Source organism: Aeromonas sp. s2 (genome assembly GCF_040907935.1).
GTDB lineage: Bacteria > Pseudomonadota > Gammaproteobacteria > Enterobacterales > Aeromonadaceae > Aeromonas > Aeromonas dhakensis.
The window spans coordinates 1-56658 of the sequence record NZ_JBFOCR010000011.1 but is presented as its reverse complement, the minus strand read 5'-3'; the positions used below and the strand labels follow the sequence as shown (position 1 = coordinate 56658).

General features: G+C 61.9%; 54 protein-coding genes and 1 tRNA gene (1 of these 55 only partly in view). 24 read left to right on the top strand and 31 right to left on the bottom strand.

All coding sequences use genetic code 11. The annotated features are described in order from the left end of the window. Both glyQ and glyS read left to right on the top strand, forming a co-directional pair. Positions 1-436, top strand: the final stretch of a protein-coding gene (gene glyQ / locus AB5Y81_RS09590) for a glycine--tRNA ligase subunit alpha (RefSeq protein ID WP_010672400.1). Its footprint begins 494 nt before the window's first position; only the last 436 of its 930 coding nucleotides appear in the window; its start codon lies off the left edge, out of view; the stop codon is at positions 434-436. 9 nt (positions 437-445) lie between these two features. Next, positions 446-2515 carry a glycine--tRNA ligase subunit beta gene (glyS, locus tag AB5Y81_RS09585; RefSeq protein ID WP_279485057.1) on the top strand — a complete coding sequence of 690 codons (2070 nt, stop codon included), beginning with the start codon at positions 446-448 and terminating at the stop codon, positions 2513-2515. Positions 2516-2696: 181 nt separating this feature from the next. Here the strand turns inward: glyS and AB5Y81_RS09580 are convergent, their stop codons facing one another. Further along, positions 2697-3143, bottom strand: a complete 447-nt coding sequence (locus AB5Y81_RS09580) for a hypothetical protein (RefSeq protein WP_201882988.1) — start codon at positions 3141-3143, stop codon at positions 2697-2699. Between the two features lie 553 nt (positions 3144-3696). On the opposite strand from AB5Y81_RS09580, the gene AB5Y81_RS09575 reads away from it, so the two are divergent. Beyond that, entirely contained in the window at positions 3697-4128 is a 432-nt protein-coding gene (locus AB5Y81_RS09575) for a hypothetical protein (RefSeq protein ID WP_139392397.1), read from the top strand. A gap of 109 nt (positions 4129-4237) precedes the next feature. On the opposite strand, the gene AB5Y81_RS09570 is transcribed toward AB5Y81_RS09575, so the two are convergent. Beyond that, complete coding sequence (locus tag AB5Y81_RS09570; protein WP_042051277.1) at positions 4238-4744, bottom strand: AAA family ATPase; 507 nt, start codon at positions 4742-4744, stop codon at positions 4238-4240. A 567-nt stretch (positions 4745-5311) separates the two neighbouring features. Between AB5Y81_RS09570 and AB5Y81_RS09565 the strand changes: the two genes are divergently transcribed. The 3 genes from AB5Y81_RS09565 to AB5Y81_RS09555 all read left to right on the top strand — a co-directional run bounded on the left by AB5Y81_RS09565 (position 5312) and on the right by AB5Y81_RS09555 (position 6969). Beyond that, a complete protein-coding gene (locus tag AB5Y81_RS09565; protein WP_005307389.1) occupies positions 5312-5692 on the top strand; it encodes a hypothetical protein in 381 nt (126 codons plus the stop codon). Between the two features lie 280 nt (positions 5693-5972). Continuing rightward, positions 5973-6380 (top strand): hypothetical protein, encoded by a 408-nt coding sequence (locus AB5Y81_RS09560; RefSeq protein ID WP_005307387.1) that lies wholly within the window; start codon positions 5973-5975, stop codon positions 6378-6380. A 112-nt stretch (positions 6381-6492) separates the two neighbouring features. Further along, entirely contained in the window at positions 6493-6969 is a 477-nt protein-coding gene (locus tag AB5Y81_RS09555) for a DM13 domain-containing protein (protein ID WP_017788494.1), read from the top strand. Positions 6970-7040: 71 nt separating this feature from the next. On the opposite strand, the gene AB5Y81_RS09550 is transcribed toward AB5Y81_RS09555, so the two are convergent. The 6 genes from AB5Y81_RS09550 to norV form a co-directional block, all read right to left on the bottom strand. Further along, positions 7041-7340, bottom strand: coding sequence for a hypothetical protein (locus tag AB5Y81_RS09550; RefSeq protein ID WP_279485058.1), 300 nt, complete (start codon positions 7338-7340; stop codon positions 7041-7043). 178 nt (positions 7341-7518) lie between these two features. Then, positions 7519-8739 (bottom strand): aromatic amino acid transporter, encoded by a 1221-nt coding sequence (locus AB5Y81_RS09545; RefSeq protein WP_005307366.1) that lies wholly within the window; start codon positions 8737-8739, stop codon positions 7519-7521. Between the two features lie 288 nt (positions 8740-9027). After that, a complete protein-coding gene (locus AB5Y81_RS09540) occupies positions 9028-10245 on the bottom strand; it encodes a 4Fe-4S binding protein (protein WP_279485059.1) in 1218 nt (405 codons plus the stop codon). Between the two features lie 121 nt (positions 10246-10366). Then, positions 10367-10708 carry a DUF1971 domain-containing protein gene (locus AB5Y81_RS09535; protein ID WP_017780588.1) on the bottom strand — a complete coding sequence of 114 codons (342 nt, stop codon included), beginning with the start codon at positions 10706-10708 and terminating at the stop codon, positions 10367-10369. A gap of 52 nt (positions 10709-10760) precedes the next feature. Beyond that, positions 10761-11912 carry an NADH:flavorubredoxin reductase NorW gene (norW, locus tag AB5Y81_RS09530; protein WP_279485060.1) on the bottom strand — a complete coding sequence of 384 codons (1152 nt, stop codon included), beginning with the start codon at positions 11910-11912 and terminating at the stop codon, positions 10761-10763. Further along, entirely contained in the window at positions 11909-13393 is a 1485-nt protein-coding gene (gene norV / locus AB5Y81_RS09525; protein ID WP_017780586.1) for an anaerobic nitric oxide reductase flavorubredoxin, read from the bottom strand. The genes norW and norV overlap by 4 nt, the downstream gene beginning before the upstream one ends. Before the next feature lie 170 nt (positions 13394-13563). On the opposite strand from norV, the gene norR reads away from it, so the two are divergent. Beyond that, positions 13564-15090, top strand: a complete 1527-nt coding sequence (gene norR / locus AB5Y81_RS09520; RefSeq protein ID WP_279485061.1) for a nitric oxide reductase transcriptional regulator NorR — start codon at positions 13564-13566, stop codon at positions 15088-15090. A 77-nt stretch (positions 15091-15167) separates the two neighbouring features. Here the strand turns inward: norR and AB5Y81_RS09515 are convergent, their stop codons facing one another. Then, positions 15168-15875, bottom strand: coding sequence for a GntR family transcriptional regulator (locus tag AB5Y81_RS09515; RefSeq protein WP_139726389.1), 708 nt, complete (start codon positions 15873-15875; stop codon positions 15168-15170). A gap of 284 nt (positions 15876-16159) precedes the next feature. Between AB5Y81_RS09515 and AB5Y81_RS09510 the strand changes: the two genes are divergently transcribed. Together AB5Y81_RS09510 and AB5Y81_RS09505 are read left to right on the top strand one after the other, a co-directional pair. Further along, positions 16160-17746, top strand: coding sequence for an alpha-glucoside-specific PTS transporter subunit IIBC (locus AB5Y81_RS09510; RefSeq protein WP_279485062.1), 1587 nt, complete (start codon positions 16160-16162; stop codon positions 17744-17746). Positions 17747-17748: 2 nt separating this feature from the next. Beyond that, positions 17749-19068, top strand: coding sequence for a 6-phospho-alpha-glucosidase (locus AB5Y81_RS09505; protein WP_279485063.1), 1320 nt, complete (start codon positions 17749-17751; stop codon positions 19066-19068). Positions 19069-19137: 69 nt separating this feature from the next. On the opposite strand, the gene AB5Y81_RS09500 is transcribed toward AB5Y81_RS09505, so the two are convergent. Then, positions 19138-20142, bottom strand: coding sequence for a substrate-binding domain-containing protein (locus AB5Y81_RS09500; protein ID WP_024942236.1), 1005 nt, complete (start codon positions 20140-20142; stop codon positions 19138-19140). A 435-nt stretch (positions 20143-20577) separates the two neighbouring features. Between AB5Y81_RS09500 and AB5Y81_RS09495 the strand changes: the two genes are divergently transcribed. From AB5Y81_RS09495 to AB5Y81_RS09470, 6 genes are all read left to right on the top strand, one after another. Further along, positions 20578-21699 carry a branched-chain amino acid ABC transporter substrate-binding protein gene (locus AB5Y81_RS09495; protein WP_005307334.1) on the top strand — a complete coding sequence of 374 codons (1122 nt, stop codon included), beginning with the start codon at positions 20578-20580 and terminating at the stop codon, positions 21697-21699. Between the two features lie 64 nt (positions 21700-21763). Beyond that, a complete protein-coding gene (gene livH, locus AB5Y81_RS09490; protein ID WP_005307331.1) occupies positions 21764-22690 on the top strand; it encodes a high-affinity branched-chain amino acid ABC transporter permease LivH in 927 nt (308 codons plus the stop codon). Next, complete coding sequence (locus AB5Y81_RS09485) at positions 22690-23958, top strand: high-affinity branched-chain amino acid ABC transporter permease LivM (protein WP_019841062.1); 1269 nt, start codon at positions 22690-22692, stop codon at positions 23956-23958. The genes livH and AB5Y81_RS09485 overlap by 1 nt, the downstream gene beginning before the upstream one ends. Before the next feature lie 100 nt (positions 23959-24058). Continuing rightward, complete coding sequence (livG, locus tag AB5Y81_RS09480; protein WP_017780580.1) at positions 24059-24832, top strand: high-affinity branched-chain amino acid ABC transporter ATP-binding protein LivG; 774 nt, start codon at positions 24059-24061, stop codon at positions 24830-24832. Positions 24833-24842: 10 nt separating this feature from the next. Continuing rightward, the gene (locus tag AB5Y81_RS09475; protein ID WP_005307325.1) at positions 24843-25544 is read left to right on the top strand and encodes an ABC transporter ATP-binding protein; all 702 of its coding nucleotides are present in this window, start codon (positions 24843-24845) and stop codon (positions 25542-25544) included. Between the two features lie 3 nt (positions 25545-25547). After that, positions 25548-26381 (top strand): AraC family transcriptional regulator, encoded by an 834-nt coding sequence (locus tag AB5Y81_RS09470; RefSeq protein WP_279485065.1) that lies wholly within the window; start codon positions 25548-25550, stop codon positions 26379-26381. Here the strand turns inward: AB5Y81_RS09470 and AB5Y81_RS09465 are convergent. Further along, positions 26378-27064: a LysE family translocator gene (locus tag AB5Y81_RS09465; protein ID WP_017783272.1), complete on the bottom strand. Its 687-nt coding sequence runs from the start codon at positions 27062-27064 to the stop codon at positions 26378-26380. The genes AB5Y81_RS09470 and AB5Y81_RS09465 overlap by 4 nt on opposite strands. A gap of 70 nt (positions 27065-27134) precedes the next feature. On the opposite strand from AB5Y81_RS09465, the gene glpE reads away from it, so the two are divergent. Both glpE and glpG read left to right on the top strand, forming a co-directional pair. Next, positions 27135-27458: a thiosulfate sulfurtransferase GlpE gene (glpE, locus tag AB5Y81_RS09460; protein WP_005307320.1), complete on the top strand. Its 324-nt coding sequence runs from the start codon at positions 27135-27137 to the stop codon at positions 27456-27458. Then, positions 27455-28288 (top strand): rhomboid family intramembrane serine protease GlpG, encoded by an 834-nt coding sequence (glpG, locus tag AB5Y81_RS09455; RefSeq protein ID WP_054543808.1) that lies wholly within the window; start codon positions 27455-27457, stop codon positions 28286-28288. The genes glpE and glpG overlap by 4 nt, the downstream gene beginning before the upstream one ends. A gap of 117 nt (positions 28289-28405) precedes the next feature. Here the strand turns inward: glpG and AB5Y81_RS09450 are convergent, their stop codons facing one another. Next, positions 28406-30823, bottom strand: a complete 2418-nt coding sequence (locus AB5Y81_RS09450; RefSeq protein WP_279485067.1) for a VolA/Pla-1 family phospholipase — start codon at positions 30821-30823, stop codon at positions 28406-28408. 301 nt (positions 30824-31124) lie between these two features. Between AB5Y81_RS09450 and AB5Y81_RS09445 the strand changes: the two genes are divergently transcribed. Continuing rightward, positions 31125-31382 (top strand): accessory factor UbiK family protein, encoded by a 258-nt coding sequence (locus AB5Y81_RS09445; protein ID WP_139726397.1) that lies wholly within the window; start codon positions 31125-31127, stop codon positions 31380-31382. 124 nt (positions 31383-31506) lie between these two features. Here AB5Y81_RS09445 and fre read toward each other — a convergent pair whose 3' ends face one another. The 5 genes from fre to trxA all read right to left on the bottom strand — a co-directional run bounded on the left by fre (position 31507) and on the right by trxA (position 36800). Then, positions 31507-32205 (bottom strand): NAD(P)H-flavin reductase, encoded by a 699-nt coding sequence (gene fre, locus AB5Y81_RS09440; RefSeq protein WP_005307313.1) that lies wholly within the window; start codon positions 32203-32205, stop codon positions 31507-31509. A 168-nt stretch (positions 32206-32373) separates the two neighbouring features. Next, positions 32374-33843, bottom strand: coding sequence for a 4-hydroxy-3-polyprenylbenzoate decarboxylase (ubiD, locus tag AB5Y81_RS09435; protein WP_017788481.1), 1470 nt, complete (start codon positions 33841-33843; stop codon positions 32374-32376). Between the two features lie 30 nt (positions 33844-33873). Continuing rightward, the gene (locus tag AB5Y81_RS09430) at positions 33874-34893 is read right to left on the bottom strand and encodes a hypothetical protein (protein WP_279485068.1); all 1020 of its coding nucleotides are present in this window, start codon (positions 34891-34893) and stop codon (positions 33874-33876) included. Positions 34894-35000: 107 nt separating this feature from the next. Continuing rightward, complete coding sequence (gene rho, locus AB5Y81_RS09425; protein ID WP_005307308.1) at positions 35001-36266, bottom strand: transcription termination factor Rho; 1266 nt, start codon at positions 36264-36266, stop codon at positions 35001-35003. 207 nt (positions 36267-36473) lie between these two features. Beyond that, complete coding sequence (gene trxA / locus AB5Y81_RS09420; RefSeq protein WP_005307306.1) at positions 36474-36800, bottom strand: thioredoxin TrxA; 327 nt, start codon at positions 36798-36800, stop codon at positions 36474-36476. A gap of 113 nt (positions 36801-36913) precedes the next feature. Here trxA and rhlB point away from each other — a divergent pair, with 113 nt between their 5' ends. From rhlB to AB5Y81_RS09400, 4 genes are all read left to right on the top strand, one after another. Then, positions 36914-38203 carry an ATP-dependent RNA helicase RhlB gene (gene rhlB, locus AB5Y81_RS09415; RefSeq protein WP_005307299.1) on the top strand — a complete coding sequence of 430 codons (1290 nt, stop codon included), beginning with the start codon at positions 36914-36916 and terminating at the stop codon, positions 38201-38203. Positions 38204-38216: 13 nt separating this feature from the next. Further along, positions 38217-39707, top strand: a complete 1491-nt coding sequence (gppA, locus tag AB5Y81_RS09410) for a guanosine-5'-triphosphate,3'-diphosphate diphosphatase (RefSeq protein WP_010635565.1) — start codon at positions 38217-38219, stop codon at positions 39705-39707. A gap of 196 nt (positions 39708-39903) precedes the next feature. Then, on the top strand, positions 39904-40893 hold the full coding sequence (locus AB5Y81_RS09405; RefSeq protein WP_279485069.1) for a DUF4382 domain-containing protein: 990 nt from the start codon (positions 39904-39906) through the stop codon (positions 40891-40893). A 23-nt stretch (positions 40894-40916) separates the two neighbouring features. Beyond that, positions 40917-41186, top strand: coding sequence for a Rho-binding antiterminator (locus tag AB5Y81_RS09400; RefSeq protein WP_279485070.1), 270 nt, complete (start codon positions 40917-40919; stop codon positions 41184-41186). Between the two features lie 60 nt (positions 41187-41246). Here the strand turns inward: AB5Y81_RS09400 and AB5Y81_RS09395 are convergent, their stop codons facing one another. After that, complete coding sequence (locus tag AB5Y81_RS09395) at positions 41247-41993, bottom strand: class I SAM-dependent methyltransferase (RefSeq protein ID WP_026141452.1); 747 nt, start codon at positions 41991-41993, stop codon at positions 41247-41249. A 76-nt stretch (positions 41994-42069) separates the two neighbouring features. On the opposite strand from AB5Y81_RS09395, the gene AB5Y81_RS09390 reads away from it, so the two are divergent. Further along, positions 42070-42810, top strand: coding sequence for an ABC transporter substrate-binding protein (locus AB5Y81_RS09390; RefSeq protein WP_279485071.1), 741 nt, complete (start codon positions 42070-42072; stop codon positions 42808-42810). A 3-nt stretch (positions 42811-42813) separates the two neighbouring features. Here the strand turns inward: AB5Y81_RS09390 and AB5Y81_RS09385 are convergent, their stop codons facing one another. From AB5Y81_RS09385 to AB5Y81_RS09330, 12 genes are all read right to left on the bottom strand, one after another. Then, positions 42814-45357 carry a putative bifunctional diguanylate cyclase/phosphodiesterase gene (locus tag AB5Y81_RS09385; protein WP_368146630.1) on the bottom strand — a complete coding sequence of 848 codons (2544 nt, stop codon included), beginning with the start codon at positions 45355-45357 and terminating at the stop codon, positions 42814-42816. 204 nt (positions 45358-45561) lie between these two features. Further along, positions 45562-47604 (bottom strand): oligopeptidase A, encoded by a 2043-nt coding sequence (gene prlC, locus AB5Y81_RS09380; protein ID WP_242761639.1) that lies wholly within the window; start codon positions 47602-47604, stop codon positions 45562-45564. Positions 47605-47831: 227 nt separating this feature from the next. After that, positions 47832-48851 carry a porphobilinogen synthase gene (gene hemB, locus AB5Y81_RS09375; RefSeq protein WP_279485072.1) on the bottom strand — a complete coding sequence of 340 codons (1020 nt, stop codon included), beginning with the start codon at positions 48849-48851 and terminating at the stop codon, positions 47832-47834. A 3-nt stretch (positions 48852-48854) separates the two neighbouring features. After that, positions 48855-49640 carry a TatD family hydrolase gene (locus AB5Y81_RS09370; RefSeq protein WP_017780568.1) on the bottom strand — a complete coding sequence of 262 codons (786 nt, stop codon included), beginning with the start codon at positions 49638-49640 and terminating at the stop codon, positions 48855-48857. A gap of 111 nt (positions 49641-49751) precedes the next feature. Then, entirely contained in the window at positions 49752-50507 is a 756-nt protein-coding gene (gene tatC, locus AB5Y81_RS09365; protein ID WP_005307280.1) for a twin-arginine translocase subunit TatC, read from the bottom strand. Then, positions 50504-50953: a Sec-independent protein translocase protein TatB gene (gene tatB, locus AB5Y81_RS09360; RefSeq protein WP_017780567.1), complete on the bottom strand. Its 450-nt coding sequence runs from the start codon at positions 50951-50953 to the stop codon at positions 50504-50506. Before tatB ends, tatC begins: the two co-directional genes overlap by 4 nt. Before the next feature lie 3 nt (positions 50954-50956). Further along, positions 50957-51208 carry a Sec-independent protein translocase subunit TatA gene (tatA, locus tag AB5Y81_RS09355; protein WP_005307275.1) on the bottom strand — a complete coding sequence of 84 codons (252 nt, stop codon included), beginning with the start codon at positions 51206-51208 and terminating at the stop codon, positions 50957-50959. A gap of 41 nt (positions 51209-51249) precedes the next feature. After that, positions 51250-52890 carry a ubiquinone biosynthesis regulatory protein kinase UbiB gene (gene ubiB, locus AB5Y81_RS09350; protein ID WP_279485073.1) on the bottom strand — a complete coding sequence of 547 codons (1641 nt, stop codon included), beginning with the start codon at positions 52888-52890 and terminating at the stop codon, positions 51250-51252. Continuing rightward, a complete protein-coding gene (locus AB5Y81_RS09345) occupies positions 52890-53498 on the bottom strand; it encodes an SCP2 domain-containing protein (protein WP_279485074.1) in 609 nt (202 codons plus the stop codon). The genes ubiB and AB5Y81_RS09345 overlap by 1 nt, the downstream gene beginning before the upstream one ends. Positions 53499-53506: 8 nt before the next feature. Then, on the bottom strand, positions 53507-54259 hold the full coding sequence (gene ubiE, locus AB5Y81_RS09340; protein ID WP_010635575.1) for a bifunctional demethylmenaquinone methyltransferase/2-methoxy-6-polyprenyl-1,4-benzoquinol methylase UbiE: 753 nt from the start codon (positions 54257-54259) through the stop codon (positions 53507-53509). Between the two features lie 65 nt (positions 54260-54324). Beyond that, on the bottom strand, positions 54325-54702 hold the full coding sequence (crcB, locus tag AB5Y81_RS09335; protein ID WP_005307266.1) for a fluoride efflux transporter CrcB: 378 nt from the start codon (positions 54700-54702) through the stop codon (positions 54325-54327). 85 nt (positions 54703-54787) lie between these two features. Beyond that, positions 54788-56053 (bottom strand): cytosine deaminase, encoded by a 1266-nt coding sequence (locus tag AB5Y81_RS09330; protein WP_017780565.1) that lies wholly within the window; start codon positions 56051-56053, stop codon positions 54788-54790. 92 nt (positions 56054-56145) lie between these two features. On the opposite strand from AB5Y81_RS09330, the gene AB5Y81_RS09325 reads away from it, so the two are divergent. Next, positions 56146-56400: a hypothetical protein gene (locus tag AB5Y81_RS09325; RefSeq protein WP_010635577.1), complete on the top strand. Its 255-nt coding sequence runs from the start codon at positions 56146-56148 to the stop codon at positions 56398-56400. A 48-nt stretch (positions 56401-56448) separates the two neighbouring features. Here AB5Y81_RS09325 and AB5Y81_RS09320 read toward each other — a convergent pair. After that, positions 56449-56524: transfer RNA gene (locus tag AB5Y81_RS09320), tRNA-Thr, on the bottom strand. Positions 56525-56658: the final 134 nt, after the last annotated feature.

Genomic DNA, 56658 nt, shown 5'->3' with positions numbered 1-56658 from the left:
CGGTCTCGAGCGTCTGGCCATGTACATCCAGGGCGTGGACAGCGTCTACGATCTGGTCTGGTCTGACGGCCCGTTGGGCAAGACCACCTACGGCGACGTGTTCCACCAGAACGAAGTGGAGCAATCCACCTACAACTTCGAACACGCCGATGTGGAGTTCCTGTTCCACTGCTTCGAGCAGTACGAGAAGGAAGCCCAGAACCTGCTGGCACTGGAAAAACCGCTGCCGTTGCCTGCCTACGAGCGCATCCTCAAGGCAGCTCACTCCTTCAACCTGCTGGATGCCCGCAAGGCCATCTCGGTCACCGAGCGTCAGCGCTACATCCTGCGCATTCGCACCCTGACCAAGGCCGTGGCAGAGGCATACTACGCCTCCCGCGAAGCGCTGGGCTTCCCGATGTGCCAACGTGGCAGCAACGAGAACAAGCAAGGTTAAGGAACGGACATGGCACAACATACATTTCTGGTAGAGATCGGTACTGCTGAGCTGCCGCCCAAAGCCCTGCGCTCCCTGGCCGAAGCCTTTGCCGACAACTTCAAAGCCGAACTGACCAAGGCCGATCTGGCCTTTGGCGACGTCGAGTGGTTTGCCTCCCCGCGCCGTCTGGCGCTGAAGGTGAGCGAGCTGGCCGGCGAACAGCCGAGCAAGAGCGTCGAGAAGCGCGGCCCGGCCGTCGCCCAGGCGTTCGATGCCGAAGGCAAGCCGACCAAGGCCGCCGAAGGCTGGGCCCGTGGCAACGGCATCACAGTCGAGCAGGCCGAGCGTCTGGTCACCGACAAGGGCGAGTGGCTGGTTCACACCGCCAAGGTCGAAGGCCGTCCGGCCAAAGAGTTGTTGGGCGAACTGGTTGCCTCTGCTCTGGCCAAGCTGCCGATCCCGAAAATGATGCGCTGGGGCGACAAAACCATCCAGTTCGTGCGTCCGGTCTTCACCGTGACCCTGCTGCTGGATGGGGATCTGGTGCCCGCTCACATTCTGGGTATCGACTCTGCCCGCACCATCCGCGGTCACCGCTTCATGGGCGAGAGCGAATTCACCATCGACAACGCCAGCCAGTACCCGCAGATCCTGCAGGAGCGCGGCATGGTGATTGCCGACTTCATGGCGCGCAAGGCCAAGATCAAGGCTGACGCCGAAGCGGCCGCTGCCGCCTTCGGTGGCGTGGCCGATCTGGACGACGACCTGCTGGAAGAAGTCACCGCACTGGTCGAGTGGCCTGTGGTGCTGACCGCCAACTTCGAAGAGAAGTTCCTGGCCGTGCCGGCCGAAGCGCTGGTGCACACCATGAAGGGTGACCAGAAGTACTTCCCGGTCTACGACAAGAACGGCAAGCTGCTGCCGAAGTTCATCTTCGTCACCAACATCGAGTCCAAAGACCCGAGCCAGATCATCAGCGGCAACGAGAAGGTGGTTCGCCCCCGTCTCTCAGACGCCGAGTTCTTCTTCAAGACTGACCTCAAGCAGACTCTGGCCTCCCGCCTGCCGCGCCTTGAAACCGTGCTGTTCCAGCAACAGCTGGGCACCGTCAAGGCCAAGGTCGAGCGTATCGAGACCGTCGCCGGCTTTATCGCCGAGCGTATCGGCGCCGACGTGGCTCAGGCCAAGCGTGCCGGTCTGCTCTCCAAGTGTGATCTGATGACCAACATGGTCGGCGAGTTCACCGACACCCAGGGTGTCATGGGGATGCACTACGCCCGTCACGATGGCGAAGACGAAGCGGTCGCCGTGGCCCTCAACGAGCAGTACATGCCGCGCTTTGCCGGCGATGCCCTGCCGTCCGGTCTGGTTGCCTGCGCCGTCGCGCTGGCCGACAAGTTCGACACCCTGGCCGGTATCTTCGGCATCGGCATGCTGCCGAAGGGTGACAAGGACCCGTTCGCCCTGCGTCGCGCCGCCATCGGTGCCCTGCGCATCATGACCGAGAAGCAGCTGGATCTGGATCTGGTTGAACTGGTTGAAGAAGCGGTACGCGTCTACGGCGACAAGCTGACCAACAAGACCGTCGTCACCGACGTGGTCGACTTCATGCTGGGCCGCTTCCGCGCCGCCTATCAGGACGAAGGCATCGGTGCCGACGTGGTGCTGGCCGTACTGGCCCGCCGCCCGACCCGTCCGCTCGACTTCGATCGCCGCGTCAAGGCCGTCAGCCACTTCCGCTCTCTGGATGCCGCCCTGGCACTGGCTGCCGCCAACAAGCGCGTGAGCAACATTCTGGCCAAGGTCGAAGGCGAACTGCCGACTGCCGTCAAACCGGAACTGCTGGTCGATGCCGCCGAGAAGGCGCTGGCCACCCAGGTTGCCGAACTGCAAGCCGAACTGGCCCCGTTGTTCGCTGCCGGTGACTATCAGGCTGCCCTCACCCGTCTGGCCGCCCTGCGCGAGCCGGTCGACACCTTCTTCAACGAGGTGATGGTGATGGCCGACGACGAGGCTCTCAAGGCCAACCGTCTGGCACTGCTGAACAACCTGCGCAACCTGTTCCTGCAAGTGGCAGATATCTCCCTGCTGCAGTGATTCTGGTTGGGTAAGTAATATAAAAACGGCGCCGTTAAGGCGCCGTTTTTATTGTATTATTCTGTTTTTAGAGAAATTATTTTATTTATTTTTTAGGGGAGGCTACAAATTTTAAAAAATACCGTGCGCAATTTTAACGTGCAGGAGTAGATGAAAACAGAGCAATCCATCACCTCAAAAACTATTTACCGAGACCCACATCTAAAATAGATCTTAACTTGGCATTTCTATTTCCAGCCCCAACATAGTCTAACCAATATAAAAAGTTTTCAAGAAAAATATTATAATATTCCGCCCTAAAGTGTGGTGTTATTTTAGTTGTTGATGAGGTTTTCGCCGCCGAGATGGTAAGTTCTGTCTTTATTTCTACCATATTCATGTCTGCCGCTTTTATTTTATCTTCATTTATAACTATTTTTCCGTTCTGTTTTACTTGTCTAACGCTATGTTTATAGGCGTTTGCCAAGTCACCTAATTTAGACATTGAAGGATGTTCGTTTAGGATACGTCTTCTAAACTCATTTAACTGCACATATTCCACAAGCTCGTCATAGTTATCAAAATAAATATAATCAATAACATTGTTCATTGACTCAACTGCGTTAACAAAATACCTGAATACATCCATATCAAACTCACTCGCATCGGTTAGCCTGTCTCGAGTATAATACTGATTAAAGTCCCTTCCATTAGGGAGTACGATATAACCTATATATTCAACGTGATTACTAAAACATCCAAGCATATAAACTAACACCTAATTAATTACAAGCTGTTTAATTATATAGAAGATCTCACTTATAAATTGAGTGAGATCTCACGAAACCCGTATATTCAATTAGTCTGTAGGTTCGATTAGCCGTCAGGAGTAATCGGACTTTCGCGTAAATGGATTCCCCCCTCATAACGGCCAACCGAATTTTCCAATTTTCTGGCCACCAGCTGATTGGCAGGAATAGGTGGAAAAACAGCATATCAGTCATCCGACTGATAACTCGCTAATCTGACCCATGACGCCTTTGCCAGCAAAGTGGATAGATTCCGGGATCCACATCCTTTGCTACCAATATATTTCTCATATATCTCTTTACGAGATAATAAAACATCCCTCATATGGATACTTACTACAAACATTAATTAACGTACCATATCAAATGTTTTATTATGCATAGGAGATTAACATGAAATATTTAGCCAGCGCACTACTACTCGTACCTAGTTTGTCATTCGCAGGGACAGCAATAATTCCAGATTTTTACACCTTGGAGCAAGTAGGTCAGACATGTATCAAGATATCAAATGTTTCTGGAGAGCCCGCTCAAGTATCAGTCAAGATATATGGTAAAAATGGTGAGAATTTTAATGGTACTTTTGTTCCTTGGAATATTATCCCGAGCCTCAATACTCCATTTGTTCTAGAACCAAGAAAAACTGCTCATTTCTGCCTTCGCGATGCACAAAAAATAACACCGGGTTATGGTGTGATTGATAGTCAACCTCTCGATGGTTCTACAGGGCAAGTATTTGTGGTGGCTAGTGGATACTATGGTAGTGCGTCAAAAGACTACAGCATGGGGTTCTTGATTCCCATCAATGGAGGCCTTCCATTCTAATCGCCATAACGGCCAGCCGAATTTCCCCCTCCGGCTGGCCAACCCCGACTCACGGCAACAACCGCAATCAAAGCCTCTCGTTCGTTCGATGACGTTGCGCTAATCGAACCTACGATTCCTGTGCCAACGCGGCGACAATCTTTTCCACGCTCTGGGCGACCGACAGGGTGGCGCTATCCAGCACCAGACGCTCACTCTCCCAGAGTTGATAGTCGCGATCGATCACCGCCTGCCAATCCGGCAATGCCAGCCCCTCGATATCCACCGTCCGGTTTTCGACCCGCTCGCGGTACAGCTTCGGATTGGAGCAGACGACCTCTACATCGAGACAGGGCACCCCGACCGAGCGGGCGATGTCGTGGTAAGCATCCCGAGTGAGCTGGATGGGGTTAACGGAATCCGTGATGACGGTCGAGCCAAGTGTCAGGTTTTCTCTGGCCAACCCATAGGCAACGAAATAACCGGCGGGTCCCATCTCGTTATCCGCCTGCTCAGCGGCACGAATGGCCTGCTCTATGGTATCGATGCGCAGGTAGACGGCCCTCAACCGCCGGGCCAGGGCCCGTGCTATGGTGCTTTTCCCGCTGCCCGGCAAACCACTGAAGATGATCAGCATGTTCCATTCCCTTGATAAAAGAAGAATCCGAGCCATAGGGTATCGGATTGCCATCGCGCCTACAGCGTCTTAGTTCAGGGCTGCACGGGATATGCCCGCCAGTGGCTTCTCTTGCTCGACAGCCATCATCGAATACGCGTGAATATAAGCCTGCCTCTCTACCGATCATCCAAATTCATATGCAGGCTGGCTGATGGATAGCAATAACCACAAAAGATATTTGGTACGCCCCATTTCTTCTTGTTGTGCCTCATTAATGAAGCTGTTATTTATGCCAAGACATACCTAAAAATAAACAACGCAGCATTAAAATGGCGTTATTTTATATATCTAGTCATCTTTCATATCACCGTGATGATGAAAAATTATGACATCCACATTCAAAAGAAAACCGTTTAAAATCAATTGCTTACTTTCAATTTAAAATATAAAACCCAAACAATGCACTTGCAAAGTAATATATGAAATCAATATCAGACTTATCAGAATTAAATAGGCATGGCCTTTTCAACCTCTCCATTTTAATTTCCGCCATTCACCTGAAACACACAGATGGAGATGTGTAGAATGATCATAAAAAAGCAGTTCGTTATGTTGGCCGCCTTGTCCACCCTGATGTGCTCTACCAGTGCCTTGGCCACTTACCGGGTCGACGTGCAGTGTCTTGACCAGGTCATGTTGACCGATGTCCATGCCGGTTATATCAAATCGGCCAGTGGCGGCCCCGACGCGGGCAATGCGGTGGTCATCTCATGGGAAAAGAATTATGAGCAGGGCAGCACGAGCTTCCATGTCTTCAAGAACCTGAATGATTACCCCGGCAGGGGCATGTTCGAGATGGCCTTGCTGGCGCTGGAACGCGGCCTGCCGGTCAGCGCCTGGGGCAATGATGCCCAGTGCTCCGGCGGGATTCATCAGCTGAAGATCACCCGCAGCTTCAACCCCTAATCCTGCCGGCCTACCGGCGTACAGGCTGGTGCAATAAATGGAGTGAACACCAAGCCGGGCCAGTCAGCTGCGCCCGGCTTAAACAACCCGCGCGACCGTCGCTTGCCTTGCGCTGCAACATGCGAGGATAGGGTCGCCAGGTATCTCCCCCGTTCACGCCACATCTGCCCCATCGACACATCTGACCCGACCACCACCCGGATAGCCAGTCCGCCGATTTAGTCATATCTTGTCAGGGCGGCTCTGCCAGGGTGACAGGGCCCCTTCACGAGGTGCAACGATGAAACGAGCAATTCAGGCCGCCCTGCTGGCCGTCACCATGGCCGCCGCCGGTGCGCAGGCCGCCGACAAGATCACCACGGTCCCGGTGCAGTTTGCCAAGGGGGCCCACAGCGCCCAGCTCAAGGGCAGCTTCGCGGGCTACGACACCATCCATTACACCCTGGTGGCCAAGGCGGGCCAGACCATGACGGTCAAGATTGGCGGCAGCAGCAACGCCAACTTCAACGTCTTCGCCCCCGGTGCCCAGCCCGGTCAGGCCGAAGCTCTGGGCCGCAACGATGGCGATGGCCAGTGGCAAGGCGCCCTGCCCGCCTCCGGCAAGTACCTGATCCAGGTCTATCAGATGCGCGCCTCCGCCCGCCGTGGCGAGCAGGTCCCCCACACCCTCTCGGTCAGCATCCAGTAAGCCCCGCCAACGCGATGCCCGAGCAACCACCGTCATGCCCTCCTCCCGGGCTGGGCATGACGGCGGCCTGCTGGTAGGGTGGAGCCATCAATTAATCAACGACCGAGACACTATGCAACGCAAGACCCTGACCCTGCTGCTGGCCAGCCATCTGCTGGTGGGCGCCGCCGGCTTTGCGGCCGGCATCTATGCCCTGCCGATCCTGATCGCCCCGCCCGCCCCCGCCAACGAGCAGGTTGCCGCCCGGCAGGCTCAGGCCAGCTTTCACGGCACCTTTCGCCGGGATCTGCAAGACAGCGACCGGCTGCACTGGGGCGAAGGGCAGGTCAGCATAGGGCCCGATGCCATCAGCCTGATGGGCAGGCTGGCGCCTGGCCCCGACTACCAGCTCTACCTGTCGCCCACCTTCGTCGAGACCGAGGCCGACTTTGCCCGCCAGAAGGAGAAGATGGTGAAGATCGGGCCGGTGAAGACTTTCGACAACTTTATCGTCCCCCTGCCTGCCGATGTGAACCCGGCCGACTATGACAGCGTGATCATCTGGTGCGAGACCTTCGGCCAGTTCATCACCGCCGCCCGCTACCGCTAACCATGCGGTCGGTTGCCGGCCCCCATAAAAAAACGGCGCCGCAAGGCGCCATTTCGTCTCAGTCTGCTGCATCAGCCCGGCGGAAAATGGCCACCAATGCTGATTACGATGACCTGCTGCAGGGTGCTGTTGATGGTAAAGGCGACCCTGTGCTCCTGACTGAGGCGGATCGTGTAGATCCCCTTGTGCTTGCCGCCCAGCTGTTCGTAATGCATGTCGCCCACCTTGTCGGCGGCGTTCTTGGGGTCCGTGCCTCGCACTATCTCCCGTCGCCACTCGTGGTACTTGCTCATGGCCGACGCCGTCACGGCTACGTGCTTGTCCTTGTTGTAGAGGATGCGAGGTTGCGAATCATCGATAGTCCATGCCATAGCCAGCTCCTATTTTTGGCTCCAAAAAGAACCAAACTATAGTGCACACCAGCCAGCCGGCCAGCCCGCCCAACCCCAACCTGTCTGTCTGAGTCACAATCTGGCATGCAAAACGGCGCCATCAGGCGCCGTTTTTTGTCGCAGCCTGCCGCGGCAGACCGGGGGGAATTCAGCCCCTTCAGCCGGTATAGACCGGCAGCAGGCCCGCCATGTTGAGCAGGTGGAAGGCGGCGGTCAGCACCCCGAACAGGAAGACGCCGACGATCATCGGCATGCCACCCGGTGCGCGGAAACCCTCGTCCTTGCCCTCCTGCTTGCCGGCGCGCACCTTCCAGGCCAGCAGGGCCGGGATGATGCAGGTCCACAGGGTGGCCACGGCGCCCGCGTAGCCGATGGCCATCAGGAAGCCGAACGGGAACAGCAGGGAGAGCAGCAGCGGCGGCAGGAAGGTGGCGGCCCACGACTTGGCGCGGCCCTGGCGGCTGTTGTCGAACTTGAACAGATCCGCCAGATAGTCGAACACCCCCAGCCCCACTCCGATGAAGGAGGAGAGGATGGCGGCCATGGAGAAGGCGTTGAGGGCGCTGGCGACCGCCTCGGATTCGATCACCGAGGCCAGCGCCTTGAGCAGCACGTCGACGTTGCCGCCCTGCGCCACCACGGGCCCGAACTCGCTGCGCGGCAGGTTGCCGAACACGCTCACCAGCCAGATGAGGTAGAACAGCAGCGCGATGGCAGTGCCGCCGAGGATGGCGTAGCGGGCGCGGCGCTCTTCACCGTAGTAGGCGCGCATGGAAGAGACTGAGTGGTGATAGCCGAACGAGGTGAGCGCCACCGGCAACATGGCCAGCGCATAGGGAGCATAACTGGCGTGCTGGCTCAGGGTGTCGAACAGCAGGGTCGGCTTGATGTTGATGGAGAGCCCGGAGATGCCGAACACGAAGCTGAGTCCCATGGCGATGACCAGCACTACTGAGATGCGATCCACCGCCCGGGTGGAGTGCCACACCAGGCCGGAGAAGCCCAGGGTAAACAGGATGGAAGCCCACTGACTGCCGATGCCGGTCATGCCGTCTATGATGAGGCCGGCCGAGGTGATGTAGGCGTAGAGCAGGATGCCGCCGACGAAATAGACGGTGAGGTTGTTGAAGGCGTTGACCTTCTCCCCCAGCAGCTCACGGGTGACGGTATCGAACGACACGCGCAGCGGATAGCCCTGATAGGACTCCAGCAGCATCCAGCCGGAGACTGTCATCACTATCATGGTCAGGGTGATGGCCAGTACCGACCAGAGGGTCCAGGCACCCGCCCCCGCACTCGGCAAACCCAGCATGCCAGCCCCGACACAGACGCCGGCAATGATGCATGCCCCGCCTACCAACGATGGTTTCTGTCCCATTTACTTCTCCAAAGACGATTGTGGATCTGATCGCGACCGCGGACCGTTGCATTTGCTACGCCGGTTGTCATGGTAGATCGCGCTCATCTAGGTGCCGGCGCCCGGCGCTGACTGCTTCGAAGGGGAAGCGAGATGCGCTCAGGGCTGACTGCCGGTCCGGCACGGCTGCAGAGCCGCCATGTCGGGGAAGGGACTTTACCCTGCTCCCCCTCAGGTATCAAATTCGGGTGCATTTTTCAGGCAGCCCAGCCCCCCTGGGCAGGCCGCCTTTGACCGGCGTGTCGGTATTCAATGGGTCAACTGCGGCAGCAGTTGCAGCAGCTGAGCCCGCACCTCGAGCGGTGTCTGGCTGACCCAGATCCCCAGCAGGCCATAACAAAGTAGTGGCAACACCAGCAGCAACAGGCAGAGCAGCCCCAGCAAACGTGGAGGGCTGAGCCGACGCCGTGGCGTGCCCAAATGCAGCGCATCGGCCCGCTTGGGGCAGGCGGCCACGCAGCTCAGGCAGCTGGTGCACTCGAGGCTGCGCACCGCGATGAGCTGGTGCACCTGGATGCGCGACGGGCAGGCCCGGCTGCACTTGTCGCAGTCGTGGCCCGCGCTGCGCAGGCAGCGAGCCGGGTCGCGGCGGATGCGCAGCACCGTCAATAGGCCGAGCAGGGCGAGCCAGGCGCCATAGGGGCAGAGGTAGCGGCAAAACCCCTGGCGGAAGGTGGCGGTGAGCAGCAGCACCCAGCCAAGGCAGAGGCCCGAGATCAGGGTCAGGTTGAAGAAGAAGGCCCCCATCTTCATGTCCGCCGCCTGATGGTAGGGGCTGGTGAAGTAGCCGGGCAGGGCGGCGTCTGGCACCGCCATCAGCACGATAAACAGCAGGAATGCGAGCACCAGAAACTTCTGGCCGCGCAATACGACATCGAGGCAGCGCGGCGGCGTCCACTCCCCCGGCAACAGGCGACTGCGCAGGCCGTGCAGCCACTCCCCCACCAGCCCGAGCGGGCAGAACCAGGCGCAGAACGCCCGCCCCAGCAGCAGGGCCGACAGCGAGAGCACCAGCACGGTGACGGTGGCCGCCGGATGGTGCGGATCCACCAGCCCCTGCCCGAGCCAGGCCCGCAGCCCGAGCCCGCCGGCGATGGGCAGGAAGCCGTCCACCACGTCAGGGCGCACCAGCCAGGGGCTAATTCCCTGCCCCAGCTGCCAGACATGCAGGCCGTACTGCAGCGTCACCAGCCCCCAGCAAAGCAACAGCAGCTGGCGCGTGCGCGCCCGCAGCCACTGGCTGTCGAGCGCCTCGAAGGCGGGCAGCGGCCGCCGCTGGTGCCAGAGGGCAAGCCCGGCAGCCACCAGCCCCAAGCCGAACCAGAGCAGACTGTCCGCCGCCAGCAACCAGAGCATGAGCAGCAGGCCGAGGGCAAGACGCCACTGCCAGCCCGATCGCGCCTGCCATGCCAGCAGCACCAGATAGGCCAGGCCGGCGGCCATGGTCACGGCTTCGATCACGCTCATGTTTCCCTCACTGCCTCATCCACCACTGGCGGCAAGGATAACGGACATCTGAGTTGACTATTTTGATCTGCATGGGCAGAGAGGGACATTTGCGCCCAATGCCCCTCCCCATGGTTGAACCTTATGCCTTGCGGCTGTTGAACAGCGGCTGGTCGGATTCGGCCTGCTCGGCCCAGAAGTGGATGTTGAAGCGGGCATCCTCCGACAGCTCGACCCTGTGCCAGTACTGGGGCGGGCTGGTGGCAAACTCCCCGGCTCGGATCACCAGGCTCACCTCCGGCTCCTCGGCCTGCTCGTCGGCAAAGCCGTGATAGGTGACGGCCCCCGCCATCACGCAGAGCTGGCCGAACACCCCGGCCGCGGTGTTGTGGTGGCTCAAGAGCGCCGCGGGCACGTTGTCACGGGTAAAGAAGGGGGTGGAGCGGCGCACCACCCAGTGAGACGGAATCAGTTGCATGGACATAGAAGTTCTCCTCGCTTCGGCCGGGTCGACCCGGCCGGTGCAATCAATGACATCAACGGGGCAACTGGCGCAGCAGCGGGAAGGCGGCGCTCATCTGATCCCCACCCACCACGAAGCCGCACAGCTCGCCGACTTGGTCGCGGGCCTCGGCCACCATGCCCTGGCGGTTCCAGCGGCACTGCCAGGCGAGATCCTCCCCCAGAGTGCGGCCGGCCAGCTGCAGCGGGTAGTGCGGCGTCTTCACCTTCACCAGCATGGGGGGCAGAGACAGCGCGGTCGGCGTGCCGAGCAGGGTCTTGGCCAGGGCATTGGCCCCCAACAGGATGGGTTGCAGGAAGGGGAGCAAGCGCCCCTGCCACTCGGCGCAATCCCCCAGGGCGAAGATATGGGGGTCGCTGGTCTGCAGCCGATCGTCGACCCGGATGCCACGCCCCACTGCCAGCCCGGCTTGCCGGGCCAGGGCCAGATTCGGCCGAAGGCCGATCGCGGCGATCACCAGATCCTGCTCGCAGGTGCGGCCGTCGGTCAGGGTGACGCGCCAACCATCGCCGGGCTGGGCGTCGATCCTGGCAAGACCTGTCCCGAATTGCAGGCTGACCCCCTGGCTGCGCAGCGCCTGCTGCAGCGGCTGGGTCAGGGCGGCGGGCAACAGGGCGCGGAGCGGGCTGTCGGCCAGATCCACCAGCGTCACCTCCTTGCCCGCGCTCGCCATGTCCATCGCCAGCTCGCAGCCAATCAACCCCGCCCCCAGCACCAGGATGCGACGCGCCTGGCATAGCTGCGCCTCGATGGCGGCATACTCCTGCTGGCTGTTGAGGGTGACCAGGGATTCGCTGCCCGGCAGATCGGGCCGCGCCGCACTGGCCCCGGTGGCCAGCACCAGCTTGCCGTAGGGGAATTCCCCTCGCTCGGTCAGCACCAACCGCCGGGCAGGGTCGATGCCATGCACCGGGCAGTGGGGCAGCAGCGCGATGCGCTGCTGCTCGGCAAAGTCGCTGCCGCTCTGGCGGGTCATGGCCGCAGCGGCACAGCCCCGGCTCACCACGTGGCTCAAGTCCGGCTTGTTGTACTCGTCGCCGCCGTCGGCGGTGATGAGGCGGATGGGCTGCTCGGCGTCCAGCTTGCGCAGGCTCTTGACCAGCTGCTGGGCGGCAAAGCCGCTGCCGATCACCACTATCTCGTCACTGCTGGGGACGGCGCTCATACGCAGGCCTCCACGGCGCAGGGTTCGAACACCTCCTTGCCGATGCCGCAGCCGGGGCAGAGGAAACTTTCCGGCACCTGGGCCCAGGGTGTGCCCGGCGCCACCAGCTGATCCGGCTCGCCCTGGGCCGGGTCGTAGACCCACTGGCAGACGGTGCAGAGCATGGCCTGGTCGTCGTCCCATTCAGCCGCCGGGGCGGCTTGCGGCGCCGCAGTCACGGCCGCAGGCATCAGGGGAGCAGTTGTCACCTGGGTTGTGGTGATCGGACGGTGCGCCGCCAGCGGGTGCAGCGCCCACTGACGGGCGAGCTGGCGGCCGTGCTCGCGGCACTCGGCCAGCGCCGAGCCATCCGGACGCCACTTGGCCTTGAGGGAGAGGCTGATGTCGAAGCCTGCATCCATCAACCGGGTCTGGATCCGGTCCACCGCGCCGCCGGTCCAGCCGTAGCTGCCGAAGGCCGAGGCGCGCTTGTTGCGAAAACGCAGGCCGGTGATCTCCTCCAGCATGCCCGCCACCTTGGGCATCATGACGTTGTTCATGGTGGAGGAGCCCACCAGTATCCCCTTGGAGCGGAACACCTGGGTCAGGATCTCGTTCTTGTCGTGGCGGGCCACGTTGTAGATCTTGACCGCGACCCCGGGGTCCACCTCGTGGATGCCCTGGGCGATGGCGTCGGCCATCATACGGGTGTTGTTGGACATGGAGTCGTAGAACAGGGTGATGCGATCTTCCTGATAGTGGTCGGCCCACTCCAGGTATTTCAGGATGATCTGGGTGGGGTCCTCGCGCCAGACGATGCCGTGGGAGGTGGCCACCATGCTCACCGGCAGGTTGAAGCCGAGCACTTCCTTGATCTTGGCGGTCACCAGGGGGCTGAAGGGGGTGAGGATGTTGGCGTAGTAGCGCTGGCACTGCTCCATCAACTCGGTCTGATCCACCTCGTCGTTGAACAGGTGCTCGTCGCAGTAGTGCTGGCCGAAGGCGTCGTTGGAGAAGAGCACCGCATCCTCTGTCATATAGGTCATCATGCTGTCGGGCCAGTGCAGCATGGGGGTCTCGATAAATACCAGCTGCTTGCCGTTGCCGATGTCCAGGCTGTCCCCTGTCTTGACCGGGTGGAAGTTCCACTCCGGGTGGTGATGGTGGCCTGTGATGGAGTCGATGGCGTTGTGGGTGCAGTAGATGGGGGTGCCGGGGATGCGAGCCATCAGCTCGGTCAGGGCGCCGGCGTGATCCTCCTCGGCGTGGTTGATCACCACATAGTCGATGGCGGCGAGATCGATCTCGGCCGCCAGGTTCTGCACAAACTCGCGGCTGAACTTGTGATCGACGGTGTCGATCAGCACGTTCTTCCCTTCGCGGATGAGGTAGCTGTTGTAGCTGGTGCCCTTGTGGGTCTTGTACTCGGTGCCGTGGAAGTCGCGTACCTCCCAGTCCCGTTGGCCGACCCAGTGGATGTTGTTCTTGACGTGAATGCTCATCAGGCAGTTCCTCGAATGCAATAGTGTATGTTCGACTGAACCAGCTATTGCAGCGGACGTGCCAATATGTAACTTGTTGTTTTTAATAGATACACACATCTATCATTGTCATTTAGACAGCCTCTCTTTATAGTCAAAATCACAAACACACTGTCATTTGGACAATCATCGTGATCTCAACCGACAGCCTGGCGCGCATCGCCCTCGACCTGCAACTCGGCATCTCCCATCAGGACCGCTTCCACCGCCTGATCCAGAGCGTGCGCAGCCTGCTGAACTCGGATGCCTCGGCCCTGCTGCGCTACGAGGGGGGCCAGTTCATCCCGCTGGCTATCGACGGCCTGATGCAGGACGTGCTGGGGCGCCGCTTCACCCTCAAGGATCACCCGCGCATGGAGGCCATCGCCCGCGCCGGCGACGTGGTGCGCTTCCCCGCCGACAGCAGCCTGCCCGACCCCTATGACGGCCTGCTGCCGGATCACGACGACTTCAAGGTGCACGCCTGTGTCGGCCTGCCGCTGTTCTCGGATCAGGCGCTGATCGGCGCGCTGACCATAGACGGCATGAACCCGACCCAATTCGACGGCATCAGCGACGAGGAGCTGCGGCTGGTGGGCGCCCTGGCCGCCGCCGCCCTCAACAACGCGCTGCTGCTGGAGCGGCTCGCCCGCCAGAGCAGCGAACCGCTGGTCCCCGGCACCCGGCCCGGCCCTGAGCAGCCGGAGATGATCGGCCAGTCCCCCGCCATGGCCCGGCTGCGCCACGAGATCGAGGTGGTGGCCAGCTCGGAGCTGAACGTGCTGATCCTGGGGGAGACCGGGGTCGGCAAGGAGCTGATCGCCAAGGCGGTGCATCGCGGTTCCCAGCGCGCCAAAGCCCCGCTGGTCTACCTCAACTGCGCAGCCCTGCCGGAGTCGGTGGCCGAAAGCGAGCTGTTCGGCCACGTGAAGGGGGCCTTTACCGGCGCCATCCACAACCGGGCGGGCAAGTTCGAGTTGGCGGATCAGGGCACCCTGTTCCTCGACGAGATCGGCGAGCTCTCCCTGCCGCTGCAGGCCAAGCTGCTGCGGGTGCTGCAATACGGCGATCTGCAGCGGATCGGCGACGATACCCCGCTCAAGGTGAACGTGCGCATCCTGGCGGCCACCAACCGGGATCTGAAGCAGGCGGTGGTCGAGGGGCAGTTCCGGGCCGACCTCTACCACCGGCTGAGCGTGTTCCCGATCCACGCCCCGGCGCTGCGCGAGCGCCCCGGCGACATTCCCCTGCTGGCCGGTTATTTTTGCGAGCGCTGCCGGCTCAGCCTGGGGCTGGAGCGGCTGCGCATCCAGCCACAAGCGCTGCAACTGCTCGAGCGCCACGACTGGCCCGGCAACGTGCGCGAGCTGGAGCATGCCATCCACCGCGCCGCCGTGCTGGCGCGGGCCGAACAGGGCAGCCAGGCCCCAACTCTCGCCAGCCATCACTTCAACCTGGCGGCCTGCCCCCTGCCCCCCTCCACCAGCCCCACCATCGCGCCGATGACCCCCTTGCCCGGCTGCCTTGGCCTGCGCGCCGCCACCGACGCCTTCCAGCTCGCGCTGATCGAGCAGACCCTGGCCGCCCATGACGGCAACTGGGCCGCCACCGCCCGTACGTTGGAGCTCGATAGCGGCAACCTGCACCGCCTCGCCAAGCGGCTCGGCCTCAAGGCCTGAGGCGCCCATTCAGGGCCATCAAACAAAAACCCCCTCGCTGGCGAGGGGGTTTGCATACGCAACAAGATGGGGGCAGGCTAGCCGCGGGCACGGCGCAGGTGGTAGTCGACGTGATAGTCGTTGGCATTGCGGAACATGATGGAGTAGTTGAGAAACTCGCCGTTCTCACCATATGAGAGCGAGGTGAGCCGCAGAATGGGCGCCCCCTGCTCGATGTGCAGCAGCTCGGCCATGCGCCGGTCGGCCAGCACGGCGCTGAAGCTCTCGTAGTTGCCGGCGATGGGGAGCTGGCACTCGTTCTCGATGTAGGCGAACTTGGATCCCTCCAGATGGGCCACCGAGAGGGTGCGAAACAGCCGCACCGGCATGTAGCTCTCCTCCACCAGCAGGGCCCGGCCGTCCACCGAGCGCACCCGGTTGGAGAAGTAGACCGGCTCGTTCACCTTGATCCTGAGCTGGCTGGCGATGGCGGGCGGGGCCGGCATGGTGCGAAACTCCAGCACCTCGCTGGTCAGGGTACGGCCCTGTTCACGCATCAACTCGGTGAAACCGCTCAGCCCCTTGGTCTCGTGCTGCACGTCCTTCTTGGTCACGTAGGTGCCGCTGCCGTGGCGCCGCTCCACCAGCCCCCACTCGATCAGCATGTCCACCGCCTTGCGCACCGTCATCCGCGATACCCCGAACTGACTCGCCAGGATTTTCTCGCTCGGCAGCACATCCCCCACCCGGCAATCCGCCCCGTTGACCCGGATACGCAACCGATCCGCCACCGATTTGTAGATCACTGCTAGACCTCTCCTCACCCCGCCTGAGTGGCGGCCCATTCGCACGCCTTTATTTCAATCATCTGAAAATAAACAATTTTAAATTCAAACAACCCGATAAAAACGTCACAAAAACAAGATGTACAACAATATCGCAAAATTTAGACCTCTTTGTCTAAATAAGTGCATGCGCCGGATCACATAACCACCATATATTTCATGAGGGGGTTATCGCTTGTTGTTAGGTTCAATTCAGCAATACGACAACAGCAGTCAGACAATTCTCTAATAAAAAGGGACGCTATATGCTCAGTCAAATTCAACGTTTTGGCGGGGCAATGTTTACGCCTGTATTACTGTTTCCATTCGCAGGTATGGTGGTAGGCATTGCAATCATGCTGAAAAATCCCATGTTCGTGGGAGAGACACTGGCCAATCCTCAGGGACTGTTTTTTCAAATAGTTCATATTATTGAAGAGGGTGGCTGGACGGTATTTAGAAATATGCCGCTGATATTTGCCATCGGCCTGCCGATCGGGCTGGCAAACAAGGCCCAGGCCCGCGCCTGCCTCTCCGTGCTGGTCAGCTTCATGACCTGGAACTACTTCATCAATGCCATGGGGATGACCTGGGGCGACTATTTCGGGGTCGACTTCAACCAGGCGGTGGGTGGTGAGAGCGGGCTGGCCATGGTGGCCGGCATCAAGACCCTAGACACCAGCATCATAGGTGCCATCGCCATCTCCGGCATCGTCACCGCCCTGCACAACCGGTTGTTCGACCGACAGCTGCCGGTCTTTCTCGGCATCTTCCAGGGCAGTTCGTTCGTCACCATAGTCGCCTTCTTCGTGATGATCCCCTGCGCCTGGCTGACCCTGCTGGGCTGGCCCAAGGTGCAGATGGGCATCGCCTCCCTGCAGGAGTTTATGCTGGTCTCCGGCCCGCTCGGCGTCTGGGTTTACACCTTCCTTGAGCGGATCCTGATCCCGACCGGCCTGCACCACTTCATCTACGGCCCCTTCATCTTCGGCCCGGCCGCGGTGGAAGGCGGCATCCAGCTCTACTGGGCCCAGCACATGCTGGAGTTCAGCCAGAGCACCCGGCCGCTGATCGAGCTGTTCCCCCAGGGCGGCTTCGCCCTGCACGGCAACTCCAAGATCTTCGGGGCCATGGGGATTGCACTCGCCATCTACGCCACCGCCGCCAGGGAGAACAAGGCCAAGGTGGCCGGCCTGCTGATCCCGGCGACCCTGACCGCCATGCTGGTGGGGATCACCGAGCCGCTCGAGTTCACCTTCCTCTTCATCTCGCCCCTGCTGTTCGCCATCCATGCCCTGCTGGCTGCCACCATGGCGACCGTGATGTACCTGTTCGGGGTCGTCGGCAACATGGGCGGGGGTCTGCTCGACCAGTTCCTGCCGCAGAACTGGATCCCCATGTTCCACAATCACGCCGGCATGATGTTTACCCAGATTGCCATCGGGCTGACCTTTACCGGGATCTGGTTCCTGATATTCCGCACGCTCATTCTGAAATTCAATTTGAAAACCCCGGGGCGGGATGAAAGCGAAATAAGACTTTATTCCAAGGCCGATTATCAGGCTGCCAAAAAACAGCGTGGCCATGATATTGCCGGCCATATTCTGGCGGCGCTCGGTGGCGCTGAAAATATCAACAGTCTGAACAACTGCGCAACCCGGCTGCGCATATCGCTACGCGATGCGGGGCTGGCGGCAGCGGATGATGCTTTCAAACAATTGGGTGCCCACGGCGTGGTCCGCCACGGTGACAGCATCCAGATCATTATCGGTCTGCATGTCCCCCAGCTGAGGGAAAACATGGAGAGCCTGATGAACAACCCCTCCTCCTCTTCTTTCGTAACGGAGTCATGATCATGAAAAAATTCTCTGTCGTCATTGCCGGCGGTGGCAGCACCTTTACCCCGGGCATCGTTCTCATGCTGCTGGAGAACCAGCACCGCTTCCCGCTGCACGAGATCAAGTTCTACGACAACGATGGTGCCCGCCAGGAGGTGATCGCCGAAGCCTGCCGCGTCCTGCTCAAAGAGAGGGCCCCGGACATCGCCTTCAGCTACGGCACCGACCCCAAGGCGGCCTTCAGCGGGGTGGACTTCGTGATGGCCCACATCCGGGTCGGCAAGTACCCCATGCGCGAGCTGGACGAGAAGATCCCGCTGCGCCATGGCGTGGTCGGCCAGGAGACCTGCGGCCCAGGCGGCATTGCCTACGGCATGCGTTCCATCGGCGGCGTGCTGGAGCTGGTCGACTACATGGAGCAGTACTCGCCGGATGCCTGGATGCTGAACTACTCCAACCCGGCCGCCATCGTGGCCGAGGCGACCCGTCGCCTGCGTCCCCACGCCAGGATCCTCAACATCTGCGACATGCCCATCGGCATCGAGGGACGGATGGCCCAGATCGCCGGCCTGCCGTCACGCAAGGAGATGCGGGTACGCTACTACGGCCTCAACCACTTCGGCTGGTGGACCCGCATCGAGGATCTGGCGGGCAACGACCTGATGCCGGCCATCAAGGCCCACGTGGCCAAACACGGCTATGTGCCCAAGCAGGCCGGCCACGCCGAGGCCAGCTGGAACGACACCTTCGCCAAGGCCAGGGACGTGTGGGCTCTTGATCCGGATACCCTGCCCAACACCTATCTGAAGTACTACCTCTACCCGGACTATGTGGTGGCCCACTCCAATCCGGAGCACACCCGCGCCAACGAGGTGATGGAGCACCGCGAGACGCAGGTGTTCAGCGCCTGCCGCGCCATCGTGGCAGCCGGCAAGGCCTCGGCCGGCGAGCTGGAGATCGACGAGCACGCCTCCTACATAGTGGATCTGGCCACCGCCATCGCCTTCAACACCCAGGAGCGGATGCTGCTGATCGTGCCGAACCGGGGCGCCATCCCCAACTTCGACCCGGAGGCCATGGTCGAGATCCCCTGTCTGGTGGGCAGCAGCGGCCCCGAGCCACTGCAGGTGGGCAACATCCCGCTATTCCAGCAGGGCATGATGGGTCAGCAGGTGGCTGTCGAGAAGCTGGTGGTGGAGGCGTGGATCGAGCGCTCCTATCAGAAGCTGTGGCAGGCGATCACCCTCTCCAAGACGGTGCCGAGCGCCTCGGTGGCCAAAGCCATCCTGGACGACCTGATCGCCGCCAACCAGGAGTACTGGCCGTCCCTGCAATAAACGCGGGCCAAACAAAAACCCCCTCGCTGGCGAGGGGGTTTTCTTGTTGCTGGCTCTGCCGTGGCGCGATCAGCGCAGGGACTTGACCGAGCGGCGAACGATCAGCTCCGGCTGGACTGTCATCGATTCCACTTCCAGCTCCTTGTTGCGGATCCGGCTCACCAGCTGCTGCACCGCCAGCAGGCCGAGCTCGGCCTTGGGGTGGCGGATGGTGGTCAACGGCGGGCTGGAGAAGCGCGCCATCTCCACGTCGTCATAACCGATCATGGAGATGTCGTCCGGCACCTTGACCCCGGCTTCCCAGGCGGCGCAGATGGCACCGATCGCCATGGGATCGTCGAAGGCGAACACCGCGGTCGGCCGCGGCTTGAGCGCCAGGATCCGCTGCATGGCATCGAATCCGCTCTGGCTCTCGTAATCCCCTTCGAAGATCTGCTCGTCTTTCAGGGTCAGCCCCTGTTCGGCCAGGGCATCGCGCACCCCGTCCAGCCGCTGCTGGGTGGTCGGCTTGGCCAGCTGACCCGTGATGCAGACTATGTCGCGGTGACCCTGCTCCAGCAAATGACGCACGGCCAGGCGCGCCCCGATGCGGGCGTTGTCATTGATGACGTTGGCAAAATCGCACTCGGTACCCCAGTCCAGCACCACTTGCGGCACGTTCTTGTGGATGCGCAGCATGTCGCGCAGCGGGGTATCGATGTCGGTTCCCAACACCAGCAGACCGTCGACCCGCTTCTCCATCAGCATGCGCAGGTAGTGCTGCTGACGGGGCGGCTGGTTCTCGGTGTTGCAGAGGATCAGGCTGTAGCCCTGCTCGAAGCAGTACGCCTCCACCCCTTGCACCACTTCCGCAAAGAAGGGGTTGGCACTGGTGGTCACCAGCATGCCGATGGTCTTGGTCGAGTTTATCTTGAGGCTGCGCGCTACCGAGTTGGGCGCGTAGTTGAGTTCTGCCACCGCCTCAAGCACTTTTTGGGTTGCGTCTTCGCTGACCCGACGGGTGTGATTGAGTACATGTGAGACGGTGGAGATGGATACGCCTGCGCGGGAGGCGACATCCTTGATAGTGGCCATCTCTGTCTCCTGAAGATCAAAGGCGGAACATTAGCAGATTTCCCGAATAAAGGCTTGGTTTTAACGAGTGCTGCCAATGAATTGTCAATGCTGGCTAATCTAGGCGGTCATTTCTATTTGCGCAAACGGATTTTGGTCAAAATGGGAGCAGCATCAGAGTAAAATATCGTCAGTTTTTTCATCTATCATTTATCGAAAGTGCACCTTGTTGAGAAGATGTTAATTGCCATCATCAGCATCAACTTCTAAATAGATAACTATAATTAGATATTTGTTTCAAAAAAGCACTATTACCCCCTCTCTGGTTAGTATCTTTAACAGCTTGTTATTGCCCAGCGAGGAATGATAGAACCATACCTATTGCCGGACTGGCGGGATCACGGTTCGGAATGGCACACGGAAAATGAAACAATCCACTGATTAAGGGACGAATCGATGAATAAGTTGAGCAAAATGGCAGTCAGGGCAGCGGTTTCTATGGCCCTGTTCGGATCGGTCTCACTGGTCCACGCGGCGGATACCATCAAGATCGGCATCGCCGGTCCGGTCACTGGCCCGGTCGCCCAGTACGGCGACATGCAGTTCACCGGCGGCAAGATGGCGGTCGAGCAGATCAACAAGGCCGGCGGCATCAAGGGCAAGCAGATCGAAGCCGTCATCTATGACGATGCCTGTGACCCGAAACAGGCCGTGGCGGTCGCCAACAAGGTGATCAACGACGGCGTCAAGTTCGTGGTCGGCCACCTCTGCTCCGACAACACCCTGCCCGCCTCCGATATCTATGAAGATGAAGGCGTGCTGATGGTCACCCCGGCCTCCACCAACCCCAAGATCACCGAGCGTGGCTACCAGCTGGTGCTGCGTACCATCGGCCTGGACAGCGACCAGGGCCCAACTGCCGCCAAATACATCATCGAACAGGTCAAACCCCAGCGCGTGGCCGTCATCCACGACAAGAAACAGTACGGTGAAGGCATCGCCTCCAGCGTGAAAGCGGCGCTGGACAAGGCCGGCGTCAAGGTGGTGGCGTTTGAAGGCATCACCGCCGGTGACAAGGACTTCTCCGCCCTGATCGCCAAGCTGCAAAAAGAGAACGTCGATTTCGTCTACTACGGCGGCTACCACCCTGAGCTGGGTCTGATCCTGCGTCAGGCCGGCGAGAAGGGCCTCAAGGCCAAGTTCATGGGTCCGGAAGGGGTGGGTAACAAGGACATCTCCGCCATCGGCGGCCCGGCTTCCGAAGGCCTGCTGGTCACCCTGCCGAACAAGTACGACCTGGTGCCGGCCAACGCCCCGCTGGTTGCCGCGTTCAAGGCCAAGGGTCAGGACTCTTCCGGTCCGTTCGTGTGGACCACCTATGCCGCGGTGCAAACCCTGGCTGCCGGTATCGCCAAGGCGGGTGAGGATGACCCGGCTGCCGTTGCCGCTGCCATCAAGGCCGCGCCGGTCGATACCGTGATGGGCCCCCTCAGCTGGGCTCCCAACGGCGACCTGAAAGGGTTTGAATTCGGTGTGTTCCAGTGGCACGCCGACGGTACCTCTACCCAACTCAAGTAATCTGCCGGTCGGGGTGACGTGAGTCACCCCTCCTTTCTTTGCGGGCAAGTACAGGGAACGCAGTATGTCCGAACACTTCCTTTATCTGGTTCAGCAGTTGCTGAACGGGTTAACCATAGGCAGCACCTATGCGTTGATCGCCATCGGCTACACCATGGTCTATGGCATCATCGGCATGATCAACTTCGCCCACGGCGAGGTCTACATGATCGGCTCCTATGTCGCTTTCATGGTGATGGCGGGGCTCATGATGATGGGCATCGACAGCACCTTTCTGCTGCTGGGGGGCGCCTTCCTGGTCAGCATCATCATCACCGGCAGCTATGGCTGGACCATAGAGCGGGTCGCCTATCGCCCGCTGCGGGGCGGCAACCGGCTGATCCCCCTCATCTCCGCCATCGGCATGTCGATCTTCCTGCAGAACATGATGCGGATGGCCCAGGGCTCGCGCGACATCGCCATGCCCACCCTGATCTCCGGCGGCTGGACCCTGGGTGAGGCCGACGGCTTCCAGGCCAGCCTCTCCTGGATGCAGCTCATCATCTTCGTGGTGACCTTCATCACCATGCTGGCGCTGACCCAGTTCATCGGCCGCTCCCGCATGGGCCGCGCCTGTCGCGCCTGTTCGGAAGACATCAAGATGGCCAACCTGTTGGGGATCGACACCCACGTGGTCATCTCCATCACCTTCGTGCTGGGGGCTACCCTGGCCGCCGTCGCCGGCGTGCTGCTCGGCATGTATTACGGTGTCATCAATCCCTACTTGGGCTTTATGGCCGGCTTGAAGGCCTTTACGGCGGCGGTGCTTGGCGGCATCGGCAGCATTCCCGGCGCCGTGCTGGGCGGCCTGCTGCTCGGTGTGGTGGAGGCGCTCACCGCCGGCTACCTCAGCACCGAGTACAAGGATGTGATGGCGTTCGCCCTGCTCATCTTCGTACTGCTCTTTATGCCCACTGGCATCCTGGGCCGCCCGGAAGTGGAGAAAGTATGATGAAACGCCAATTCATTCATGCCTGCATCGCCAGCCTGGTACTGCTGGTGCTCTCCTTCTGGCTGCTCGGCTTCAAGCTGGAGACCGACGGCACCCGCCTGCTGGTGGTGAGCCGGCTCGACGTGTCGCTGGCCTGGTTGCTGGGCGGCGCCACCTTGGTGTTCTGGTTCCAGATGCTGCGCGGCCAGATAAGCCGCCTGTTCCAGGCCTCCATCAGCGGCTTCTCGGTCGGCTTCACCAAGCTGGTGCTGCCAAGCCCCGAAGAGGCGCCCAAGCTCTATAACCTGACCGCCGTGCTGGTGCTGCTGTTTGCGGTGAGCTGGCCCTTCATGGCCTCCCGCGGCGCCATCGATCTGGCCACCCTCACCCTGATTTACATCATGCTGGGGCTGGGTCTGAACGTGGTGGTGGGCCTCGCCGGTCTGCTCGATCTCGGCTACGTCGGCTTCTACGCGGTCGGCGCTTACAGCTATGCCCTGCTCAACAGCTACTTCGGCCTCAGTTTCTGGGAGTGCCTGCCCATCGCCGGCCTGATGGCGGCCACCTTCGGCTTCCTGCTCGGCTTCCCGGTGCTGCGGCTGCGGGGGGATTACCTGGCCATCGTCACCCTGGGCTTTGGCGAGATCATCCGCATCCTGCTCAACAACATGACCAGCCTGACCGGCGGCCCGAACGGCATCTCCGGCATTCCCAAACCGACCCTGGGGGGGCTGGAGTTCAACCGCACCGTGAAGGACGGCGGCTTCGAGACCTTCCACGAATTCTTCGGCATCGCCTACAACGCCAACCACAAGGTGATCTTCCTCTACCTGATGGCGCTGGTGCTGGTGGTGGCGACCCTGTTCGTCATCAACCGCCTGCTGCGCATGCCGCTCGGCCGCGCCTGGGAGGCGCTGCGGGAAGACGAGATCGCCTGCAAGTCGCTGGGGCTCAACCCCACCATCATCAAGCTGACCGCCTTCACCATAGGCGCCTGCTTCGCGGGTTTTGCCGGCAGCTTCTTCGCCTCGCGCCAGGGCTTTATCAGCCCGGAGTCCTTCGTCTTCATCGAGTCGGCCATCGTGCTGGCGATTGTGGTGCTGGGTGGCATGGGCTCCCAGATCGGGGTGGTGCTGGCCGCCATCGTGATGACGGTATTGCCGGAACTGGCCCGTGAATTCAACGAGTACCGCATGCTGATGTTCGGCCTCTTGATGGTGTTCATGATGATCTGGCGGCCACAGGGCTTGCTGCCGATGACCCGCCCGCATCTGGAGTTGAAGAAATGAGTACGCATCAGAAGTTGTTGGACGTCTCTGAGCTGTCGATGCGCTATCTGGCTGGATTGCTGACGGTGACTTGCTCCACCCTGGACTGGGAGCTGAAAAAATGAGAACTCATCAGAAGTTAATGGAAGTCTCTGATTTGTCGATGCGTTTTGGCGGCCTGCTGGCAGTCAACGGGGTCAAGCTGGATGTGGAAAAGGGGGAGGTGATCTCCATCATAGGTCCCAACGGGGCCGGCAAGACCACCATCTTCAACTGCCTGACCGGCTTCTACCGCCCGAGCGGCGGCATCATTCGCTACAAGGGCGAGGAGATTCAGGGGCTGCCCGGCCACCTCATCGCCCGCAAGGGAATCGTGCGCACCTTTCAGCACGTGCGGCTGTTCAAGGACATGACGGCGGTGGAAAACCTGCTGGTGGCCCAGCACAGGCACCTCAACACCGGTTTTCTGGCCGGGCTGTTCAAGACCCCGGCCTTTCGCCGCGCCGAGCGGGAGGGGCTGGAGCAGTCCGCCTTCTGGTTGGAGAAGGTGGGGCTCAAGGATCTCGCCAACCGCGCCGCCGGCAACCTGGCCTATGGTCAGCAGCGCCGGCTCGAGATAGCCCGCTGCATGGCGACCCGACCCGAGCTGCTGATGCTGGACGAGCCGGCCGCCGGCCTCAACCCCCACGAGACCGACGAGCTGAACGAGCTCATCTCCAACCTGCGGGACGAGTTCGGGGTCTCGGTGCTGCTGATCGAGCACGACATGAAGCTGGTGATGGAGATCTCCAACCGCATCTTCGTGGTCAACCAGGGTACCCCGCTGGCCCACGGCAAGCCGGATGAAATCCGCAGCAATCCGGCAGTGATCAAGGCCTATCTGGGCGAGTCGTAAGGAAAACAAGATGTTAGAACTTCGCAACGTATCGACCCACTACGGCAAGATCCAGGCGCTGCACGACGTCAGCGTCGAGGTGAAAGAGGGGGAAATCGTCACCCTGATCGGCGCCAACGGTGCCGGCAAGACCACCCTGCTGATGACCCTGTGCGGCGAGCCCAAGCCGAGCAGCGGCTCCATCTGGTTCGAGGGGGAGCAGATAGACTCACTTTCCACCGCCCGCATCATGCGCAAGGACATCGCCGTGGTGCCGGAAGGGCGCCGCATATTTGCTCGCCTGACGGTGGAGGAGAACCTGCTGATGGGGGCCTTCTTCGTCGACAAGGCCGAGCAGCGCGGCCTGCTGGATCAGATTTTCACCCTGTTCCCCCGCCTGCACGAGCGACTGGAGCAGCGGGCCGGCACCATGTCTGGCGGCGAGCAGCAGATGCTGGCCATCGGCCGCGCCCTGATGAGCAAGCCGCGCCTGCTGCTGCTGGATGAACCCTCGCTGGGGCTGGCCCCCATCGTCATCCAGCAGATCTTCGACACCATAGAGCAGCTGCGCCGCGACGGCATGACCATCTTCCTGGTGGAGCAGAACGCCAACCAGGCGCTCAAGCTGGCCGATCGCGGCTATGTGCTGGAGAACGGCCACGTGGTGCTGCAGGACACGGGGGCCGCTCTCTTGGCCAACCCGGCCGTCCGCCAGGCCTATCTCGGCGGCTGACCCATGAGCAGGGCCGACACGACGCCGGATCACCACAGCTTCTGGCACGATCCGGCCCTGCCCTTCATCGAGGCGCGGGCGGTGCAGGATGGCCGCCGCGTCTGCTACGACAAGCACAGCCATCCCCACTTCTCCATCGGCGCCATCACCGGCGGCCACAGCCACTATCTCAACCAGCGCAGCCGGCAGGAGGTCGGCCGCGGCCACCTGGTGCTGATGAACCCGGAAGAGGTGCACGCCTGCAACCCGGTAGCCGATGAACCCTGGTCCTATCTGATGTTCTACCTCGACACCGGCTGGCTGCAGCGCCAGCAGGAGGAGGCAGGGCTGGGCCGTGAATTTCGCCCCTTCGACATGACCGCCAGCCGGGATCCTCTGCTCTATCAGGGGCTGTGCCGGCTCCATCGGCAGCTGTGGCAGGAGCCGGAGCCGCTGGCGCGCGAGGTGGCCTGCCACCAGTTCAGCCGTCAGCTGCTGGCCAGACTCACCCCGGCCAGCTGGGACGATCGGCCGCCGCAGCACCTGCAGCGGGCCGCCGAGCTGATGCAGGACGCCTGCAGCAGCGCCCTCACCCTCGCGCAATTGAGCGCGGTGGCCGGGCTCACCCCCTCCCACTTCGTGCGCAGCTTCAGCCGCCACTACGGCATGACGCCCCACGCCTACCTGCTCGATCAGCGCATCCGCCACGCCCGCACCCTGCTCAGGCGGGGAGAGCCGCTGGCAGAGGTGGCGCTGGCCAGCGGTTTTGCCGATCAGGCCCACTTCCAGCGCCAGTTCAAACGGCGGGTGGCCGCCACCCCTGGCCACTACCGCAAGCAGCTGACCCGGCCGGGCTAGCGCACCAGATAGGCGGCGCAGAGCAGCAACAACAGCGCCATCGCCCGGTTGAACCAGCGCAGCCGCTGCGGTACCAGCAGCAACCCCTGCAGGCGACTGCCGGCATAGGCCCAGCAAGCGATGGAGCACAGACAGATGACCAGGTAGAGGCCGCTGAACAGGGCCACCTGCCCCACCCCGCCCGCACTGCCATAGGCCCCCATCCCCATGCTGGCGGCGAGCCAGGCCTTGGGATTGAGCCACTGCATCAGCGCCCCGTACCAGAAGGAGGGCGCCACCCCGTCGACCCCTTCCACCCGGCCGCTGTCCACCAGCAATTGCCAGGCCATCCAGCCGAGAAAGACCACCCCGCCCCAGCGCAGCAGCTCGGCCGCCGCCGGCCATTGCAGCAGGGTGGCGCCCAGCCCCAATCCCATCAGCAACAACAGCAGGATAAACCCCAAGGTGGCCCCGACCACGTGGCGCAGGCTGGCCGCAAAGCCGTGCCTGGCACCGCTGCCGAGGGCGACCAGGTTGACCGGTCCCGGGGTGATGGACATGGCCAAGGCAAACCCGGCCATGGATAACAGCAGACTCGTCTCCATGAATAACGCTCGTATCGGTAAAAGGAGCCCCCAGCCTAGCCGGCACCCCGCCCCGGGTATTGAAGGAAATTGCGATCGGCCCCGGCAATAACCGGACACATTGCGGGCTTAGCGCCGGCCCCCGCTTGCGGTAAACTGGCCCTCAATCACCTATTCGCAGGACATGTTAATGGACCAGTTTGCCCATATCAGTGCCCATGATGCCCACCAGAAGCTCAGCGCCGGTGAAGCCCGCCTGGTGGATATTCGCGACCCCCAGTCGTTCGAGACAGCCCACGCGGTCGGCGCCTTCCACCTCACCAACGGCACCCTGGTGCGTTTCATGAACGAGGTGGACTTCGACACCCCGGTGATCGTGATGTGCTACCACGGCAACAGCAGCCAGGGCGCCGCCCAGTACCTGCTGCAACAGGGGTACGATGAGGTCTACAGCCTGGACGGCGGCTTCGAGGCGTGGCGCAGGGAGTTCCCGATCCAGGCGGGCGACGCATGATCCAGCTGCTGGTGCTCGACAACGCCCGCATGGCCCAGGCACTGGTGGACTACCTCTCCACCCTCGGCATCTCGTGCGAGCTGACCCAGTCGGAGTTGGGGGTCACCATCTGGCTGGCGGACGAGCAGCGCCTCGCCCAGGCCCAGCAGGAGGTTAAGCGCTTCTTGGCCGAGCCGAGCCACCCCCGCTACATGGAGGCCTCCTGGCAGTCCGGCCGAGCCGATGCCCGCATCGACTACAGCAAGGGGATGAGCGACCCGGTCACCGACTTCCTCCATCAGGCGGGGCCGCTGACCCTGGTGGTGATCATCGCCTGTCTGGCCATCTACGGACTCGACGCCATCGGCCTGCCGATCTTCGACGAGCTGGCCTTTCACCCGACCCTGGCCCAGTTCACCGACTGGCAGGCGTGGCGCTACTTCACCCCGGCCTTCATCCACTTCTCGGTGCTGCACCTGGTGTTCAACCTGCTGTGGTGGTGGTATCTGGGGGGTCAGATCGAACAGCGACTCGGCAGCGGCAAGCTGCTGATCCTGCTGCTGGTAGGCACCGCCCTGCCCAACCTGGCCGAGTTTTTCGCCAGCGGCCCGCTGTTTGGCGGCCTCTCCGGGGTGGTCTATGCCCTGCTCGGCTACTGCTGGCTGCGCAGCAAGTTGCAGCCGGCCTGCGGCCTCACCCTGCCGCCAGCACTGATGGGCTTCATGCTGTTCTGGCTGGCACTCGGTTTCTTCGATCTGCTCGGCACCCGTACCGCCAACATGGCCCACCTGGCCGGCCTGCTGGTCGGCCTGCTGCAGGGCTGGCTGGACAGACACCACCAGCCCGCCTGAGTTGCTGCGATCGGCTCGGCAGCCAACACGTCTGCTGATCTGGCCCACCCGGCGACGAGTGCTATACACGAAAAAAAACGCCGCCCCTCGGGGCGGCGTTTTTATTGGCCGACTGGCTTACTGCTTGAGCAGGCTGCCGTTGGTCACCTTGACCGCAGTGCCGCCGCTCATGAAGAAGCTGGCGAACTCGGACTGCATCTCGGTGGTCACGTCGCCGTTCGGATCGAAGTTCTCGTCCGGTGCCAGCAGCGAGCTGTGGCCACCAGCCAGGAAGCGGGCCGCATTGTGGCTGGCCGCACCGGTGGCGGTCAGCGGCTGCAGCGCCAGCACCTTGAACAGCGGCTCGGTGCCGCCCAGCGGGGCGGAGGCGATGCTGTTCGGGATCACCTGATCCGACAGGCTCAGCGCGCCATCGCCGACGATCTCGGTGGCGAACAGCGGGAAGTCGCTCTTGATGCCGCTGCCGAGGTTGATCGGGTCAGCCGAATCCAGCACCGACTGGGCCGCGAAGCTGTAGTTCTGCAGCGTGCTGGCCGCAGCGGCCTGCTGGGTGGCGCTCAGGCTCGGCAGGAACTCGTTGACGAAGCAGGTCGGCACCGCAGTCTTGCAGCTGGGGGCGTAGGCGGTGAAGCCCGCTTTCAGCTCGGCACTGCCGCTGGTCAGCACGCCCATCTTGATGGTCGGACCGAAGGTCGGCGAGTTCAGCAACAGCGGCGCTATGCCGCCACCCGGCATGGCCAGGCCACCGGTATCGAACTTGAACAGGGCATCCGCCTGGGCATTGCCGATGGACTGGTTGGCGACCGCCAGCAGGTTGGTGCCGGAGATGGCGCCCAGGGAGTGGCCCAGGAAGTGCACCTTGAGGCTGCCGGCGCTGCCGATAACGCCCTTGCCATTGGCCAGACCGACCGCCAGACGCAGGCCCAGCAGATCCGCCACGCTCTGTTTCAGGTTGTCTCGGGCCACGGTCAGGTAGCTCAGGTTCAGGTAGGGAGTCGGATTGTCGGAGGTGGTCACGGTATCCATGCTGCCGCTCAGGGCGAAGCCGCGCTCACCGTGCAGCGGGTGATCGATCACCACCAGCGCCACCTTCTTGCCTGCCTGCATGCCGGCATAGATCTGGCCCAGCGCCAGCGCATAGGCGTTCTCTTTCACCGAGGTGACGCCGTGCTGATAGATGATCACGTCGGTGATGGTGTTGAGGGCATCCTTGGCGAAGACGCGCATCGGCACCGACTGCACCTCTTCCAGCATGGGCAGCGGGTTGAAGCGGCCGATGTTCTGCTCGGCATCCAGCGGCTTGCCGCCGGAGGTGAGGGTCACCCCGATCAGCTTGCTCGCCTCGGCCAGCAGCTCGCTCTGGCGGGTCGGATCGGCAATCAGCGTCGCCAGCAGGGCCGGATCCACGCCCGCGCCCACCAGCCCGGCGATCACTTCGCTGTCGGACGCTTTCAGGGCATTGGCGATGGCGTACAGGCTGGGGATGGCGCCGTGCCAGGACTGGGTCTTGGCCTTGTCCCAGGAGCCGGCGGTGGCCGGCGAGGAGAGGAAGTAAGGCAGCTTGACGGTACCGGTATAGACAGTGGTCAACTGGGCCAGCCCGTTGAGCGGGGCGCCAGGGCCGAAGGCGGTGGCCAGCGCATCTTTCTGCTCCTGCGGCAGGAACGCCTCGGCGTCCAGCTGGGTCAGGAAGGGGTTGCTGCCAGTCACGGCCAGGGTATAGGTACCCGGCAGGCTGGTGTTGCCCTTGGCATCCTGCTTCCACAGGGCGGCCGCGTCCAGGGTCGGGCTCTTCAGCACGGATGCCGCAGCCCCTTTCACCGCCACCAGCACGTCGGCACCGGACTGGGTACCGAACCAGTCGGAGAAGATGACGTGATCGGTGGAGACGCCGGTGGCGGCCTTGAACAGGCCCTCCTGCAGGGCGATCAGGCCGTTGATGGTCTGCTCCTGGGCATTGCTGCCGACGTTGTTCTTGTAGTTGCCGTAGTCGCTGCCGGCCTTGACCGCGTTGCCGTTGCTGTCCTTGAGGGAGTCAGTGGCCACGATCATGTAGTAGGAGGAGGGGTTCAGCGGCTTGAGCGGTACCAGGTTCAACTTGCCGGCCGAGGCGGCCACCACGAAGTCCGTCCCGTAGGTCAGCACCTTCTTCACGCCGCTCGGGCGCAGGGCTGTGCTGTCAAAACTCAGCTCCAGCAGGTAGAGCGGGGCCACCGAGGCGGCAAACTCGGCAGCAGCCGGTGCCTGGACAGTGATGCCGGACGAGGTGACGGGCACGATCTGGATGGCCTGGGTCGTGGACCAGCCATCCAGGGTCGACATGGCCGACACCGGGTTGGAGAGATCCGCCGTTTCGGTGGAGAATTTCAGGGTGCCATCGCTGGCCCGGGCCGCCAGGGCACTGGGGCGCACTGCGTTGGAACCGGTCAACAGATAGTCGAGATAGCTGGAGGTGTCGCCTTTGTTATCGTCACTGCCACCACAGCCGGCCAGCATAGCACTGACGACTGCGGCATAAATTAGCTTCTTTTTCATATCCTTATCTCTTTTTAGTTGTTATCCATGAAATGCTGACGGCGTTGGGTAAAAACCCGACCGGTACATCTTAACAGCAACGCAACAATTATTAAGTAGCTGGTCGGTCATCTGATCTGCTTTTTTTGTGTACAGCATCAAGGAATTGGAATAGAAACGGGACTCGATAGGTTAACAGCTTCATCCCGGATACCAGACCCGACCAGCGGTCACTTGTACGCCAGATGGCAAAAAGCGACCCCCGATCTCGGCAAAGCGGATCAATTGCCGGTAGAATGGCGCATTGCTTAAGGAGAACCACATGATCGACCCGAAGAAACTGGAAGAGATCGCCAAACAGGTGCACAACTCCCTGCCGCCCGGCATTCGCAGCATGGGTGAAGAGGTGGAGAAGAAGATCCGTCAGGTGCTGCAGTCCCAGCTCGGCAAGCTGGATCTGGTCAGTCGCGAAGAGTTTGACGTGCAGACCAAGGTGCTGCTGCGCACCCGCGAGAAGCTGACCACCCTCGAGGCCAAGCTGGCCCAGCTCGAGCAGCAGCTCGGCGCCAAGGGCGAATAACACCGCCCCCATAAAGCAAACCCCAGCAAGGCTGGGGTTTGTTGTTTCTGGCCTGCCGCAAAGCAAGTTGCGGCGGCAAATGCAGCGAAGCCTTCCCGGTTACGTGACCGGCCTCATGCCGAACTCAGATGAACTCGTAGGCGTCGCCGAAGATGCGCTCCGGCTCGGCACCCAGGATCTTGAACTCTTCCCGCGCCGCACCCGCCATCTCGAAGCGGCCAGCCACATAGATGTCGTAGTCATGCAGGCTGACGAAGTCATCCATGATGGCCTTGTGCACCAGCCCGGTCTTGCCGGCCCAGTCGCTCTCCGGCTCCTGCACCACAGGGATGTAGGTAAGCGGGGCGTAGTCGCGCTCCCACTGCTGCATCTGCTCCTGCTCGTAGAGCCAGTGCGCCTGGCGCACGCCCCAGTAGAAGAACACCGGGCGCTTGCTGCCGCTGTCGATCAGGTATTCCAGAATGGCGCGGGCGTAGGAGAAACCGGTGCCGCCTGCCATCAGGATCAGCGGCCGGGGTGACTCTTCCCGCAGGAAGGCCTTGCCCGCCGCCAGCTCAATCTCGATCTCCCCCTGCTCGCGCATGCGGGCCAGCACCTGGCCGGCATAGGCGTTCTCCGGGGTGGCGCCGATCTGCAGCTCCAGCACGCCAGGGCGGGTCGGCGAGTTGGCGATGGAGAAGGGACGCTTGTCCGAATCACTCATCACCACCAGCAGATACTGGCCCGGCTTGAAGCTGACCTCTTGCAGCGGCGTCAGGGCCACGTGCCAGATGGTGTCGACATATTCGCGCAGTTCCTCTACGCGGCACTTGATACGTTGCATTCTTATCCTTGTGACGGGCTCGTTCGGCCCGCTTTCGCTCTTGATTCACTGTGGACTGGCGACCAGCAAAGTGGTCAGGTCAGTCGAGCATACCCAATTCAGCTCAAATGGCATCAATCTTTTGCATCCCGGCCAGGCGGCACGGCCCGTCTGGCCGGCCGCCGCTCATCAACCGAGAATGTTCAGCTCGTCCCAGAGGGCATCGATCTTCTGCTTCACCGCCTCGTCCTGGACGATGGGCTGGCCCCACTCGCGGTTGGTCTCTCCCGGCCACTTGTTGGTGGCGTCCAGCCCCATCTTGGAGCCAAGGCCAGAGACCGGCGAGGCGAAGTCCAGGTAGTCGATCGGGGTGTGCTCGATCAGGGTCGTGTCGCGAGCCGGGTCCATCCGGGTGGTGATGGCCCAGATCACGTCCTTCCAGTCGCGGGCGTTGATGTCGTCGTCGCAGACGATCACGAACTTGGTGTACATGAACTGGCGCAGGAAGGACCAAACCCCCAGCATCACCCGCTTGGCGTGGCCAGGGTAACGCTTCTTGATGGTCACCACCGCCATCCGGTAGGAGCACCCCTCCGGCGGCAGGTAGAAGTCCACGATCTCGGGGAACTGCTTCTGCAACAGCGGCACGAACACCTCGTTGAGCGCCACCCCGAGCACCGCCGGCTCATCGGGCGGACGGCCGGTGTAGGTGCTGTGATAGATGGCATCCTTGCGCATCGTCATGTGGGTGATGGTGAAGACCGGGAACTCGTCCACCTCGTTGTAGTAGCCGGTGTGATCGCCATAGGGCCCCTCGGGGGCCAGCTCGCCCGGCTCCAGATAGCCTTCCAGCACGATCTCGGCGCTGGCGGGCACCTCCAGATCGCAGCTGATGGCCTTCACCACCTCGGTACGGCTACCGCGCAGCAAACCGGCGAAGGCGTATTCGGAGAGGGTATCCGGCACCGGTGTCACCGCGCCGAGGATGGTCGCCGGATCGGCGCCCAGCGCCACCGCCACCGGGAAGCGCTCACCCGGATGGGCCTCCTGCCACTCGCGAAAATCGATGGCGCCGCCGCGGTGATCCAGCCAGCGCATGATCAGCTTGTTCTTGCCGATCTTCTGCTGACGATAGATGCCGAGGTTCTGCCGTTTCTTGTAGGGGCCGCGGGTGATGGTGAGCCCCCAGGTGACCAGCGGCGCCACGTCGCCAGGCCAGCAGTGCTGGATCGGGATCTGGTCCAGATCGACCGCCTCTCCCTCCAGCACCCGCTGCTGACAGGGGGCGGACGAGAGACGCTTGGTCGGCATGTTGAGCACCTGCTTGAAGATCGGCAGCTTCTCCATCAGCTCCTTGAAGCCACGGGGTGGCTCAGGCTCCTTCAGGTAGGAGAGCCAGGTCCCCACCTGGCGCAAGGCGGCCACGTTGGGCTGGCCCATGCCCATGGCGACCCGGTCCGGCGTGCCGAACAGGTTGGTCAGCACCGGCATGGTGTAACCCTTGGGATTTTCGAACAGCAGGGCCGGCCCACCCGCACGCAGGGTGCGGTCGCTGATCTCGGTCATCTCCAGATAGGGGTCTATCTCGCGCGTGATGCGCTTGAGCTGTCCGCTTTGTTCCAGCTGCGCGATGAAATCACGCAAATCCTTGTATTTCATGCAGGTACCCTGTGTGCAGGCGATGCCGCATTATAACTCCGGGGAGCCGGCGGGTGTACCCGGTTCGGGTTGCACCATCGGACTTGCATGACGCTTTTCCTGCCGGGTCAGCCGATCGGCAAGCTGGGCCAGCAGCCTCGGCTCGTCCACCTGCAACAGCAGGCTGGCCACCTGACCGCTGTACTGGCGGTTGCCCAGCTCAGCCAGCAGGAACTGCTGGGCCGTGTCGGGCAGCGGCGAAAGCTGACTGAGCTGGTGCAGGGCGGTCTGTTTGAGGGAGGCGTTGCGGCTGGCGGCGATCAGCAGATCGCTCGCCGTCTGACCCTGATGAAAGCGCCCCACGCTGGCCAGGGCCGCCACGCTGTCGTGATCCGCCGGTTGACGCCACAGCTTCTGATAGAGGGCGCTGTCGCCGGTACGCTCGGCCAGCAGCCGCAGCAAGCGGTTGTCGGGCAGGAAGATGTTCAGGCCGGCCAGCTTTTGTGCCTCGCGCTGCAGCACGGCGACAGGCTGCCCGGCGAGTACGTTCAGCAGCGCCTGCTGTTGCTGGGCCAGATCCGGATTGCGGCTGTTGTAAATCTGCTTGAACTCGAAGCGGTTCGCCTCCAGCAGCTGGCGGTAGTTGTCCTGCCAGGCCTGCAGTTGCCAGCGGCTCAGCACCTGCCGCGCCGCGGCGGCAAAGTCGTAGGCGGGTTGCTGCACCAGAAAGCCGTCCACCTCTTTTTCCACCAGCCAGCTGGGGGCCTTGAACGACTGGGCGCGCACCCAGGCCAGCAGTTGCGGAGTGGCAGCCCTGAGCTGGTCATCGAGGGTGGCAAGCAGCTGGCACAGCAGATACTCCCGCTGCCCCACGGCCAGGGAGTCCAGCAGGGAATCGATGGCGGCAAACTGTCCCTGCTGCAAGCGGCCGGTCAGGTAGTCGAGGTGGCCCTGCAGTCCCTCGTCGGCCACCAGCGCGACGCGGGGAGCCGTCCCGGCGGACGGAGTCTGGCCCGCCAAAGCCGGCGGCACCAGCAGCCAGCTCAGCATTATCAGGAGTACATGCTTCATGACGTCCCTATCCTTGTGACATCGAGGTTTCATACTACTCAGGCGACCGCAAAATAGATAAACAAAAACCGCGACCTGGGCCGCGGTTTCATCATTTTTCGAGTCGGTTACTTCTGTTGGCGCCGCATGGCGTCGAAGAACTCGTCGTTGGTCTTGGTCATCGCCAGCTTGTCGATGAGGAACTCGATGCCGTCGATCTCGCCCATCGGGTGGACAATCTTGCGCAGGATCCACATCTTCTGCAGCTCGTCACCGGTGGTCAGCAGCTCTTCCTTGCGGGTACCGGAGCGGGTGATGTCGATGGCCGGGTAGACGCGCTTCTCGGCGATCTTGCGCGAGAGGTGCAGTTCCATGTTGCCGGTGCCCTTGAACTCTTCGTAGATGACTTCGTCCATCTTGGAGCCGGTATCGATCAGCGCGGTGGCGATGATGGTCAGGCTGCCGCCCTCTTCTACATTGCGCGCGGCACCGAAGAAGCGCTTCGGACGGTGCAGTGCGTTGGCGTCCACACCACCGGTCAGTACCTTGCCGGATGACGGGATGACGGTGTTGTAGGCACGGGCCAGACGGGTGATGGAGTCCAGCAGGATCACCACGTCCTTCTTGTGCTCGACCAGACGCTTGGCCTTCTCGATCACCATTTCGGCGACCTGGACGTGACGGGAAGCCGGCTCGTCGAAGGTGGAGGCGATCACTTCGCCCTTCACCATCCGCTGCATCTCGGTCACTTCTTCCGGACGTTCGTCGATCAGCAGGACGATCAGTTCACAATCCGGGTGGTTGTAGGCGATGCTCTGGGCGATGTTCTGCAGCAGCATGGTCTTACCGGCCTTGGGCGGTGCGACGATGAGGCCGCGCTGGCCTTTACCGATCGGGGATGCCAGATCCAGTACGCGGGCGGTGATGTCTTCGGTGGAACCGTTGCCACGCTCCATGCGCAGACGCTCGTTGGCGTGCAGCGGAGTGAGGTTTTCAAACAGGATCTTGTTGCGGGAGTTTTCCGGACGGTCGTAGTTGACCTCGTTGACCTTGAGCAGAGCGAAGTAGCGTTCGCCCTCTTTCGGCGGCCGGATCTTGCCGGAGATGGTATCGCCGGTGCGCAGGTTGAAACGGCGGATCTGGCTCGGGGAGACGTAGATGTCGTCCGGGCCGGCCAGGTAGGAGCCGTCTGCACTACGCAGGAAGCCGAAACCATCGGTCAGGATTTCCAGCACACCGTCGCCGAAGATATCCTCGCCACCCTTGGCGTGCGCCTTGAGGATCGCGAAAATAATGTCTTTCTTGTGCGCCCGAGCCAGATTTTCCAACCCCATGGATTCGCCAAGCTGTACCAGCTCGGACACAGGAGTGTTCTTTAATTCAGTCAGATTCATAGTGGTGAAAGTCTGTAAGCAAGGATTGAAATGAGGAGACAGTCTGCTGGATTGATGCTGATCGGATTTGATTTGCCAGGCTGATGTGTGAGCAAAGAGTCAGGCAAAAAGGTTAGCAAACGAGCGATAAATTAGCACCAATCGGGGTGAGCGTCTAGGTGATAAAACAGAAGGAGCGCATTATTGCAATGCGCTCCTCGATGATTATTACAGGTTGCCGTCCAGGAACTCTTTCAGCTGAGTCTTGGACAGGGCACCGACCTTGGTCGCTGCCACTTCGCCATTCTTGAACAGCAAGAGGGTCGGAATACCACGAATGCCATATTTGGGCGGAGTGTCGGCGTTATGGTCGATGTTCAATTTCGCCACGGTCACACGACCGGCATACTCTTGGGCGACTTCGTTCAGGATCGGGGCAATCATCTTGCACGGACCACACCATTCGGCCCAGAAGTCGACCAGAACGGCGCCATCGGCTTTGATTACATCTGCCTCGAAGCTGGCATCGCTCAGCTGAACAATCTTGTCACTCATCTCCAACTCCAGTCAGTAATTAAGGCTTTATTGACGTATCAACAAAGGCAATAGTTGCCCTATTTGAAATGATCCTGTTTATTATTGCAAGCCTAACCTGATAACCTACCGCCATGAGCAAAACACACTTAACGACCGACAAATTCGCCCAAATGGGCCTCGAACCCGAAGTTCTGGCTGGTCTGGAATCAAAGGGATTTCACTATTGCACCCCCATCCAGGCACTCTCTCTGCCGCTGCTGGTAGAAGGCCATGACCTCGCCGGCCAAGCCCAGACGGGTACCGGCAAAACCATCGCCTTCCTGGCTGCCACCTTCAACTATCTGCTGACCCACCCGCTGACCAAGCCGCGCCTCATCAATCAGCCGCGCGCCATCATCATGGCCCCGACCCGGGAACTGGCAGTACAGATTTACAACGATGCCGACAGCATGGCCGCCTCGACCGGCCTCAAGCTCGGCCTCGCCTACGGCGGTGAAGGGTACGACAAGCAGCTGGCCGTGCTGGAGCAGGGTGTCGACATCCTGATCGGCACCACAGGCCGCATCATCGACTACTTCAAGTCCAAGGTCATCGATCTGAGCAACATCCAGGTCGTGGTGCTGGACGAAGCGGATCGCATGTTCGATCTCGGCTTCATCAAGGACATCCGTTTCCTGTTCCGCCGCATGCCGCCCGCCACCGAGCGCCTGAGCATGCTGTTCTCCGCCACCCTCTCCCTGCGGGTGCAGGAGCTGGCCTACGAACACATGAACCACCCGGAACATGTGCAGGTCGAGCCGGAGCAGATGACCGGCGTACGAATCAAAGAAGAGCTCTTCTACCCTTCCAACGAAGACAAGATGTTGCTGCTGCTCTCCCTGATGGAAGAGGAGTGGCCGGAGAAAGCCATCGTCTTCGCCAACACCAAGCACGTCTGTGAAGACGTTCACGCCTGGCTGGAGAATGACGGCCACCGGGTCGGTCTGCTGACCGGCGACGTGCCACAGAAGAAGCGGATGAAGATCCTGGAGGACTTCACCAAGGGTGCGGTAGACATCCTGGTTGCCACCGACGTGGCCGCCCGTGGTCTGCACATCCCTGACGTGACCCACGTCTTCAACTACGACCTGCCCGACGACGCCGAGGACTACGTACACCGCATCGGTCGTACCGGTCGTGCCGGCAAGAGCGGTCACTCCATCAGCCTGGCCTGTGAAGACTATGCCTTCAACCTGCCGGCCATCGAGGAGTACATCCACCACCCGATCCCGGTCAGCAAGTATGACCGCGAGGCGCTGCTGGATGACGTGACCGCGCCGAAACGGGTGTTCCGCAACCGTCAGCCGGTGAACCGCAACATGCGCGATCGCCAGGGCGGTGGCAACAGCAACAACCGTCGTCGTCCTCCCCGCAAAAGCTGAAGGATAGGCCCAGTTGCACAACTCGCCTCTCTATGCCGCCATCGACCTCGGCTCCAACAGCTTTCACATGCTGGTGGTGCGCGAGGTCGCCGGTGCCTTGCGCACCGTCACCAAGGTCAAGCGCAAGGTGCGCCTCGCCGCCGGTCTGGATGCCGATTTTCGTCTCAGCCGTGCCGCCATGGAGCGGGGCTGGGACTGTCTGCGCCTCTTCTCCGAGCAGCTGCAGGACATTCCGGCCGACAACATCCGGGTAGTCGGCACCGCGACCCTGCGCCTGGCTACCAACGTCGACGAGTTTCTGCGTGAAGCGGAACGGGTGCTCAACCACAACATCGAGATCATCTCGGGTGAGGAAGAGGCCAAGACCATCTATGAAGGGGTCTCCTGGACCTCGGCGGGGGAAGGCAACCGGCTGGTGATCGACATCGGCGGTGCCAGTACCGAGCTGGTGATCGGCGAACAGAGCGAGGCCAAGCTGCTCAACAGCCTGCACATGGGCTGCGTCACCTGGCTCAACAACCACTTCGGTGACGGCGAGCTGAGTGAAGCGCGCTTCAACCAGGCCATTGCCGCCGCCAAAACGGTGCTGGAGAAGGTGGCGGACGATTACCGCGTGCTCGGCTGGCGCACCTGTGTCGGCGCCTCCGGCACGGTGCAGGCGCTGCAGGAGATCATGCTGGCGCAGGGCAAGAGCGAGCGGGTCACCCTGCCGAAGCTGCAGGAGCTGATGGGTCAGGCCATCGCCTGCGGCAAGCTCGACCAGCTGCAACTGGAAGGGCTGGCGGCCGAGCGGCTGACCGTGTTCCCCTCCGGCCTCGCCATCCTGATCGCCATCTTCGAAACCCTCGGCATCGAGAGCATGACACTGGCGGGCGGCGCCCTGCGCGAGGGGCTGATCTATGGCCTGCTCGGCAACAATCACGACTGTGATGCCCGCGATCGTACCGCCGACAGCCTGATCAGCCGCTACCAGCTGGACAAGGAGCACGCCGAGCGGGTACGCGACACCGCCATCGAGGCGTTCACCCAGCTGCAGCCGGCCTGGCGTCTCTCCAAGCGCTACGGTCGCCCGATCCTGCGCTATGCGGCCCTGCTGCACGAGATCGGTCTGTGCATCGAGTACAAGAAGGCGCCGCAACACGCCGCCTACATCATCGACAACATCGACATGCCGGGTTTCACCCCCGCGCAAAAGAAGCTGCTGTCGGCCCTGCTGTTCAACCAGCGGGACGAATTCAAGCTGGAACCGCTGGAGAAGCAGGGGGCCGTCACGGCTCGCCAGGCGATCCGGCTGGCCCGCATCCTGCGTATCGCGCTGATCCTCTGCATGCGCCGCACCCAGGGCACAGTGCCGATCTTTACCCTGCAGGCGGATGACGAGGCTCTGACGCTGACCCTGCCCAAGGGGTGGCTGGACGAGCACTACCTGCGCGCCAGCGAGCTGCGCCTCGAAGTGGAGCGCCAGCAGAAGATGGGCTGGCCCACCCGGCTGCTGGAAGCCTGATTGGGCCCAGCCCAATCAGTGCCCCAAGGTTCCGACAATCTCTTTCGCAGCCAGCACTGGCGCCACTCAGGCCTGCCCCTTGATTTTATTGGGCTGACGGGCAGATCCCGCCCTTGCGTCTGGGCTCTGCCTCCCCCCTCATGACCAACGTTCGACTAGAGTAGGGTTGTCTTCACAACCAACCGGAATGGACGCCATGAAACCTTTGACCCTGATCGGACTGACCGCCCTGCTCACCGCCTGCGGCGGCGGTGGCGGCGACAACAGCAGCCAGCCACAACAGGCCCAGCTCTCGCTGGCCTTCTCCGACGCCCCGGTAGATGCCGTCAGCAAGGTCTGCATCGCCGTCTCCAACATCAGCATCCACCCCGTCGCCGGCACCGAGCAGAGCTGGACCACTGCCAGCTTCCTCACCTCGACCCAGGACGATGGTTGCACCCCGAGCGGCGAGACCATTCCGCTCGACGGCGCAGGGAGGCCGCTGTTTACCTACATCGATCTGCTGAGTTATCAGGGATCCGCCAGTCGCCCCCTGCTGGCCAGCCAGAGCGTGGTACCCGGCGACTACAGCCAGATGCGACTGCGGGTGCTGGACGGACGGGAGGTCGCCAACCAGTTTCTGGACGGCACCCCCTACTCCTACGTCAAGCAGGATGATGGGGTGATCAAGCCGCTGGAGGTGCCCAGCAGCGAGCTCAAGCTGGATGCCTTCACCATCGCCGCCAACGGCCTCAGTGCCTTCACCACCGAATTCGATCTGCGCCAGTCCATGGTGCTGCCCGGCCACGAGCAGTACTACAAGCTCAAACCGAGAGGCGTACGGCTGGTGAACAACACTCAGGTCGCCACCGTCAAGGGCACGGTGGCAGCCGGGCTGTGCGGTGGCCAGCTGACCGACAAGGCCTTCGTCTACTTCTATGACGAGCTGCGCCCGGTGGGTGACGACGCCTATCCCGACATGGCGGACAGCGACAACGGCTTCTACGCCAGCGCCCCCGTGCTGCCGCAGACCGGAGGCGGCTTTGGCTACGAGCTGGGATTTGTCAATCTCGGCAGCTACGATCTGGTGCTGGTCTGCAACGGCGACGAGGATGATCCGGCGCTGGCTGGCGACCCGCTGCAACTGGAACAGGTGCAGAAGGCACAGACGGTGGTGGCACCCACCACCAGCATCAACTTCCAGTAACGGGCAACAAGGGGGACGACCGCATGAGCAGATACCAACCCATCAGTTGCGATCTCTACGACTGGCTGGAGATCGCCGCCAGCTGGCAGCTGCCGGTCACCCTCACCTGTAAGAATGGCCGCCAGTGGGCGGACAAGATCCGCACCATAGAGGCCAGGGAAGGGGTCGAGTACCTGCTGCTGCACGGTGGCGAACGGCTCAGCCTGGCGGAGCTGGCGACCATGACGCTCAACTGGCAGGGGGAGGAAAAACTGATCCGCTTTACCCCGCCAGACCCAGCCCACAGCCAATAGATGGCAAGAGGGCCAACCCCATCGGGTTGGCCCTCTTCTTTATATCCCTCGCGTGCGGCGTTACCCCGCCAACGCTGCCATCACGTAGACATCGAAGCGGTTGCTCTTGGTCTCGATGGCCATGCTCGGCTTCTGCTCGTTGAGCCAGCCGGCGTAGTCCGGCCGCTTCACCACTACCCGCCGGTCCGCCATGGTGAGCGCCGCCGGCAGCAGGGCATCGGCGTCGAGATCCGCCCCCACCAGCGACTGGAACACCCGCATCTCTTTTTTCACCAGCGCCGACTTCTGCTTGTGGGGGAACATGGGATCGAGGTAGATAACATCCGGCCGCTCGGCCAACCCCAGCAGGGTCTCCACCGCAGGGCCGTGCAGCAGTTGCATCCGCTCGCGCACCCAGGGGCCGATCTCGGGATCCTGCGCGGCGCGTGCCAACCCGTCCTGCAGCAGAGCGGCCACCACGGGGCTGCGCTCAATCATGGTCACCTTGCAACCGAGGGAGGCGAGCACGAAGGCATCCCGCCCCAGCCCGGCGGTGGCATCCACCACGGTCGGCATGGCGCCCGCCTTGAGCCCCACCGCCTTGGCGATGGACTGGCCACGGCCACCGCCGAACTTGCGACGATGAGCAACCGCCCCTTCGACGAAATCCACGTAGACGGCGCCCAGCTTGGGTTCGTCCAGCTTGCGCAGCTCCAGCCGTTGCGGGGTGAACACCAGGGCAAACTGGGGCAGGTCGATCTGGTCAAGCTGGCTGCTCAGGGCTTCTGCCTGGGCCGCCTTGGCGGGGTCTTCGAGGAGGATTTGCATGGGCTCTGGATGCATTCTAAGTTCAGTGAACCGAGTGTATCACAGCCCCTTTGCGCCGCTGTAGGGAGGAAACCCCATGCACCTGCTTATCGCCCTGCTGCTTGCCGCCCAGAGCGGTGGCCAGCTCAAGGTCTGCGGCGTTGACTGGCCCCCCTTCTCCTACGCCGAACAGGGCAAGCTGATGGAGGGCATATCGGTCGAGATCCATCAAGAGGTGGCACACCGCCTCGGCATGCAGCTCACCCTGCTCGAACTGCCGTGGGGACGCTGCGAACAGTACGTCAACACCGAGCTGGCGGACGGCATTCTCGACAACGCGCCCCTCCCCGGCTGCTACCACTCCGATCTTGCCACCGCCTTCTACCCGCTGGCCTCCTATGTGCGCAGCGACAGCCCGCTGCAAACCTTCTCGTGGGAGATGGCCAAGGGGCTGAAAGTGGGGATGGTCAGGGGCTATGACTACACCGACAGGATCAAGCACTTCACCGGCTGGGTGCCCATCAAGGCCCACTCCGACAAGCAGCTGCTGCTGATGCTGGAGAAGAGCCGGGTCGACCTGATAGTGCTGGATTACTTCTCAGCCCCCATTCTCTCCAGAGAGCAGGACGTCAAGATCCGCGCGCTCACCCCCTTCCTCGACTCGACCCCGCTCTACCTCTGCTTCGGCAAGCAGAAGGCAGACCTGTTGCCCGCCTACAACAAGGCTCTGCAGCAGATGCTGGACGAAGGGGTGCTGGATCGCATCTATCTGCGCTATCTCGGGGAGGATTACCGGACACTGAAGGAGAAACAGGAGAGGATGAAAGCGGCGCAGTAAGGGTCAGCTGGTCTGCAGGAACATGCTCTTGTCGTTGAGCTGCAAATACTCGGTGAGGTCGTCGTAGGCGAGCGGCCGGCTCAGCAGATAACCCTGGGTGAAGGCGCACCCCTTCTGACAGAGGAAGTTGAGCTGCTCGCGGGTCTCCACCCCCTCGATCACCACCTGCATGCCAAGGTTGTGCACTATGTTGATGATGCCGTCCAGCAGCAGCCGGTCCTGCTCGTTGAACGGGATGTGGCGCACGAAGGCCCGGTCGATCTTCACCAGGTCCACCGGGAAGTTGCGCAGATAATTGAGCGCCGAGTAGCCGGTGCCGAAGTCGTCGATGGCCAGCTTGCAGCCTGCCTCGCGCAGGGCATCGATCCGCACCCTGTGCTGATCGCTGGTCTCCATCAGCAGGGATTCGGTGATCTCGATGACGATGTCCGCCGGATCCAGCCCGAAGTGGTGGATCACCTTGAGCCACTCGCTCGCCTCCGGATCTATGGTCTGGAACTCCAGGGTGGAACGGTTGATCGACATCTGCAGATCCGGGAAGCCGGATTGCTGCAGCCGCGCCAGATCCCGGCACGACTGCCACAGCACCAGCGCCCCCAGCCCCTGGATGAGCCCGGCCTCCTCCGCCAGCGGGATGAAGTCCGCCGGCGACACCTGACCCCAGTGCGGGTGATACCAGCGCACCAGCGCCTCCAGCTTGGCGACCCGGCCGCTACGGTTGTCCCAGATCGGCTGGTAGGCCATGGTCAGCTGCTCGAGCTTGATCGCCTCCGCCAGATCCTGCTGCATCTGGTGACGCTGGCGCACCTCTTCGCGCATGGAGGCGCAGTAGCTGCCGAGCAGCCGTCCCTGCCGCTTGGCGGCAAACAGCGCCTGCTCGGCGTTGCGCAGCAGCTCGTCGCTCTCCAGCCCGTCGCCCGGGCAGAGGGTGATGCCGATGGTGGCCGTCACGTAGAGGTGCTGGTTGGCCAGCATGAAGGGGCGAGCGAAGCCGCCGACCACCTGCTTGGCAAACACCTCGGCCTGGCGGCGGTTGACGATGCCGGGCACCAGGAAGGCGAACTCGTCGCCGCCAATGCGGGCCACCAGATCTTCGGTGCGCACCCGGCTCACCAGCCGATCCGACACCTCCCGCAGCAGGGCGTCACCGGCGTGGTGATCCATGCTGTTGTTGACCGCCTTGAAGTTGTTGAGGTCGAGTACCATCAGCGCGAAGCGCTCGCCCCGCTCGCAGAAGCGGCTGAGGCAGCGGCCGAACAGCCAGCGGTTGGGCAGCCCGGTGAGATTGTCGTAGTTGGCCTGGGCGGCGATCTTCTGCTCCGCAAGCTTGGTCTGGGAGAGATCGCTGAAGATGGCGATGTACTGGCTGATGCGCCCCCCTTCCCGCAGCGTGCTGATCATCAGCTGCTGGGGGTAGAGCTTGCCGTTCTTGCGCTTGTTCCACACCTCGCCGCGCCACACCCCCACCCGCTCCAGCGCGTGGTACATGTCGGCGTAGAAGGCCTGATCGTGCAGGCCGGACTTGAGCAGGCTGGGGCGCTGGCCGCACACCTCCTCCTCGCTGTAGCCGGTGATCTGTTCGAACGCCGGGTTGACCGAGATGATGCGACTGTCGGCGTCGCACACCAAGATCGCCTCTGACAGGTTGTCGTAGACCCGGTGGGAGAGCTTGAGCTGCTCGGCGTGACGTTTGAGGGGGTCTATGTTCTCCAGCACCACCATCAGGTAGTCGGGCTGCAATTGGTCGTCCCGCACCAGAGTGACGGTGACCCGCCCCCACAGCAGCTGGCCGTCACGGTGCAGGTAACGCTTCTCCTGGGTGAAGGCGGTACGCTCGCCGCGCCTGAGCTCTTCATAGCAGGCGACGCTGCGCAGCCAGTCTTCCGGATGATTGAGCTCGGCGGCGTTGCGATGAACCAGCTCCTCCTGGCTGTAGCCCAGCATCTTTTCGATGGCCGGATTGGTCCAGAGGATCTTGCCGTCCAGATCGAGCTTGCCGATCCCCACCGGGGCGTGGGACATCATGGTGTGCAGAAAATCGTGGTACTCGGGCTGGGGCGGCGCCGGCTGCTGCAGCATCAGCGCCAGTTCGCGTCCGGCCAGCGGAGCCAGCAGGCGCAGCAGGCCCATCACCTTGTCCATGTTGGTGAGCGGCCGCTTGAACAGCAGGCTGCAGATGCCCACTGTCTCCCCTTGCGCACTCTTGAGGGCGATGCCGGCATAGGCCTGGATCTGCCAGGCCTGCAACACGGCGGCGTGGGGGAACAGCTGCTGTACCCGATCGCTGAACCAGGCCTCGCCCTCCTGCAGGGTGATCTCCCCCAGGGTGGCGCTGACCGGAAAACTGAAGCGGATCGTATCGAGAGAGGCGGGATAGGTTGCATGCACCTTGCAGGAGAGCCCCGCTTGATCCCTACCCGAAATAAGGACGAAGTCGGCCCCCACCGCTGCTGCGATTTCACTCACAAAGGTATCGAAATATCCCTGACCACTCGAATGAGACAGACTTGAGATGATTTGATAGACAGACTCGAGTGCTCGCCTCATGGCAAGGTTCTTTCTCTCCTTGGAAGGTAGACCCCGACTCTACTGAAGAGGCGGGAACAGTGCAAACATGCTATCCGCAAGATATTAAAATGCCTTGAGAAAAGGGACCAAAAGGTCCCTTTTTATCTCAAAAATCACGCGGTGATCGCACTCTGTGGCAGAGGTGTACCTGCTTGAAGCTCACGCCTGGCGGGGCCTGCAGCCTCATGCGGCAATCCCGCTGTGGCGCAGCAAGGCATCCACCTGAGGCTCACGGCCACGGAAGGCGCGGAACAGCTCCATCGGCTCCTTGGAACCGCCCTTCTCCAGGATGTTTTTCAGGAAGGAGTGGCCGGTCACTGGGTTGAAGATCCCCTCCTCCTCGAAGCGGGAGAAGGCGTCGGCGGAGAGCACTTCCGCCCACTTGTAGCTGTAGTAGCCCGCCGCATAACCGCCGGCGAAGATGTGGGAGAAGCTGTGCTGGAAGCGGTTGAAGGCCGGCGGCGTCATCACCGCCACCTCGCGACGCACCTCGTCCAGCAGCGCCGGGATCTGATCCGCATTGGCCGGGTCAAACTCCTGGTGCAGACGGAAGTCGAACAGGGCGAACTCCAGCTGGCGCAGCATCTGCATGGCCGCCTGGAAGTTGCGGGCGGTCAGCATCTTCTCCAGCAGATCGGCAGGCAGCGGCTCGCCGGTTTCGTGATGGCCGGAGATGAAGGCCAGTGCCTCGGACTCCCAGCACCAGTTCTCGAGGAACTGGCTCGGCAGCTCCACCGCGTCCCAGGCCACGCCGTTGATACCGGCCACGCCGGCCACGTCGATCCGGGTCAGCATGTGGTGAATGCCGTGACCGAACTCGTGGAACAGGGTGACCACTTCGTTGTGGGTAAACAGGGCGGGTTTGCCGTCCACCGGGCCGTTGAAGTTGCAGGTCAGGTAGGCCACCGGCTTTTGCAGCGAACCGTCCTGACGGTAGCGACGACCCAGGCAGACATCCATCCAGGCACCGCCCTGCTTGTGCTCGCGGGCATAGAGGTCGAGGTAGAAGCTGCCACGCAGCTCATCCTCGGCATCGAAGATGTCGTAGAAGCGCACGTCCGGGTGCCAGGTGTCGATGCCGAGGCGCTCGCGCACCTTCATGCCGAACACCCGCTTGACCACCTCGAACAGCCCTTTCACCACCTTGCTGGCGGGGAAGTAGGGGCGCAGCTGCTCGTCGGAGATGGAGAACTTGTGCTGCTTGAGCTTCTCGGCGTAATAGGGGATATCCCAGGCCGCCAGCTCGCTCTGGCCGTGCTGTTCGCTGGCGAAGGCGCGGATCTCTTCCAGCTCGGCCTTGCCCTGCGACAGGGAGCGGCGCGCCAGATCGGTGAGGAAGTTCACCACCTGCTCCGGCTTGTCCGCCATCTTGGTGGCAAGGGAGAGCTCGGCGTAGTTGGCAAAGCCGAGCAGCTGGGCCAGCTCGCGGCGCAGGGTGAGCAGCTCGGTCATGATGGCGGAGTTGTCCCACTTGCCGGCATTGGGGCCCTGGTCGGAGGCACGGGTGGTGAAGGCCTCGTACAGCTCGGCGCGCAGGGCGCGGTTGTCGGCATACATCATCACCGGCAGGTAGGAGGGGATGTCCAGAGTGAACAGCCAGCCTTCCTTGCCCTTCAGCTCGGCCAGCTGGCGAGCGGCGGCCTGTGCACTCTCCGGCAGCCCGGCCAGCTCGGCCTCGTCGGTAACCAGCTTGCTCCACCCCTGGGTCGCGTCCAGCACGTTGTTGCTGAAACGGGAGGCCAGCTCGGAGAGGCGGGCCTGGATCTCGCCGTAGCGCTGCTGTGCCTCGGCGGGCAGGCCGATGCCGGACAGGCGAAAATCGCGCAGGGTATTCTGGATCTCCTTGCGCTGGGCGGCGCTCAGCAGGGGGAAATCGTCGCTCTCGGAGAGAGCCAGGTAGGCTTGATAGAGCCCTTCGTGCTGGCCGACATAGGTCTGGAATTCGGACAGCAGCGGCAGGCAGGCGTCGTGGGCCTCGCGCAGCGCCTCGCTGTTGAGCACGGAGTTGAGGTGGCTGACCGGCGACCAGATCCGGGACAGACGGTCATTTACCTCTTCCAGCGGGGCGATCAGGCTGTCCCAGGTATGGGGCTCGCGCTGGGCCAGCACATCGCTGATCTTCTGTTTGCAATCGGCAATGGCCTGCGTCACGGCAGGCTGTACCTGGTCGGGCTGGATCTGGCTGAACGGGGGCAGCGAGTCCATAGTCAGCAAAGGGTTAGTCATCCGGCAATACCTCTAAATTCTCTACAGCCCCTGCCGTCCAGAAGCTTGCTTGGACTACCTAAGATGTAGGCAGAAACCCCATTAATCAAGCCTTTGCCATCGAGAGCGAGGGCCGCGGCCCACATTTGGTCAAAAGCTGCGCGCAAAACGACCAGATAGCCTCCCAGAAACGACAATGCCGGCCCCGGGGCCGGCATTGTCTGCATTGCATAGAAGGCGTCCTGCCATCAGGCCCGGGCATCTTCCTTCAGCCACTGCGCCACGCGCTTGGCGAAGTAGGTGAGGATGCCGTCGGCCCCGGCCCGCTTGAAGCAGAGCAGGGACTCCATGATGCTCTCCTTCTCCTTCAGCCAGCCGTTCTGGATCGCCGCCATGTGCATGGCGTACTCGCCGCTCACCTGGTAGGCAAAGGTCGGCACGCCGAACTGATCCTTCACTTGGCGGATCACGTCCAGATAGGGCATGCCCGGCTTGACCATCACGCTGTCGGCCCCTTCCTGGATATCCAGCGCCACCTCGTGCAGGGCTTCGTTGCTGTTGGCCGGATCCATCTGATAGGTGGCCTTGTTGCTCTTGCCGAGGTTGCCGGCCGAGCCGACCGCGTCGCGGAACGGGCCGTAGTAGCAGGAAGCGTACTTGGCGGAGTAGGCCATGACCTGGGTGTTGATGAAGCCGTTCTCTTCCAGCGCCGCGCGAATGGCACCGATACGACCATCCATCATGTCGGACGGCGCCACGATATCGACCCCGGCGGCAGCATGGGAGAGCGCCTGTTTCACCAGGATTTCGGTGGTGATGTCGTTCAGCACATAGCCTTCATCATCGATGATGCCGTCCTGACCGTGGGTGGTAAACGGGTCGAGCGCCACGTCGGTGATGACCCCCAGCTCCGGGAAGCGGGCCTTCAAGGCACGCACTGTGCGCTGGGCCAGCCCGTCCGGGTTGTAGGCCTCTTCCGCCAGCAGGCTCTTCTGCTCCAGCGGGGTGACCGGGAACAGGGCGATGGCAGGCACGCCGAGTGCCACCAGTTCGGCGGCCTCCTCCAGCAACAGGTCGATGGAGAGACGCTCCACCCCCGGCATGGAGGGGACGGCTTCACGGCGGTTTTCCCCCTCCAGCACGAACACGGGGTAGATGAGATCATTGGCGGTCAGTACGTTCTCGCGCACCAGACGACGGCTGAAATCATGTTTGCGCACCCGGCGCAGGCGGCGGCCCGGAAAGGCGCCTGGAAGAGTTGTAGCCATGAGTCACTCCAAAAGAGGAAGTTGGAAAAACGCGGCGGAGGTGGCCCGGGTATGGGCCAGCAAGGCCTCGGGCGCTTCACCACGGCAGGCCGCCACCACCTGGGCGATGTGCGGCAAAAAAGCGGGCTCGTTTCGTTTGGGTCTTGGTTTCAGATCCCGCGGCACCAGGTAGGGGGAGTCCGTCTCTATCATCAGCCGGCCGGCCGGAATGCGGGCCACCTGCTCGCGCAGCTGCTGACCACGGCGTTCGTCGCAGAGCCAGCCGGTCACCCCGATATGCAGCCCCAGCGCCAGACACTCGTCCAGCTCCTCATCGGAGCCGGTGAAGCAGTGCAGCACGGCCCCCGGCAGCTTGGGCAGCCAGGGGCGCAGGATCTCGATGAAACGGGCGTGGGCATCGCGGCAATGGAGAAACACCGGCATCCCGAGCTCGGCGGCCAGCGCCAGCTGGGAATCGAATACCGCGTCCTGCACCGGACGGGGCGAGAAGTCACGGTTGTAGTCGAGACCGCATTCGCCGATGGCCACCACCTGTGGCAGCGCCGCCAGCTCGCGCAGGGCGGGCAGGGTCGCCTCATCGACGCTTTTGGCGTCGTGGGGGTGGACCCCGGCGGTGGAAAAGCAGTAGCCAGGCCAGCGGGCGGCCAGGGTGGCGCTCTCGCGGCTGCCGATCAGATCGGTGCCGGTCAGGATCAGCGCCTCCACCCCGGCGGCGCGGGCGCGAGCCACCAGATCGGCCTGTTCATCGGCGAACTGGCTGCTGGTCAGGTTTACACCTATGTCGATCATGGGGTCAGCGGGTCCGAACAAAAGGAATACATATCAGGTATTTGAAAACCATCTACTCGATGGGGCCTTACCATACGCTTCGAACGGGAGCATGAAAAGAGGAAGGGAGCCTCAGCTCCCCTCTTCCGTTGATTCCTGTTGCTCCTCGTCCTCTTTCTTCACGTAGAAGCGGGCGAAGAACAGACCTATCTCCCACAAAGCCCACATGGGGATCGCGAGCAGGGTCTGGGAAAAGACATCGGGCGGCGTCAACAGCATGCCGACCACGAACACCCCGACGACGACGTAGGGACGTTTCTCCTTCAGGCTCTTGGGGGTGGTCACCCCGGTCCAGCACAGCAGTATGGTGGCCACCGGAATTTCGAACGCCACCCCGAACGCGAAGAACAGGGTCAGCACGAAGTCCAGATAGCTGGCGATGTCGGTCGCCACCGTTACTCCGGCGGGCGCGGTGCTGGTGAAGAAACCGAACACCAGCGGGAACACCACGTAGTAGGCAAACGCCATGCCGGCGTAGAACAACACGGCACTGGAGGCGACCAGCGGCATGATGAGACGCCGTTCATGCTGGTACAGACCGGGGGCGATGAAGGCCCAGGCCTGGTAGAGCAGATAGGGGATCGCCACGAAGAAGGAGACCACCAGGGTCAGCTTGATGGGCGTCAGGAAGGGCGTCGCCACGTCCGTCGCTATCATGCTGGTCCCTTCCGGCAGCTGGCTGAGCAGCGGCTGGGCCACGAAGTCGTAGATGTTGTTGGAGAAGTAGATCAGCGCGATGAACACCAGCAGGATGGCGGTGATGGAACGCAGCAGGCGCGTTCTCAGCTCTACCAGGTGGCTGATCAGAGGTTGCTCGGCCTGACTCATGGCTGCTTCACCTCCCCTTGTTCGGTACGTGGCTGGGCACCGGGGCGCTCATCCACGATCGCAGTCTGTTCCGGCGCGGCCACCTCGGCGGCTGGCGGCACAGATTCCTCCTTCACCTCGGCCGATGCCGGTGCGGGATGGATGGTGTTTTGCTGTTCGTATGGACGGGTCACCGATTGTGCGGCCGCTTTCAGCTGCTCGATAGACTCCTGCAGCTCGGGGCTCAGGTTGTTCATCTGCAGCTGTTCGGCCTTCTTCAGGTCGTTGTGCAGATCCTGCAACTTGAGCTCCTGCTCCAGCTCGGCCTTGACCGAGTTGGCGGTGCTGCGGATCAGTCTGATCCAGTGGCTGGCGGTACGGATCGCCACGGGCAGCCGCTCGGGGCCGAGCACCACCAGGGCGACGACACCAATGACAACCAGCTCCCAGAAACCGATATCGAACATGGCTTAGGCCTGATCTTTATCTTTCTGCTTGGCGGCATCGCTAGGCTGGCCGGCCGCTTCGTTCAGCTGCTTCGGCGGAAACTCGGCATCCTTCTGCTCGGACTTGGCATCGCTCGGCTCGTCGGAGAGTGCCTTCTTGAAACCCTTGACCGCGGCGCCCAGATCACCACCGATGCCACGCAGCTTCTTGGTACCAAACAGCAGCACGACGATGACTGCGATGATCAACAATTGCCAAATACTGATACCACCCATGATTTTTATCTCCAGGACAGGCGCCCGCTGGCGCGGTTTATTTAATGGGAACGGGTCCGCAACCAACCCAGCAGCCAGCATAACCCGGTGCCGGCGAGGCTGATTTGTCCCCACTCAATGTGTTGTTTTTGGGTCAGCAAGAATACACCGGCCAATAGCAGGCTGGCTCCAACCCCTAAGAGGTAGCGAGCCTGTCCCTGCCGACGACTGTGACGGCGGAACTCGGCGAACATCTGGTCGAAATGGTGCTGTTGATGGCGGGTCTGGCGCAGGGTCTCGTAGACCAGCTCCGGCAGTTCCGGCAGCTTCTCCGCCCAGAATGGCGCCTTCTCCTTGATGGCTGTCCACACCGCCTTGGGCCCCACCTGCTGGTACATCCAGTTTTCCAGATAGGGTTTGGCGGTCTGCCACAGATCCAGCTGGGGATAGAGCTGGCGACCCAGCCCTTCCACATAGAGCAGGGTTTTCTGCAGCAGCACCAGCTGCGGCTGCACCTGCATGTTGAAGCGACGCGCGGTGTTGAACAGGTTGAGCAGCACGTGGCCGAAGGAGATCTCGGACAGCGGTTTCTCGAAGATGGGCTCCAGCACGGTGCGGATGGCGAACTCGAACTCGTCCACCTTGGTATCGGGCGGCACCCAGCCGGACTCCACGTGCAGCTCGGCCACCCGGCGATAGTCGCGGTTGAAGAAGGCGAGGAAGTTCTCCGCCAGGTAGCGCTTGTCTTCCCGGTTGAGGGTGCCGACGATACCGCAGTCGATGCCGATCCAGAGTGGATTCTCCGGATGTTCATAGGAGACGAAGATGTTGCCCGGGTGCATGTCGGCGTGGAAGAAGCTGTCGCGGAACACCTGGGTGAAGAACACCTCCACCCCGCGCTCGGCCAGCAGCTTCATGTTGGTGCCGTTGGCCTCCAGCGCCGCGATGTCGGAGACCGGAATGCCGTAGATCCGCTCCATCACCAGCACCTGCTCGCGGCAGTGCTCGGTGAACACCTCGGGCACGTAGAGCGCCTCTGAGCCGGTGAAGTTGCGGCGCAGCTGGATGGCGTTGGCCGCCTCCCGCATCAGGTTGAGCTCGTCGAGGATGGTCTTGCGATACTCCTCCACCACCTCGATGGGGCGCAGTCGTCCGCTCTGGGGCACGAAACGGGCCACCAGGCGGGCCAGCGCCAGCATCAGCCGCAGGTCGGCCTCGATGACCGGCTCGATGTCGGGGCGGATAACCTTGATCACGATCTCGCGGCCGTTCTCCTTCAGCCTGGCGGTATGCACCTGGGCGATGGAGGCGGACGCCAGCGGCGTCTCGTCGAAGTCGTCGAACAGGGTCTCGATGGTACAGCCCAGGCTCGCCTCGATCTGGCGACGGGCGGCCTGACCGCAGAAGGGGGGCACCCTGTCCTGCAGCAGAGCCAGCTCCTCGGCGATGTCAGGCGGCAGCAGATCGCGCCGGGTCGAGAGCATCTGACCGAACTTGATGAAGATGGGGCCGAGCGCCTCGAAGGCGAGCCGGATACGGGCACCGCGGCTCAGCTCCTGGCGCTTGTTCTTGAGCCAGAACAGGCTGCGGCGGGCCAGCCGGCCGGGCCAGGGCTGATAACGGGCGGGCACCAGCTCGTCGATGCCCTGCTCCAGCAGGATGCTGATGATGCGATAGAGGCGCTTGAACTCCTTCGGTGTCATCAGGCTACCCGCTGTTCGAAGCGGGCCAGCCGCAGCTCGACCGCTTTCATCTGTTGCGCCAGCTGCTCGACATCGTCGTTGAAGCTGGCCACTTCCAGCGGACCCGGCGCAATCCGGATCTCTTCGGTCAGATACTCGGCCAGCTGACGCTGGCTGCGGCACAGCTCACGGCCCAGCAAGCGATGCGCCTGACGAGCACCACGTAGCAGGGTGTGGGCCAGCACGTCGCCGGTGTAGCGGGACAGCTCCTCTTCCCAGTCAATGTCGAGCTCACCCAGCAGCACGCTGAACGCCTGCACCAGCTGGGGGTCGCCGCTCAGATCCAGCTTCTCCTCGCGGATATAGCGGGTCAGAGAGGAGGGATCCTTGAGCAGGCCGAGCGCGGTCAGGGAGAGGCTCAGCACCGCATCGGCCTCCCCTTCAAACTTGGCCAGCACATCCAGCCGGCGCCCGGAGAAGACGAACCAGAGCGGCTTGAGCTCGCGCAGCTCCAGCTTGAGTACCTTGCCCGCCAGCTTGCGCAGCCGCTCGGGGCTCTGCTTGTCCAGTTCCAGCAGCCGGTTGAGGCTGGTTTCGATCACCGCAGTGACCATGGCATCCATCGGCATAGGCGACCTTAAAACTTGTAACCGCGGTGCAGGGCTACCACGCCCTGGGTCAGGTTGTAGAACTCCACCTGCTCGAAACCGACATTTTCCATCATGCCGGCCAGGGTCTGCTGATCCGGGTGCATGCGGATGGATTCCGCCAGGTATTTGTAGCTTTCGCTGTCGTTCGCGACGATTTCGCCCATTTTCGGCAGCAGTTTGAAGGAGTAAAGGTCATAGAGCTTGGCGATCACTTCGCTCACCGGCTTGGAGAACTCCAGCACCAGCAGACGGCCGCCCGGCTTCAGTACCCGGAACATGGAGGCGAGCGCCTTGTCCTTGTCGGTAACGTTGCGCAGGCCGAAGCCAATGGTGATGACGTCGAAATGGTTGTCCGGGAAGGGGAGCGCCTCGGCGTTGGCCTGAACGTAGGAGACGTTGTTGGCCACCCCCAGGTTGCGCAGCTTGTCGCGACCCACCTTGAGCATGGAGTCGTTGATGTCGGCCAGCACCACCTGACCGGTTTCGCCGACGATGCGGGAGAACTTGGCGGTCAGATCACCGGTACCACCGGCCAGATCCAGCACCTTCTGGCCCTTGCGCACACCGGAGCAGTCGATGGTGAAGCGCTTCCACAGGCGGTGGATGCCGAACGACATCAGATCGTTCATCAGATCATACTTGGCTGCCACCGAATGGAAGACGCCGGCGACCAGGGTTTCCTTCTCGGTCGCGGCCACGGTTTTAAAGCCAAAATGCGTTGTCGTAGTCTGTTCTGACATCCCTTAAACACCCATAGAGCAAAGAATGGCCGCCAGTTTACCAGAGCCAATGGCGTGCGGACACCTTAAACCCGGCTGGCGACCAACTGCATCCCCAGCACCACCATGGCCAGACAGAGAAACAGGTTGAGGCCGATGTTGAGCAGCGCCTTGAGATAAGCGCCGTGCTGGGCTAGCGCTACCGTATCCAGCGCGAACGAGGAGAAGGTGGTGAGGGCACCAAGGATCCCCACCATCAGCAGCGGCTTCATCGGGTGTTCGGCTATGTGGCCGTGCAGGATGAGGGCGTAGGCTACCCCCATGATGAAGGAACCGATCAGATTGACCATCAGGGTGCCGTAGGGGAAGTGGCGCCCCAGCAGCAGCGCCATCAGCTCGGCGATGCCAAAACGCAGGCAGGCACCGATGGCCCCGCCGGCAGCAACAAATAACCAGGTTTGCATGGAAGCAGACTCCACAGTATCAGGCCGACATTATGCAAAATGTCGACCCGGGGGGACAGCAGGGCAATTAATCGACGCCCTCGGCTCAACGGCGAAAATCGACCGGTTCGCTCTGCGCCAGGTGCAGCGTGGTGCGGGCCGGCCTGGTGTCGGCAATCAGTTTGCCATGGCGAATGGAGTAGCGTACCGGCACCTGGCGGCGCACCGCATCGAAGCCGTTTTCGGCAGGCAGGATCAGCAGGTTGGCCGGTTTGCCCAGCTCGATGCCGTAGCGATCCTGCACGTTCAGGGTGCGGGCGCTGTGACTGCCGATCAGCTTGAGGCTGTCGTTGATCTCTTCATACCCCATGCTCTGGCAGACATGCAGCCCCATGTGCAGCACCTGCAGCATGTTGGCCGTCCCCATGGGATACCAGGGGTCGAACACGTCGTCGTGACCGAAGCAGACGTTGATGTTCGCCGCCAGCATCTCCTTCACCCGGGTGATGCCGCGGCGTTTGGGATAGCTGTCGAACCGCCCCTGCAGGTGGATATTCACCAGCGGATTGGCGACGAAGTTGAGGTCGGCCAGCTTCAACAGCCGGAACAGGCGCGACGCATAGGCCCCGTTGTAGGAGTGCATGGCGGTGGTGTGGCTGGCGGTCACCCGCTGGCCCATGCCGCGCTCGTAGGCCAGGGTCGCCAGCGTCTCGATGAAGCGGGACTGCTCATCATCGATCTCGTCACAGTGCACATCGACCAGAACCTGATACTTCTCGGCAAGATCGAACACATAGTGCAAGCTTTCGACCCCATATTCCCGAGTGAACTCGAAATGGGGGATGGCGCCGATCACGTCGGCACCCAGCTTGAGGGCCTCTTCCAGCAACGCCTTGCCGTTCGGGTAGGAGAGGATCCCCTCCTGCGGGAAGGCGACGATCTGCAGCTCCACCCACTCCTGCATCTCTTCCCTCACCTCCAGCATCGCCTTGAGAGCGACCAGATTGGGATCGGAGACATCGACGTGGGTACGGACAAACTGGATACCGTTGGCGATCTGCCACTTCAGCGTCTGGATGGCGCGCCGTTTCACATCCTCGTGGGTCAGCATTGCCTTGCGCTCGGCCCAGCGTTCGATCCCCTCGAACAGGGTGCCGGAGAGGTTCCAGCTCGGCTCGCCCGCCGTCTGGGTGGTATCGAGATGGATGTGCGGTTCGATAAAGGGGGCAATGGCGAGCCCCTCCTCCCCATCCAGCTCATGGGTGGAGAGCAGATGAGTGCTCATGGGCTCGATGGCACGGATCAGGCCATCCTGGCAGAGGATCTGCCAGGTCCCCTCCCTGCCGGCCAGGCGCAGGTTCTTTATCAGCATGTTTTTCTTCCTTTTTTCAGCCGCCAATTGCTTTTTCAAGCCACAACTTAGCTTGGATCAATTTGATAGAAAAGCGTTCATATTGAATACATATGAGACTGTTACTATTGATAGACAGCAACAATAAAAGGGAGTTGATTGGGATGAAAGCAGGATTGACCGAGATCGGCAGCGCAGGCTTGTTTCACGAGTATCTGCAGACGCTGGGCATCAGCAAGCCGCCGTTGACCTCGATAGAGAAGCAGTGGGAATACAAGCGCGATGAACGACTGGTGGCCGCCATCCAGATAGAAGCGTCGGGGCAGCCCCGTTTCTATCTCGATGCCAGACAGATATCGATGAATTGAAAAAGCAGAAACAAAAAAGCCTCCCGATTGGGAGGCTTTAATATTTAATGGTGCTGATACCCAGAATCGAACTGGGGACCTCATCCTTACCAAGGATGCGCTCTACCGACTGAGCCATATCAGCACACTAACCGGTAAAGACCACGCTCACCGCGTAATCTAAAATTGGGTGCCTGGCAGTGTCCTACTCTCGCATGGCGAATGCCACACTACCATCGGCGCTACAGCGTTTCACTTCTGAGTTCGGCATGGGGTCAG

Coding starts and splice junctions, on each gene's coding strand:
- glyS (WP_279485057.1), top strand. CDS start 446: ATGGCACAACATACATTTCTGGTAGAGATCGGTACTGCTGAGCTGCCG.
- AB5Y81_RS09580 (WP_201882988.1), bottom strand. CDS start 3,143: ATGGATGTATTCAGGTATTTTGTTAACGCAGTTGAGTCAATGAACAAT.
- AB5Y81_RS09575 (WP_139392397.1), top strand. CDS start 3,697: ATGAAATATTTAGCCAGCGCACTACTACTCGTACCTAGTTTGTCATTC.
- AB5Y81_RS09570 (WP_042051277.1), bottom strand. CDS start 4,744: ATGCTGATCATCTTCAGTGGTTTGCCGGGCAGCGGGAAAAGCACCATA.
- AB5Y81_RS09565 (WP_005307389.1), top strand. CDS start 5,312: ATGATCATAAAAAAGCAGTTCGTTATGTTGGCCGCCTTGTCCACCCTG.
- AB5Y81_RS09560 (WP_005307387.1), top strand. CDS start 5,973: ATGAAACGAGCAATTCAGGCCGCCCTGCTGGCCGTCACCATGGCCGCC.
- AB5Y81_RS09555 (WP_017788494.1), top strand. CDS start 6,493: ATGCAACGCAAGACCCTGACCCTGCTGCTGGCCAGCCATCTGCTGGTG.
- AB5Y81_RS09550 (WP_279485058.1), bottom strand. CDS start 7,340: ATGGCATGGACTATCGATGATTCGCAACCTCGCATCCTCTACAACAAG.
- AB5Y81_RS09545 (WP_005307366.1), bottom strand. CDS start 8,739: ATGGGACAGAAACCATCGTTGGTAGGCGGGGCATGCATCATTGCCGGC.
- AB5Y81_RS09540 (WP_279485059.1), bottom strand. CDS start 10,245: ATGAGCGTGATCGAAGCCGTGACCATGGCCGCCGGCCTGGCCTATCTG.
- AB5Y81_RS09535 (WP_017780588.1), bottom strand. CDS start 10,708: ATGTCCATGCAACTGATTCCGTCTCACTGGGTGGTGCGCCGCTCCACC.
- norW (WP_279485060.1), bottom strand. CDS start 11,912: ATGAGCGCCGTCCCCAGCAGTGACGAGATAGTGGTGATCGGCAGCGGC.
- norV (WP_017780586.1), bottom strand. CDS start 13,393: ATGAGCATTCACGTCAAGAACAACATCCACTGGGTCGGCCAACGGGAC.
- AB5Y81_RS09510 (WP_279485062.1), top strand. CDS start 16,160: ATGCTCAGTCAAATTCAACGTTTTGGCGGGGCAATGTTTACGCCTGTA.
- AB5Y81_RS09505 (WP_279485063.1), top strand. CDS start 17,749: ATGAAAAAATTCTCTGTCGTCATTGCCGGCGGTGGCAGCACCTTTACC.
- AB5Y81_RS09500 (WP_024942236.1), bottom strand. CDS start 20,142: ATGGCCACTATCAAGGATGTCGCCTCCCGCGCAGGCGTATCCATCTCC.
- AB5Y81_RS09495 (WP_005307334.1), top strand. CDS start 20,578: ATGAATAAGTTGAGCAAAATGGCAGTCAGGGCAGCGGTTTCTATGGCC.
- livH (WP_005307331.1), top strand. CDS start 21,764: ATGTCCGAACACTTCCTTTATCTGGTTCAGCAGTTGCTGAACGGGTTA.
- AB5Y81_RS09485 (WP_019841062.1), top strand. CDS start 22,690: ATGAAACGCCAATTCATTCATGCCTGCATCGCCAGCCTGGTACTGCTG.
- livG (WP_017780580.1), top strand. CDS start 24,059: ATGAGAACTCATCAGAAGTTAATGGAAGTCTCTGATTTGTCGATGCGT.
- AB5Y81_RS09475 (WP_005307325.1), top strand. CDS start 24,843: ATGTTAGAACTTCGCAACGTATCGACCCACTACGGCAAGATCCAGGCG.
- AB5Y81_RS09470 (WP_279485065.1), top strand. CDS start 25,548: ATGAGCAGGGCCGACACGACGCCGGATCACCACAGCTTCTGGCACGAT.
- glpE (WP_005307320.1), top strand. CDS start 27,135: ATGGACCAGTTTGCCCATATCAGTGCCCATGATGCCCACCAGAAGCTC.
- glpG (WP_054543808.1), top strand. CDS start 27,455: ATGATCCAGCTGCTGGTGCTCGACAACGCCCGCATGGCCCAGGCACTG.
- AB5Y81_RS09450 (WP_279485067.1), bottom strand. CDS start 30,823: ATGAAAAAGAAGCTAATTTATGCCGCAGTCGTCAGTGCTATGCTGGCC.
- AB5Y81_RS09445 (WP_139726397.1), top strand. CDS start 31,125: ATGATCGACCCGAAGAAACTGGAAGAGATCGCCAAACAGGTGCACAAC.
- fre (WP_005307313.1), bottom strand. CDS start 32,205: ATGCAACGTATCAAGTGCCGCGTAGAGGAACTGCGCGAATATGTCGAC.
- ubiD (WP_017788481.1), bottom strand. CDS start 33,843: ATGAAATACAAGGATTTGCGTGATTTCATCGCGCAGCTGGAACAAAGC.
- AB5Y81_RS09430 (WP_279485068.1), bottom strand. CDS start 34,893: ATGAAGCATGTACTCCTGATAATGCTGAGCTGGCTGCTGGTGCCGCCG.
- rho (WP_005307308.1), bottom strand. CDS start 36,266: ATGAATCTGACTGAATTAAAGAACACTCCTGTGTCCGAGCTGGTACAG.
- trxA (WP_005307306.1), bottom strand. CDS start 36,800: ATGAGTGACAAGATTGTTCAGCTGAGCGATGCCAGCTTCGAGGCAGAT.
- rhlB (WP_005307299.1), top strand. CDS start 36,914: ATGAGCAAAACACACTTAACGACCGACAAATTCGCCCAAATGGGCCTC.
- AB5Y81_RS09405 (WP_279485069.1), top strand. CDS start 39,904: ATGAAACCTTTGACCCTGATCGGACTGACCGCCCTGCTCACCGCCTGC.
- AB5Y81_RS09400 (WP_279485070.1), top strand. CDS start 40,917: ATGAGCAGATACCAACCCATCAGTTGCGATCTCTACGACTGGCTGGAG.
- AB5Y81_RS09395 (WP_026141452.1), bottom strand. CDS start 41,993: ATGCAAATCCTCCTCGAAGACCCCGCCAAGGCGGCCCAGGCAGAAGCC.
- AB5Y81_RS09390 (WP_279485071.1), top strand. CDS start 42,070: ATGCACCTGCTTATCGCCCTGCTGCTTGCCGCCCAGAGCGGTGGCCAG.
- AB5Y81_RS09385 (WP_368146630.1), bottom strand. CDS start 45,357: ATGAGGCGAGCACTCGAGTCTGTCTATCAAATCATCTCAAGTCTGTCT.
- prlC (WP_242761639.1), bottom strand. CDS start 47,604: ATGACTAACCCTTTGCTGACTATGGACTCGCTGCCCCCGTTCAGCCAG.
- hemB (WP_279485072.1), bottom strand. CDS start 48,851: ATGGCTACAACTCTTCCAGGCGCCTTTCCGGGCCGCCGCCTGCGCCGG.
- AB5Y81_RS09370 (WP_017780568.1), bottom strand. CDS start 49,640: ATGATCGACATAGGTGTAAACCTGACCAGCAGCCAGTTCGCCGATGAA.
- tatC (WP_005307280.1), bottom strand. CDS start 50,507: ATGAGTCAGGCCGAGCAACCTCTGATCAGCCACCTGGTAGAGCTGAGA.
- tatB (WP_017780567.1), bottom strand. CDS start 50,953: ATGTTCGATATCGGTTTCTGGGAGCTGGTTGTCATTGGTGTCGTCGCC.
- tatA (WP_005307275.1), bottom strand. CDS start 51,208: ATGGGTGGTATCAGTATTTGGCAATTGTTGATCATCGCAGTCATCGTC.
- ubiB (WP_279485073.1), bottom strand. CDS start 52,890: ATGACACCGAAGGAGTTCAAGCGCCTCTATCGCATCATCAGCATCCTG.
- AB5Y81_RS09345 (WP_279485074.1), bottom strand. CDS start 53,498: ATGCCGATGGATGCCATGGTCACTGCGGTGATCGAAACCAGCCTCAAC.
- ubiE (WP_010635575.1), bottom strand. CDS start 54,259: ATGTCAGAACAGACTACGACAACGCATTTTGGCTTTAAAACCGTGGCC.
- crcB (WP_005307266.1), bottom strand. CDS start 54,702: ATGCAAACCTGGTTATTTGTTGCTGCCGGCGGGGCCATCGGTGCCTGC.
- AB5Y81_RS09330 (WP_017780565.1), bottom strand. CDS start 56,053: ATGCTGATAAAGAACCTGCGCCTGGCCGGCAGGGAGGGGACCTGGCAG.
- AB5Y81_RS09325 (WP_010635577.1), top strand. CDS start 56,146: ATGAGACTGTTACTATTGATAGACAGCAACAATAAAAGGGAGTTGATT.